This window comes from Stenotrophomonas sp. DDT-1 (assembly GCF_001580555.1).
Lineage (GTDB): Bacteria > Pseudomonadota > Gammaproteobacteria > Xanthomonadales > Xanthomonadaceae > Stenotrophomonas > Stenotrophomonas sepilia.
In genome coordinates this window covers 1-53,165 of record NZ_LEKR01000031.1, presented here as the reverse complement: position 1 = coordinate 53,165, position 53,165 = coordinate 1, and the positions used below count along the sequence as shown (strand labels likewise).

Genomic DNA, 53,165 nt, shown 5'->3' with positions numbered 1-53,165 from the left:
CCCACCCACACCGCCCCGCCATCCCGCGGAATGCCGCTTTGGCTTTGGCCGTTGCCGTTGCGTTGAGCAGGTGCAGGGCTGCAAGCCCTGCAAAAGAACACCCCTTACAGCGGCAGGGGCGCCTGCGCCGGGTCGATCCGCCCTTCGCCGCGGGTGATCTTCTTGAACTCCGCGCGGCTGACCGATACGTAGCGGTCGTTGCCACCGATCTCCACCTGCGGGCCGTCCTGCACGGCGTGGCCATGCTCGTCCACGCGCACGGTCATCGTCGCCTTCTTGCCGCTGTGGCAGATGGTCTTGATTTCCTGCATCTCGTCGGCCCAGGCCAGCAGGTACTGGCTGCCTTCGAACAGCTCGCCGCGGAAGTCGGTACGCAGGCCGTAGCACAGCACCGGAATGCGCAGCTGGTCGACCACCTCGCTGAGCTGCCAGACCTGGGCGCGGGTCAGGAACTGCGCCTCGTCCACCAGCACGCAGCCCATCGGGCCGTTGGCTGCCAGATCCTGCTCCACCCAGCGCTGCAGGTCGGTATCGCGGTCGAAGGCCATGCCGTCAGCGCGCAGGCCGATCCGCGAGGCGACCACGCCGGCGCCGGCACGGTCGTCCAGGCGTGGAGTCAGGATCGCCACCCGCATGCCGCGCTCGCGGTAGTTGTGCGCGCTTTGCAGCAGGGTGGTGGTCTTGCCGGCGTTCATCGCCGAGTAGTAGAAGTAGAGCTTGGCCATCGGCCAATTCTAGTCGCCACCCGGCCCGCCGTCGCGGATCGGCCGTGGCCGGGCGATCACGTGCCGGCTGTCGCGTACCCCGGTGCCAGCAGCGCCGAGGCAACGATGGCCTGGCAGGCGTGGCTCATTGCCCCGATCTGGCCAGCTCCTCGTCCTGCCATTGCCGGTAGGCCACCGGGTCCCAGTAGCGCGCCAACTGGTGCTTTTCCGGTTGCAGCACACGGGCCCCCGCATCGCCACGGCCCTGGCTGCGCATGGCGCCGTTCCAGCCGGCGCGGCTGCCGGTCTGCCGCATGCTGCCGGCCCGCAGTTCACGTTCCAGCCGCGGCGTCGCGGCCGGATCGCCGAACTCGGCATACAGCGCGCGGCCCTCGCGCACCGCGCGCTCGCGCTCGTCGGCGGACAGCGCCTCCCAGAAGCGTTCGCGCTGTACCACCAGCCACTCGGTGCCGCGCTCGGCCGCCAGGTCCATCCATGCATAGCCCAGGGCGCGGTCGGCCGGACCGCCTTGCCCGTTCCAGAGCATGTCGGCCAGCGCTGCCTGTGACAGCTTGTCGCCGTAGCGCGCGGCATTGCGGAAGTCGTTGCGGGCTTCTTCGTGGCGGCCCCGTTCGCGGGCCTGCATGCCGAGCCCACGGAAGCGCAGGTCCGGATGGTAGACGAGGAACTCGTGCGACTGCAGCACGATCGCTTCATAGGCATCCGTGCGCGGCGGCGGGCCGGACCCGGCCGCAGGCACGGCCAGCAGGCCCAGCAGGGTAGCCACCAGCGGGCGGGCGATGATGTTCAAGGACATGGACCACGCTCCTGTGTTCCGGTGTCGACTCAATACCTTACGGCCAGGTGTCATGCAAGTCAGGTCGGCCCGCCGGCACCCCGCTACAATCCTGTCCCCATGCACGGTCTCAATCCCCCCCAAGCCGCCGCCGTCCTGCACATCGAAGGCCCCTTGCTGGTGCTCGCCGGCGCCGGCAGCGGCAAGACGCGGGTGATCGTGGAGAAGATCGCCCACCTGATCGGCAGTGGCCGCTATCCGGCGCGCCGCATCGCGGCGATCACCTTCACCAACAAATCGGCCAAGGAAATGCGCGAGCGCGTGGCCAAGCGCCTGCGCGAGCAGGACGCTGACGAGGTGACCATCTGCACCTTCCATGCGCTGGGCCTGAAGTTCCTGCAGATCGAACATGCCGCCGTGGGCCTGAAGCGCGGCTTCTCCATCTTCGATGCCGATGATGCCGCCGCGCAGATCAAGGACCTGATGCACGGCGCCAAGCCCGATGACATCGAGGACATGAAGAACCTGGTGTCGCGCGCGAAGAACGCCGGGCTGTCGCCCGAGCAGGCGATGGCCGCCGCACGCAGCAACCGCGAGAAGGAAGCGGCCAGCGTCTACGAGCGCTACCAGCTGCGGCTGACCGCGTTCAATGCGGTCGATTTCGATGACCTGATCCGCCTGCCGGTGCAGATCCTGGAAGAGAACCCCGAGATCGCCCTGGCCTGGCGCGAGCGCATCGGCTACCTGCTGGTGGACGAATGCCAGGACACCAACGACGCGCAATACCGCCTGCTCAAGCAGCTGGCTGGTGAGAAGGGCAATTTCACCTGCGTGGGTGACGATGACCAGTCGATCTACGCCTGGCGTGGCGCCAACCCGGAGAACCTGCAGCAGATGGGGCGTGACTACCCCACGCTGGAAATCATCAAGCTCGAGCAGAACTACCGCTGCTCCAACCGCGTGCTGCGCGCAGCCAATGCGCTGATCGCCAACAACCCGCACGAGCACCTGAAGAAGCTGTGGAGCGACCAGGCCGACGGTGAGCGCATCCGGGTCTGGGAATGCCGCAACAGCGAACACGAGGCGGAAAAGGTGGCCGCCGAGATCGCCTTCGTGGCGCAGTCGCGCAACGTGCCGTGGAGTGACTTCTGCATCCTGTTCCGCGGCAACTTCCAGTCGCGGCCGCTGGAAAAGGCGATGCAGCTGCTGCGCATCCCCTACCACCTGACCGGCGGCACGATGTTCCTGGAACGCCAGGAAGTGAAGGACACGCTGGCCTGGCTGCGGCTGCTGGTGAACCCGGATGACGACACCGCGTTCATGCGTGCGGTGCAGTCGCCCAAGCGCGACGTCGGTGCCGGCACGCTGGCCAAGCTGGCCGAGCTGGCCCAGGAAAAGGACATGCCGATGGCGCATGTGGCCGAAACCATCGGTGCCCTGCAGCAGCTGCCACCGCGTGCGGCCAACAGCCTGGCGCGGTTCACCGACATCCTGCGCGACCTGCGTGCACAGATGCGCCAGGTGACGTCCGGCGACATGATCCGCAAGGTGGCCAAGGAATCGGGGTTGCTGAGCGAGCTGCGCCAGCAGGCCAAGGAAGAGGCCAGCTACCAGCGTCGCGCAAACAACATCGAGGAACTGGCGCAGTGGTTCGAGGGCGGCCCGCGCGGTGCAACCGCCGCCGACCTGGCCGGCCAGCTGGCGCTGCTGTCGCGCAGCGACAAGGACGAGGGCGGCAATCAGGTGCGCATGATGACCCTGCACGCTTCCAAGGGCCTGGAATTCCCGTACGTGTTCATCGTCGGCTGCGAGGACGGCGTGCTGCCGCACCAGGTCAGCCTGGACGAGGGCAACCTGCAGGAAGAACGGCGCCTGCTGTACGTGGGCATCACCCGCGCCAAGATCCAGCTGTGGATGAGCTACAGCAAGCTGACGCGCAAGTTCGGCGAACACGTACGCCTGAAGCCGAGCCGGTTCTTCGAGGAGATTCCGGCCGAGGAGATCCAGCGCGACGGTGCTGACCCGGTGGCCGATGCAGCGCGGAAGAAGGAGCGCGCGACGGCGGGGTTGGCCGCGATCGAGGCGCTGTTCGATTGAGGATCGAAAAGCCACTAAAGTGGTATTCCAATCCGTCCGATTGACGCTTCTGGCCTTGAGCCTGCATCGGGTTAAGACCTAGTGTGAGCGCACCCGAAGTGCGCGCCGTGTCCTTCATCGTGTCCAACGACATCCATCCTGTTCTCACCCGTACCTTCCTCGGGCTGGGCCTGGTCCTGCTTGTTTCAGCGCTTCTGGCCTACGTTGGGGCCAGGCGCTTCCTCGATGCGGCGGTCATTGCCGATGGCAGGATCACCCATGTGGATGCCGTCAGCGTTGATCGCGGTGGTTCGCGCACTTCAGGGGTGAAGTTCCTGTACTGGGTGGACTTCACTACCAGCAGCGGGCAAGTGATGCGGTTCTTCGCAGGTCGTACCCGCCATCGTGCCTACATGACGGGCGATCATGTAGATGTGCTGTACCTGCCGGACCGCCCGGACAAGGCCCTGGTGCGTTCGCTCTCATCACCCTGGGGCCTGAGCGTCATACTGGGAGTGACCGGCGGCCCATTCCTGCTGGCGGTGGGATTTATGCACCTGCCGCAGGTGGCGAGGGCATGGCGGCGCAGGCAGCTCCTTCGCCACGGGACACGGGTGCAAGCCAAGGTCCGGGCGATCAAGCGCGATCGCGGAGTATTTTCGGGGGGAAGGCATCCGTTCGTCATCGTCTGCGCCTGGCGCGATCCTGAAACCACTCGATGGCATGTCTTCCACAGTGCGTATCTCTGGGCCGATCCCCGTGCACAGGTGAGTGGGCGTGAACTGGATGTCCATGTCATGCCGGGCAATCCGCGCTACTACCATGTCGATACCTCCTTCATTCGATCAGCGCCGGCACCTGCACGCTGATCGATCAACCCGGCAGCACCATGCCCACCCTCCTCAGATGTTTTTTGCTGTTTTTCTTTGCCGTGGGCCTGCTGATCCTTCTGGCCGCCGCCTGGCTGTTCGTGGACGTCCAGCGTTTCGCGCGCAAGGCCGTTTCCGTAACCGGAACGGTGGTGGCCGTCCGGGCAGAGGATGCCCGGTCGGAAATGGAGGGGATGCCCGCACGTGACATCACCCTGCATCGCCCGGTGGTGAGGTTCCAGACCGCACAGGCGCAGATGATTCAGTTCACCGCGTCCTTTGCTACCGGGGCACCACTGTACGTGGTCGGCGAACAGGTACAGGTGCTGTATCCCGGCGGCATGCCTTCCAAGGCTCGTATCCAGCACCCGGGATTGCGCTGGGGCGCACCGCTGCTGTTGGCGCTGATGGGCATGGGGTTCTGCCTGATCGCCGCATGCGTCCATCGCCTGTGCGTGCGCTACTGGCCGATCCTGTTCGGCCCGCGTGACGGGGCATGTGGCTAGGCTGGGCATCGTAGTGGCCCACTTGGCCTGAGCGTGCTGCACGGCGGGCGCTGGCGTTGCAGAATCGAGGTATTCCTTCCGGAGCCCACCCATGCATCCCATCGAAAGCGAACGCCTGCGGCTGCGCCGCCTGGAACCAGACCGGGATGCTGCGCCGATGCTGGTATTGCTCAATGATCCAGGCTTCGTGCGTTTCATCGGTGATCGCAACGTGCACAGCGAGGAACAGGCGCGGGAGTACATCGCGCTGCGGGTGCTGCACAGCTATGCGTTGAACGGGTTCGGCATGTATGCCATCGAGCGCTTGTCCGATGGCGCGTGGCTGGGCAATGCCGGGCTGGTGCGGCGTGATGGCCTGCCGGGGCCGGACATCGGCTATGCGGTGCTCTCGGAATTTGCCGGGCAGGGCTACGCCGGTGAGGCGGCACGTGCGGTGTTCGCGCATGCACGCGGAGCGCTGGGCCTGCGGGATCTGTATGGCATTACCGATCTGGACAACGTGGTGTCCGGGAAGATCCTGCTGGGCCTGGGCATGCAGGAGCGCGGAGTCATCCAGCTGCCGGGCGTGGACAGCCCGAGCCGGCTGTATGCCACGCCGGGAGCGGCGGAGGTCTGATCCCTGATGTTGGTAGGTGCCGACCGTTGGTCGGCACGATTCAGATGCAGTGCCGACCAACGGTCGGCACCCACCCCCTCAACCGCGCAGTTCTGCCAGCTGCGCCTGCAGCTCGGCCACGGCCGTTTCCAGCTGGGCCACGCGCTCGGCCAGGCCCGGATCGGCCGCATCGCTGCTGCCACCACCACTGCTGGCGTACTTGGCCGCCAGCGCGGCACCATCCACTTCACCGCACAGCAGGTGCATGTAGCGGTCTTCGCGCTGGCCGCTGGCGCGCGGCAGCACCACCAGCAGCGCGCGCTGCTGCAGGCGCTCGATGGCGTGGCGGGCTTCGTCGATATCCGCAAACCGGTACAGACGCTCGCTGCGCGACACCAGCTCGCCCAGGGTCTGTGGGCCGCGCAGCAACAGCAGCGCCAGCAGCACGGTCTGCTGCCGGGTCAGGTCCAGCGCGGCCTGCAGGCGGTGCTCGTAGCGGTCGGCGCGCGAGGAGAAGTGCTGGCGAGCCAGGCCCAGTGCTTCCAGCTGGCGCAGCGCGTGCTGCACGCTGCCGGCGTCGACGTTCATCACCGGCTCGCGGGCGGTCTTCTGGTTGGCGGCCGACTGGGCCGCATTGACCGTCAGCGGGTAGGTGTCCGGTGTGGTTGCCTCCTTCTCCACCAGGCAGCCCAGCAGGCGGGCCTGCACGGCGTCGAGCAGGGGGACGTCGGGGGTCTGGGTGGAATCGGTCATGGCGGCCTCCGGAAGGGCAACGGGTCAACCGCCAAGCATAGCCGTCCCGGGGCCGCCTTTGCCGGTAAAATGCGCCGGTATATCTGATTGCCGGTGAATCCATGCGTCGTCCTGTTTCCCTGTCCCTGACCCTGCTCGCCACTGCGGCGCTGGGCCTGTCCGCCTGCAAGCGCGTGGACGCGCCTGCTGCCGAACCCGCCGCGCCGGAGGCCCCGGCCGCTGCCGCCAAGGCCGATGGCGCGCGTGATGCCACCGCCAACGACAACCTCAACGCCGTGCTGTGGATGCAGCGTGCGCAGGAGTACAGGGCGATCACCGAGCAGACCTACCGGGCCGCCGCCGATCGCCTGGATGCGGCGCTGAAGGAGGCCCACTGGGATGCTCTGGTGCCGGAAGAACGCGGCAACGAGGCCAAGGGCCTGAAGCCGGCCGTGGTGCTGGACGTGGACGAGACCGTGCTGGACAACTCGCCCTACCAGGCGCGCCTGGTGCGCGACGGCAAGGAATACGACGAGCTGAGCTGGGACCAGTGGGTGGCCGAAAAGAAGGCCAAGGCGATCCCGGGCGTGGTTGATTTCGCCAAGGCGGCCAACGCCAAGGGCGTGACCCTGCTGTACATCTCCAACCGTGCCGTGCACCTGAAGGACGCGACCCTGGCCAACCTGCGCGAGCAGGGCCTGCCGGTGGCCGATGACAGCGTGTTCCTGGGCCTGGGCACCGTGGTCGAAGGCTGCGAGCAGGCTGGCAGCGAGAAGAACTGCCGCCGCCGCCTGGCCGGGCAGAAGTACCGCGTGCTGATGCAGTTCGGCGACCAGCTGGGTGACTTCGTGGAAGTGACCGCCAACACCAACGAAGGCCGTGACGCCCTGCTGCAGCAGTACCACGACTGGTTCGGCGAGCGCTGGTGGATGCTGCCGAACCCGACCTACGGTGGCTTCGAGCCGGCGCAGTTCAACAACGATTACAGCCAGTCGCGCCAGGCCCGACACGACGCCAAGCGCGCCGCCCTGGACTACGCACCATGAGCCGCGCGCCACTGCCGCTGCGCGACGACGAGCGCCTGATCTTCGCGCTGGACGTGCCTGACCGCGCGCAGGCGCTGGCGTGGGTCGACCGCCTTGGCGACAGCGTGGCCTTCTACAAGATCGGCATGGAACTGCTCGCCTCCGGCGAGTACTTCCAGGTGCTCGATGAGCTGGCCCGCCGCGACAAGCGCGTGTTCGTCGACCTGAAGTTCTTCGACATTCCGGCCACCGCTGCGGCGGTGATCAAGCGCCTGTCGCAGTGGCCGGTCAGCTACGCCACCATCCATGGTTGGCACCCGGCCATGATGGAGGCGTGCGCGGCCGCCAACAGCGGCGACATGCGCCTGCTGGCAGTGACCGTGCTGACCTCGATGGGGCGCCCCGACCTCGCACAGATGGGCATCGACCGCGAACCGGTGGACGTGGTGGTCGAGCGCGCGCTGGCTGCCCAGGCCGCCGGCATCGATGGCGTGATCGCTTCGGGCCAGGAAGCCGCCCCGATCCGCGCTGCCACCGGCAGCGGATTCTCGATCATCTGCCCGGGCATCCGCCCCGGTGGCCCGGTCGGCGATGACCAGAAGCGTACCGTTGGCGTAGCGCAGGCCTTTGCCGATGGCGCCGATGCCATCGTGGTCGGTCGCCCGATCCGCCTGGCCGCCGATCCGCAGGCCGCAGCGCGGGCGATCCAGCAGGAAATCGCGTCGGCTCTGGCTGCACGCTGAGCCCACCACCGACGCCGGTCACGCTGGCACCACGAACGCCATCCCGATCCATGCGGGATGGCGTTCGCATTTGTGGGGCTGCATCTGTCGCACGCAGCGCCAGCCACGAGAACTGTGCGCACGTTCCCGCTGCGGGCCTCTCCACTGCTCCCCAATCGATGCACCGGTACGGACCGCGGCCGCACCGGTTCCAACCATCGACAGAGGAGTACAGGGAAATGTATCGCAGCACCTCTTTGTTCATCGGCCTGCTGTTGGCCGCGTCTGCCGTACCCGCCATCGCTGCGCCGCAGCTGCGCGATGCGCCGCGCATCATCGGCGGCGAAGCGGCGCCGGCCGACGAGTACCCGTTCATGGTCAGCATCCAGGGCATCTTCGACGGCGATTCGGACCACGACCGCCACTTCTGCGGGGGCACCCTCATCTCGCCCTCGTGGGTGCTGACGGCCGCGCACTGCATGCAGGGCGAAGCGCCTGGTGGCATCGCCGTTGTCGGCAAGGTCACGACCCTGTCCACCGACGCCGCGCCACGACCGTCCAACGTCAAGGCGATCCACGTCCATCCGGCATTCAACAGCGGCAATTCGCTGGAGCACGACGTCGCACTGATCCAGCTCAGCGCACCGTTGGACGGTGCACAGCCGGTGGCACTGCAGCTGCGGCCCGACGCCAGCTATCTCAAGCCGGGCCGTGAATTCACGGTGATCGGCTGGGGAGACACCGACATCGGCGATGGCCGGGTCTATCCGACTCAGCTGCAGACCGCGCAGGTGCCGTTCGTTTCCTTCACCGAATGCCAGCAGGCCTACGGCGGTGAACTGTCACGTGGAAAGGTCATCTGCGCCGGCCGCGAGGGCATCGACAGCTGCCAGGGGGATTCCGGAGGCCCCCTGCTGCTGCGCCTGCGTGAAGGCTGGACCCAGTTCGGTGTCGTCAGCTGGGGCGAGGGCTGTGCGCTGGCCGGCTATCCGGGGATTTATGCCCGAATCGCCGAAAAACACGCCGTAGATTTCATCGAAGCGGTTTGGCAACGCGATTGATACAATAAAATCAAATACATACATGGCATTACGTGAAGTGTTGCCTTAACTTGAGCGGCAGCGTAGGATCGCCGCCATCCGGCCCTCGGGCCGGACATGTGCCACAACACTGTCCTCCGGCCCCGCGCCGGCTTGAAGAGCCTGTGATCCCCGTGATCCGGGCTCTTTTTTTATCCCGGTGGCGGCGCTGGGGTCAGATCCCTTCTGCCCGCAGCAGAGGAGATCTGACCCCCTTGGCTGGAAACCGTGACGTCCCGGCTTGCCGCTGTCACGTCGCAGGCCGCAAGATGCGGGCCGGTCCGGGGAGTCCGAGTGCATGAGCGTGGCGGTGCGAGGAAAGTCTGCGCGTGGATGGGGGCTGGCGGCCATGCTGCTGCTGGCCGTGGCGGGGTGCCGCGAGTCTGCCAACGATCCGGCCAGGCCGGCGGCCGAGCCGGTGGCTGCAGTACAGGCGATGGCGTTGCGCCTGGCCGAAGATGATCTGGTCGGCTACGCAAAGCTGTCGGTGCCGCCGGGCCAGTACCAGCGCCTGCAGCAGGCGTGGGTGGAAGGCCACAGCCAGTGGCCGCTGACCGAGCTGCCACTGGGCGACCAGCTGCTGCCGATGCTGGCCGCACTGCGCAAGCCCGATGCCAGCGCCGAACTGCAGCGCAGCTTCGATCGCCAGCTGGCTGGCCAGGCCGGCGCCGTGCGCCAGGCCGCACAGTCGATGGGCAGCTTCGGCGTGCAGTACCTGCGCCACCAGAAGGGCTACACGCCCAGCCAGCAGGCCCACTACATCGCCCTGGTCGAGACCCTGGCGGGGTGGGCGCAGGCTGCCCCGATCAGCGACCGCGCACGTGCCCGCAGCACCATCGCCGCGCTGGTCGGCGCCGCCAGCAAGGTCGGCTTCGAGGATGAAGCCGGCCTGCAGGCGGCCGGCATGGAAGGCAGCCTGCAGCAGCTGGCGCCGTTCATCCACACCCTCAAGGCGGTGCTGGGCAGCTACGGACTCGGCGTGGACGACGCGCTGCGCAGCGTGCGCGGCGAACTGCTGTCGGTGGAAGGTGACAATGCGCTGGTGCGCCTGCACTACGACCTGGCCGGTCGCGAGATGACCCTGCAGCTGCCACTGAGCCGGCGCGAGGGCCACTGGTACCTGACCCGCACCCTGGCCGACACCGACGCGCTGCTGCGCAAGGCCGATGCGGCCCGCGCGGCTGCGTCGCCAGCACCGGCCGAAGCCCCCGCCGAGGGTGGGGAAGCGGCAACACCGCCGGCTAAGCCATAATGGCGCCGATGTCGAAACAGAACCCGCTGCCGTTCCCCGGCGAAGAATCCCAGTCGACGCCCGCCGATACGGTGCCGGCGTCCCCCTCGACCGGTACCGGCCCGAACCCGGTACCGCCGCCCGCGCACGCGCGTCCGGCCGGCCGCCGTCCTCTGTGGGCCCGACTGCTCGGTCGCCTGGTCGAGCCGTGGCTGTCGCTGAAGATCGAACCGGAAGACCCGGGCCAGTACAACGATGGCCGCCCGGTCATGTACGTGCTGGAAGACTACGGCCTGTCCAACGCGCTGATCCTGGACAAGGCCTGCCGCCAGGCCGGCCTGCCGTCGCCGCTGGTGCCGCTGGCCGGTGATCCGACCGGCCGCAAGCGCGCCTATCTGGCGCTGTCGCGGCGCAGCTCCAGCAACTCGCTGATTCCCGAGCAGCGCGGCGCCAAGACCCACTCCGATTCGCTGGCCAAGGTCCTGCAGGCGCACCGCGTGCGCGATGACCTGGATGTGCACCTGGTGCCGGTGTCGATCTTCGTCGGCCGCGCGCCGGACAAGCAGAGCGGCTGGTTCGCGGTGCTGTTCTCGGAAAACTGGGCGCTGGTGGGCCGCTTCCGCCGCCTGTTGGGGTTGCTGCTGAACGGGCGCAATACCATCGTGCGCTTCGCCCCGCCGATCTCGCTGCGCAGCACCGTCGACGAAGGCCTGGAGCCGGAGCGCACGGTCCGCAAGCTGCAGCGCGTGCTGCGCACCCATTTCCGCCGCATCCGTGAATCGGTGATCGGCCCGGACCTGTCGACCCGGCGCCTGCTGGTGGACCAGGTGCTGGCCGCCGAGCCGGTCCGCGAAGCGATCGCCGCACAGGCCAAGCGCGACAACTCGAAGCCGGCCGATGCCTGGAAGAAGGCACACGCCTACGCCTGGGAAATCGCTGCGGACTATTCCAGCCCGGTGGTGCGCTCGGCCAGCTTCATGCTCAGCCACGTGTGGAACCGCATCTATGCGGGCGTGCTGGTGCACCACCTGGACAAGTTCAAGGCCGCCGCGCCGGGCCACGAAGTGGTCTACGTGCCCAGCCACCGCAGCCACATGGACTACCTGCTGCTGTCCTACCTGCTGTACGACCGTGGCATCGTGCCGCCGCACATCGTCGCCGGCATCAACCTGAACCTGCCGGTGGTCGGCACCCTGCTGCGCAAGGGCGGTGCGTTCTTCATCCGCCGTTCGATCCGTGGCAATGCGCTGTACTCTGCAGTGCTCAGTGAGTACGTCGCGCAGCTGGTGGCCGGTGGCTATTCGCTGGAGTACTTCGTCGAAGGCGGCCGCTCGCGTACCGGGCGCCTGCTGCAGCCCAAGGGCGGCATGATCTCGATGACGCTGCGTGCATTCCTGCGCCAGCCGCGCAAGCCGGTCCTGTTCCAGCCTATCTACATCGGCTACGAGAAGCTGATGGAGGGCGGCAGCTACCTGGACGAACTGTCCGGCCGGCCGAAGGAAAAGGAGTCGATCTGGTCGCTGCTGTGGGGCATCCCCAAGGTGCTCAAGCAAAACTACGGCCAGGTGGTGGTGAACTTCGGCGAGCCGATCGCGCTGAACGACGTGCTGGCCGAGAAGGCCCCGGAGTGGAAGGGCGAGGCGGTGTCCGAGGACGAGAAGCCAGCCTGGCTGTCGACCACGGTGGATACGCTGGCCGAACGCATCCAGGTGCGCATCAACGGCGCTGCCGACGTCAACCCCATCAATCTGCTGGCGCTGGCCCTGCTGTCCACGCCGAAGCACGCGATGGGCGAGGCCGACCTGATCGCGCAGATCGAGCTGTGCAAGACGCTGCTGGTCGAGATGCCGTACTCGGACCGGGTGACGGTGACCCCGCACTCGCCGGAGCGGATCATCGCCCATGCCGAGGAAATCAACGTCCTCACCCGCATCAAGCACCCGCTCGGCGATGTGCTCAGCGTCAGCGGCGACACCGCGGTGCTGCTCAGCTACTTCCGCAACAACGTGGTGCACCTGTTCACCGCCTCGTCGTGGGTGGCCTGCTGCTTCCAGAACAACCGCCGCATGAGCCGTACCGGCCTGGTCCAGCTGGGCCGCACGGTTTACCCGTTCCTGCAGGCCGAGCTGTTCCTGCCGTGGAGCGAGGACGAGTTCGCGCAGCGCATTGACCGCACCATCGATGTGTTCGTGCGCGAAGGCCTGCTGCAGAACGTCAACGATGACGACGGCGGCATCCTGGCACGCAACACCGGGCAGACCGACGAGGTGTTCCGCCTGCGGGCGATCGGCCATTCGCTGCAGCAGGCGTTCGAGCGCTACTACATCGCCATCTCGGTGCTGGTAAAGAACGGCCCGGGCGTGCTCGGTGCGGCCGAGCTGGAAAGCCTGTGCCAGCAGGCCGCGCAGCGCCTGAGCCTGCTCTATGCGCCGGCCGCTCCCGAGTTCTTCGACAAGGCCCTGTTCCGCGGCTTCATCCAGAAGCTGCGCGAACTGCGCCTGGTGTGGCCGGACGAGAACAGCAAGCTGCTGTTCGATGAACGCCTGGATGCCTGGGCCAAGGACGCCAAGTTCATCCTGGGTCGCGAGCTGCGCCACACCATCGAGCGGGTCAGCCCGGAAGCAGCGCGCCCGGACGAGCCTGCGCCGCAGGATTGAAGGCAGCGCCGGCTCCTGCGGTGGGTGTGGACCTTGGTCCACACCTTCCAGCCGTGCCAACCAAGGTTGGCACCCACCAGGACGGTCTTTAGGCCGGCTCGTCGGGAATCTGCAGGCTTTCCAGCCTGGCGATGCAGTCCTTCAACTGCAGCTTGCGCCGCTTCAGGCGCTTGGCTTCCAGTTCGTCCTCGCCGTTGGCCGCCATGCGGGTGATCTGTTCATCCAGCAGGCGGTGCTCGGCGCGCAGGGCGGCGAGGTGCTCGACGATCTCGGCGGGGCTGTAGGTATCCACAGCCTCCGAGCATACACAGCGTTGATGACTGCCGGGAGAGGGGAAACCCGACCCCCGGCCGGGGCGGCTCCGAGCCGTTAGAATGGAACCCATGAGTGCCGTGATTTCCCTTCCCGATCCCCAGCCGCGCGCCGCCCGCGATCCACGCGTGGCCGAGCGCGAGCAGCACAAGCTGGCCAAGCGCCTGCGCCGCCAGGTCGGCGAGGCGATTGCCGACTTCGGCATGATCGAGGCCGGCGACAAGGTCATGGTCTGCCTGTCCGGCGGCAAGGACAGTTACACCCTGCTGGACGTGCTGCTGCAGCTGCAGAAGAAGGCGCCGGTGCCGTTCGAGCTGGTGGCGGTGAACCTGGACCAGAAGCAGCCGGGCTTCCCCGAGCACATCCTGCCGGAGTACCTGGCCGGGCTGGGCGTGCCGTACCACATCATCGAGCAGGACACCTATTCGGTGGTCAGCCGGGTCATCCCGGAGGGCAAGACGATGTGTTCGCTGTGCTCGCGCCTGCGTCGTGGCGCGCTGTACAACTACGCCGAGACCCATGGTTTCACCAAGATCGCGCTGGGCCACCACCGCGACGACATGGTGGCCACGTTCTTCATGAACCTGTTCCACCACGCCAAGCTGGCGGGCATGCCGCCGAAGCTGCGCAGCGACGACGGCAGGCACGTGGTGATCCGGCCACTGGCCTACGTGCGCGAGCGCGACATCGTCGACTACGCGCAGGCACGCCAGTTCCCGATCATTCCCTGCAACCTGTGCGGCAGCCAGGAGAACCTGCAGCGCCGCCAGGTCGGCCTGATGCTCAAGCAGTGGGAAAAGGACCATCCGGGCCGCATCGAGCAGATCGCGCGCGCCATGGGTGAAGTCCGGCCCTCGCAGCTGGCCGACACCACCCTGTTCGACTTCATGGCGCTGGGCCGTCGCGACGACACGCCGCTGCCCGACGCCCATGCCTGGCTGGCCGGCTCCCCGGCCGACGCCGACGCAGATCCCGAGACGCCCACCGTTTAAGGTCGGTCGCCCTTCCTCTTCGCCATCCGGAATTCCATGTTCTTTCGCAACCTGACGTTCTTCCGTTTCCCGACCACCACCGATTTTTCCGAAGTCGATACCCTGCTGCCGCACGCCGTGCTCAAGCCTGTCGGCGCGCTGGAAATGAATTCGCGCGGCTTCATTTCGCCGTTCGGCCGCGAGGAGAAGGAACTGCTGTCCCACCGCATCGCCGAACACCTGTGGCTGACCGTGGGTGGCGAGGACAAGATCCTGCCGGCGGCGGTGGTCAACGACCTGCTCGAGCGCAAGCTGGAGGAGATCGAGGAGAAGGAAGGGCGGCGCCCGGGTGGCCGCGAGCGCAAGCGCATGAAGGACGACCTGCTGCATGAACTGCTGCCGCGCGCCTTCGTGAAGTCTTCGCGCAATGATGCCTTCATCGACCTGCAGCACGGCTACGTGGCGGTGGATACCTCCAGCCGCAAGACCGGCGAGTACTTCATGTCCGACATCCGCGGCCTGCTCGGCAGCTTCCCGGCGATGCCGCTGAACGCCGAAGTCGCACCGCGTTCGATCCTGACCGGCTGGATCGCCGGCGAGCCGCTGCCGACCGGGCTGAGCCTGGGCGAAGAGTGCGAGATGAAGGATCCGGTGGAAGGCGGCGCCGTGGTCAAGTGCCAGCACCAGGAACTGCGCTGCGACGAGATCGACAAGCACCTGGACGCCGGCAAGCAGGTGACCAAGCTGGCGCTGATCTTCGAGGACAACCTGTCGTTCGTGATCGGCGACGACCTGATCGTGCGCAAGCTGAAGTTCCTCGACGGCGCCCTGGACCAGCTGGAGCATGCCGACGAAGACGGCCGCCGTGCCGAGTTCGATGCCCGCTTCGCCCTGCAGAGCGCCGAGATCCGCCGCCTGTTCCTGTTGCTGGAAGAAGCGTTCAAGCTCAGCAAGGCTGACTGAACAGGCAGCCCGACGGTCGCCGGTCATCCGGCGGCCCGAAGCAGCGCTATGCTGGGCGCATGAGCCGTCTGCTGCGCCGCCTGATCACTCCGACCCCGCCCGCCACCGTACAGCGCGACACCGTTCGCCTGCGCCTGGAGGATGCCGAGATCGAGGTGCTGCGCGTGCGCGATCCGCGCGCGCGGCGCATCAAGCTGAGCGTGGACGAGCGTGGCGCGCGGTTGACGTTACCCCCGCGCGCAAGCCTGGTGATGGGCGAACGCTTCCTGGAACAGCACCGCGACTGGCTGGCGCTGCAACTGCGGCAGTACCAGGGCCAGGGCCTGCCGGCACCGCTGCAGCCCGGCGAAGACGGCGTGCTGCCATTGCGCGGTGAACTGTTGCCGCTGCGCTGGCAGGAAGGCCGCTACGCGCGGCTGGAGATCGACGCGCACGGTGCCTGCGTGCAGTGGCCGACCCGTGGTGGTGACGCCACCCTGCGCCGCCTGCTGCGCGAGTTCTATGAAGCGCAGACCCGCGCCGACGTCGGCCGCTGGCTGCCGAAGTACCTGCCCACCCTGCCGCGCGCGCCCAGCCGCCTGCGCCTGAAGGTGATGTCCTCGCAGTGGGGCTCGCTGGCCCCCGATGGCAGCATGGCCCTGGACCTGGCTCTGGTGCTCGGTCGTCCGGAAGCGTTCGAGTACGTGCTGGTGCACGAACTCTGCCACCTGATCCAGCCGAATCATTCGCCCGCGTTCTGGCATGAAGTGGAACAACGCTTTCCCGCCTGGCGCGAACAGCGCGACTACTTCCAGCTGGAAGGGCGCCGCTTGAAAGCCATGCTCCGCCAGCTGCTGTAACTGTAGAGCCGAGCCCACGCTCGGCTGCCGTTGAATGCAGCCGAGCATCGGCTCGGCTCTACAAAAGCGCGCGCAGCGCGCGACCCGCTCCTGCTCTTCCTTCTTTCTTCCGTGATGGGCACACAGGAAACTGTCCGTGGCCGGGCGGGGTGGGTTGCGCAGGGGCGTGAGCCGCATGGATGCGGCGACCGAGCTTACAAGGACGTACTTGCAGCGACCCCTGCGCAATCCACCCCGCCCGGCCGAGCACGGCTTCTGATTTGAACGGCCCACCGCGAGGGGGCGCAGCCGTTGGCCGAAACCCTCACCCCGCCCGCAATGCCGCCGCGGTCGCCCACCGCGCCGCCACCCGCGGCGCGGTGATGCACACCGCCTGGTCGGTCACCGTTGTCACCGCGCGCTCCAGCAGCTGGATATCGGCCTCGTGCTGGCGTGCCACATGCGGGTCCTCGAAGAAGATCGCGCGCTGGCAGCGCCCCTCCAGCACACGGTCGGCAATCTGCGCATCGCCGCCCATCGGGCCACTCTGGTAGCGCGTCACCCACGGCGTATCGCTGGGCCAGCCGCGGCTCCAGGCCAGTTCGTTCAAGCGCTGGCCGGTGGTGCCGGTCGCCACGCGCTCGCCGAACCGTGCCAGCACATCGAAGTGCTCGTCAGCGAAGGCCAGCATTGCCGGCTTCATCGCGTCGTGCGCGATCAGCGCCAGCGTCTGGTGCTGGAAGGCATGCAGATCGTCGGCACCGGCATCAGCGGCCAGCCCGGCGTGGACGCGTTCCACCTCGATCCAGTCACGCGCAGTGGCCACGGTTGAAATGAACGGCTTGCCGTGGATCACGCACTGCCGCTTGAGCGCGGTTGCCTCCGGAAACACCGAGGAAGGATCGACCGGGTCGATCAGGTAGATCGCGCCGTCCAGGGTGCGCTCCGGCCCCATGCCAACCACTTCGGCCACCAGTTTCATCAGGCCACCCTCGCGTCCGTAGGGATACCGGTGCAGGCCGCCGTAGCCGGCCAGGAAGCCCTGCCGTTCGATCGCATCGTGGGTGCGCCCGACCGCGTGCAGCGATACCCCCAGTTCACGCAGCCCGGCCTCGCTGGCACGCAGCCAGCGGAACAGCGCGGCGCGCGCATCGTGGTGATGGAGACGGTTGGCGGCCAGGCCGATACGCATCGAGCGCTCCGTAGGGACGGGTAGAAGCGGCAGTGTATGTCGGCATTCGCCGATAGGGATGTTTTTCCAATTTTTCTCATTGTCGCGGAAGCGCGCCTCGCTAGCGTGGCTGGCAGCGGTACCGCTGCGCGGCCGTGGTTCCTGCCCGCGAAATGAGGATGTCTACCGTGAATGTCGCCGGCCGCCGCGCCGTCGCCGCTGTCATGGCATCGCTGTTGCTGCCCGGCATCGCTGCTGCGTCCGGCTGTGCGAGTCCACTGCAGGTGGCATGGCGTTCCGATCGGCCGCCGCTGTCATACAACGCGCAGGGCGACCTTGCGGGGTTGGCTGCGGATTACCTGCCGCTGCTGGGCCCGCAGGCAGTGCAGCATGCGCAGCCATTGCCCGCAGCGGTGCTCACCGATGACCCGCTGCCGGCTGGCACCCAGGTGCTGCTGGGCTGGCCGCGCGCACAGCTGCCGACCGGCTGGGTGGCCAGCAGCCCCTACCTGGAAGTGCCACAGGTGATCGTGCGGCGCGAGGGTGCAGCGCCAGTGCTGGGGTTGGAGGGACTGCGTGGCCGCAGCGTGGCCAGCCCGGACCGGTTGCCGCTGGAGGCACTGCTGGCCGAACAGGCCCCAGGTGCGCAGCTGCTGGCACCGGCGCCGCTGGACCACGCGCTGTCACTGCTGCGCGCCGGGCTGGTCGATGCCGTGGTGGCCAATCTCGCTGAAGTCGAAGCCGCGCTTCGCGCCGTGCCGGGTGACCCTCTGGTGATCGCAGCACCCGCGGGCTTCGGCGATGCACTGGTGCTGGCCGCCGTACCGGCCTGTGCCGCGGTGGTCGCTGCCTTCGACCGGGAGCTGCAGCGGGAGGGCGATGCACGTCGGGCGTCGGTTCGCAGTGCCTGGCTGCCGGAACTGCCACGTGCGCGGCCCGCCGGTTCGGCACTGCGCTGGCTGGTGCCGGTGTCGCTGATCCTGCTCGCGCTCATACTGCTGCATGCCTTCGGCTACTGGCGCGTGCATCGCGAGAGCGTGCGTCGCCGGGTGCTGGAGCAGCGCTTGCATGAAGTCACCGCGAACCTGCCGGCGGTGGTCTACCAGGCGCGCCGTTCGGCAACCGGCCACTACAGCCTGGCGCAGATCGCCGGCGACGTGCAGGCACTGTTCGGCGTAGCCGTGGAGACTGAGCGGATCGACCATCTGCAGCTGCTGGCGGCCGTGCATGCCGGTGACCGCAGCCGGGTGATGGCGAGCATCGAAGCGGCCGCGCTCGTACGCGGTCCGATCGACGTTACCTTCCGCACCCGGTCGGCGCAGGGCTGGCGCTGGGTCCGATCACAGGGACGACCGTTGCCGTGCGATGACAGCAGCGTGGAGTGGAGCGGCTACTGGATGGACGTCAGCGAAGCCCAGGCGCGCGCAACGGCGTTGGCCGAGGCGCGCCGCGCGGCCGAGCAGGCGGCGCTGGCCAAGGGCCATTTCCTGGCGACCATGAGCCACGAGATCCGCACGCCGATGAGCACCTTGCTGGGCATGCTGGAGCGGCTGGCTGGCACGGACCTGGATGCGGGCCAGCGGCAGGTGCTGACCACCGTCGGTGACGCAGCGCAGATGCTGCGGCAGATCCTCGACGATGTGCTGCACAGCCAGCGCCTGCAGCCGGCGCCCCTGCAGCTGCGTCCGACCGATCTGGCGGCGCTGGTGCACGCGGTGCAGCAGCTGTTGATGCCCGTCGCGGCCAGCCGCGGGCTGCACCTGTGCAGCGAGATCGACCCGACGTTGCAGCCCTGGTCGCTGGCTGACGGGCTGCGCCTGCGGCAGGTCCTGTTCAACCTGGCCGGCAATGCGCTCAAGTTCACCCTGCAGGGAAGCGTGGTGTTGCAGGTCCGCGTGCTGCAGCAGCGCGACGGCGGCCAGCGACTGCGCCTGCAGGTGACCGACACGGGCGTGGGCATCAGCGTGGAGCGCCAGCAGGCGGTGTTCGCCGCCTATGAACAAGCCGAGACCTCGACCACGCGCCGTTTCGGCGGCAGTGGCCTGGGGCTGTCGATCTGCCGGGAGCTGGCGGCATCGATGGGCGGGCAGCTGCACCTGCGCAGCGTGCAGGGCAAGGGCACCACGGTAGGGCTGGATCTGGATCTGGCGGCCTCTGTGGCAGCCAGGGACGCACCAGTGCCCGCGAGGGCTGCGCCGCGGGCGCTGCCGCCGGCGCGGGTGCTGGTGGCCGAGGATCATCCGACCAACCTGCAGTTGCTGGCACAACGCCTGTGCGAGCTGGGACTGCAGGTGCACGCCTGCGGCGACGGCCTGCAGGCCTGGGAGGCCTGGCAGGGGCAGCCGTTCGACCTGGTGATCACCGACTGCCACATGCCGCACATGGATGGCTTCGCGCTGGCGCGCGCGATCCGTCGCGATACCCACGCTGCCCGTGCTCCGGTGCCGATCATTGCGTTGACCGCCAGCGTGCTGGAACGCACGCGCGAGGCCTGCCGTGAAGCGGGCATCGACCACTTCCTGGCCAAGCCAGTGGAGGCGCACGAACTGCGCGCGCTGCTGGAAGTGCTGCTGTTGCCGGACTCAGTGCGCCAGTAGGCGGACGATGCTCGCAGCGGCGTCGCGGCCTTCGGCCACCGCGGTTACCACGAGATCGGCACCACGCACCGCGTCGCCACCGGCGAACAGGCGTGGATGCGCGGTCTGGAACGGCAGGCGGTCCTTGCCACCGGCGAGGATGCGGCCATTGGGCTGGCCTTCCACCCCCAGTTCCGCCAGCCACGCCGGCACGCTCGGCGAGAAGCCGAAGGCGATGATCACCACGTCTGCCTCCAGCAGCGACTCACTGCCTTCGATCGGCACCGCGTTCTGGCGGCCATTGGCATCGGGCTCGCCCAGCCGGGTCTCGACCACGGTCACGCCGATCACCTCGTCGTCGGCGCCGGCTTCGATCGACAGCGGCTGCCGGTTGAACAGGAAGCGCACTCCTTCCTCGCGTGCATTGGCGACTTCGCGCGCGCTGCCGGGCATGTTGGCTTCGTCGCGGCGATAGGCGCAGGTGACCTTGGCCGCGCCCAGCCGCACCGCGCTGCGCACGCAGTCCATGCCGGTATCGCCACCGCCCAGAACCACCACACGCTTGCCGTTGAGGTCGGGCAGGGCGATGGTGTCTTCCCAGCCGGCGATCGGCCGGCCCTTCGGGTCATCGCCGCCAACGATGCGGCTGTTCTGCACCAGGAACGGCAGCGCCGGCAGCACGCCCTTCAGGTCCTGGCCGACCAGGCCACCATCGGTATAGCGGTAGGCGCCGGTGCCGACGAACACCGCATCGTGGGTCTCCAGCAACTGCTGCACGCTGAGGTCACGGCCGATCTCCACGCCGAGGCGGAACTGCACGCCCATGCCTTCCAGTACTTCACGGCGGCGATGGATCACGTCCTTGTCCAGCTTGAAGCTGGGAATGCCGAACTGCAGCAGGCCACCGATCTGCTCGTAGCGGTCGTAGACCACGGCGGCAATGCCGGCGCGTGCCAGGCGGTCGGCACAGGCCAGCCCGGCCGGGCCGGCACCAATCACCGCCACACTGTGGCCGGTCGGCTGCACCGCGCCCAGGTCCGGGCGCCAGCCACTGGCCAGTGCGGTATCGACGATGTACTTCTCCACCGCGCCGATGGTGACCGCGCCGAATTCCTCCAGCGTGCAGCTGCCTTCGCACAGCCGATCCTGCGGGCAGACCCGGCCGCACACTTCCGGCAGCGGATTGGTGCTGTGGCACAGCGTGGCGGCCTCGTGGATGCGGTTTTCCTGCACCAGCTGCAGCCACTGCGGAATGGCGTTGTGCACCGGGCACTTCCAGCTGCAGTACGGGTTGCCGCAGTCCAGGCAGCGGCCCGCCTGGTACTGGGCGTCTTCCTTGCCGAACTTGCCGTACAGCTCGCCCCAGTCGCCGGACGTGCGCAGTTCCACCGGGATGCGCTGCGGCATGGTGCGGGGCAGGTCGAGGAACTGGAAGGCGTGCTTGCGGCTCATGGCGGACTCTGTGGTGTTTTCCGGATGCCGGCCAGCGGCCGGCACTACGTGATCCTGGGTTGCCGGCCAGCGGCCGGCACTACCGTCAGGCGGCGCGGCGCAGGGTTTCGGTCAGCGACTCGATGCTGGCGGCCTTGGGTTTGACCAGCCAGAACTTGCCGATGTAATCGCGGAACTCGTCCAGGATCTGCTGCGCCCAGATGCTGCCGGTCAGCTCGCGGTGGCGGCCGATCAGGCGGTGCAGGTGCTGACGGTAGTTCTCGAAGCCTTCGGCGGACACGCGATGGATGTCGATCAGCTCGTGGTTGTAGCGGTCGACGAAATCGCGGTCCACGTCCAGCACGTAAGCCAGGCCACCGGTGAAGCCGGCGCCGAAGTTCAGCCCGACCTTGCCCAGCACCAGCACCACGCCGTCGGTCATGTACTCGCAGCAGTGGTCACCGGCACCTTCCACCACCGCCAGCGCGCCGGAATTGCGCACCGCGAAGCGTTCGCCGGCACGACCGGCGGCGAACAACTCGCCACCGGTAGCGCCATACAGGGAGGTGTTGCCGATGATGGCGGTGCTGCGAGCCTCGAAGCGGGCGCCACGCGGCGGACGCACCACCAGCCGGCCGCCGGCCATGCCCTTGCCGACGTAGTCGTTGGCTTCCCCTTCCACTTCCAGGTGCAGGCCACCGACGTTGAAGGCACCGAAGCTCTGCCCGGCGCTGCCGCGGAAGCGCAGTTCAAGCGGTGCTTCGGCCATGCCCTGGTTGCCGTGCGCGCGCGCCACCGCGCCGGCCAGGCGGGTGCCGATGCTGCGGTCGGTGTTGTGGATCAGGAAGCGGTGCTCGCCGCCGCGCTTGTGCTCGATGGCCGGTGCCAGCAGCCCATCCATCTGCGTGGCCAGGCTGTCCGGTGATTCGTACAGGCGCTGCGCGGCGCAGTGGCTGCCTTCGTAGCGGCTGTCGGCCAGCAGCCGCGACAGGTCCACGCGCACGCCGTCACGCGGCGCGGCCTCGATCTGCCGCAGCAGGTCGGTGCGGCCGACGATCTCTTCCAGCGAACGCACGCCCAGGTACGACAGCCAGCCGCGCACTTCCTCGGCCAGCAGCCGGAAGAAGTTCTCCACACGTTCGGGCTGGCCGGTGAAGTGGTTCTCGCGCAGGCGCTCGTCCTGGGTGGCGACGCCGGTGGCGCAGTTGTTGAGGTGGCAGATGCGCAGGTACTTGCAGCCCAGCACGATCATCGGCGCGGTGCCGAAGCCGAAGCTGTCCGCTCCCAGCAGCGCGGCCTTGACCACATCCAGGCCGGTCTTCAGGCCGCCATCGGTCTGCAGCAGGGTGCGCCCGCGCAGGTCGTTGGCCAGCAGCGCCTGATGCGCTTCGGCCACGCCCAGTTCCCACGGCACGCCGGCATAGCGGATCGAGCTGACCGGCGACGCACCGGTGCCGCCGTCATGGCCGGAGATGGTGATCAGGTCCGCACCGGCCTTGACCACGCCTGCGGCAATCGTGCCGACGCCGGCATGGCTGACCAGCTTCACCGACACCAGCGCGGTCGGGTTGACCTGCTTGAGGTCGTAGATCAGCTGCGCCAGGTCTTCGATCGAATAGATGTCGTGGTGCGGTGGCGGCGAGATCAGGCCGATGCCCGGACGCGCATAGCGCAGGCGTGCGATCAGCTCGTTGACCTTGTGCCCCGGAAGCTGGCCGCCCTCGCCGGGCTTGGCGCCCTGCGCGACCTTGATCTGCAGCACTTCGGCATTGACCAGGTATTCGGCGGTGACGCCGAAGCGGCCCGAGGCGACCTGCTTGATCTTGCTGCGCTTCGCGGTGCCATAGCGTGCGGGATCTTCGCCGCCTTCGCCGGAATTGCTGCGGCCGCCGAGGCGGTTCATGGCGATGGCCAGTGCCTCGTGCGCTTCCGGCGACAGCGCGCCGAGGCTGATCGCTGCGGTATCGAAGCGCGGGAACAGGGCGCTGGCCGGGGCGACCTCGTCCAGCGGCACCGGCATTGCGGCCGGCACCAGTTCCAGCAGGTCGCGCAGCGCCGAGGGCGGGCGCGCGTGCACCGCATCGCAGTACTGCTGCCACGCACGCGGGTCACCGCTGCGCGCGGCGCGCTGCAGGGTGGTGACCACGTCGGGGTTGTACATGTGGTACTCGCCGCCGTGCACGTACTTCAGCAGGCCGCCCACGTCCACGCCCTGCTGCGCATCCCAGGCCTGCGCGCACAGCTCGCGCGCGTCGGCATCCAGGCGTGCGAAGCCGGCGCCGCCGATGCGCGAGGCGGTGTCCGGGAAGCACATGTCCACAACCTCGGGTTCCAGGCCGATGATTTCGAACAGCTGCGCGCCGCGATAGCTGGCCACCGTACAGATGCCCATCTTCGAGATGATCTTCGACAGGCCCTTGTAGATGCCCTTGCGGTAGCGGCGGCCGATCTGCGACTGCTCGCCGCCCTTGCTGAGCTTGAGGATGCCACGTCGGCCCAGGTCGAACAGGGTCTGGTAGGCCAGGTACGGATACACCGCGGTGGCACCGAAGCCGAGCAGGCAGGCCATGTGGTGCGGGTCGCGCGCGGTGCCGGTTTCGACGATCAGATTGACGTCGCAGCGCAGCCCCAGCCGCGAGAGGTGGTGGTGGATGGCGCTGGTGGCCAGCAGCGCATGCACCATCGGCCGACCGGCCACCGGGTAGCGGTCGGACAGCAGCAGCATCACCATGCCCTCGCGCGCGGCCTGTTCGGCCTCGGCACAGATGCGCTCGATGCCGGCACGCAGGCCCTCGTCTTCGCTGTAGGACAGGTCGAGCAGGCGGTTGGCCTGCACGTACTGGTCCATCTTCAGCAGCTGGCGCAGCTTGCGCTGGCTCAGCACCGGCGAGTTGAGGATGACGTGGTTCACCGTCTCCGGGCCGGCATGGAAGATGTTGGTCTCCTTGCCGAGCTGGGTGGACAGGGACATCGCGCAGTCTTCGCGCAGCGGATCGATCGGCGGGTTGGTGACCTGCGCGAAGGCCTGGCGGAAATAGTCGTACAGCGGACGGCTGCGCTGGCTCAGCACGGCCATCGGTGTGTCGTCGCCCATCGAGCCGGTGGCTTCCTGCTCGGTCTCGGCCAGTGGCCGCAGCACCTGTTCCACTTCCTCGCTGCTGAGCTGGTAGAGCTTGTGGTAGCTGCGCAGGGTGGCTTCGTCGAACGGCTCTTCCACCAGCGACGGGTCGATCAGTTCGGTCTGCAGGTAGGTCACGCCCTGCTGCAGCCACTGCTTGTACGGCGCGCGGCCGCGGTTGATGCGGTCCACCGCATCCGAATCGAGCAGGTCGCCGCGCTTGAGGTCGATGGCCACCATTTCGCCGGGGCCGAGCTTGCCCTTGCGCACCACGCGCTCGGTCGGCACTTCCCACACGCCGGCTTCGGAGGCGACCAGGAAGTGGCGGTCGGCGGTCAGCATCCAGCGCGCCGGGCGCAGGCCGTTGCGGTCCAGCGTGCACACCGCGTAGCGGCTGTCGCAGGCGACGATGCCGGCCGGGCCGTCCCACGGCTCGCTGTTCAGGCCGTGGAACTCGTAGAAGGCCGCCAGGTCCGGATCCTTGAACTCCAGCGACTGGGTGGCCGGCGGCACCAGGATGCGCAGCGCCTGGATCAGTTCCATGCCACCGGCGACCATCAGCTCCAGCATGTTGTCCAGGCTCTGCGAGTCCGAACCATGCATGGAGATCACCGGATCGAACTCGGCGATGTCGAAGCGCGGCGTCTTCCATACCTTGCTGCGCGCCTGCGCCCAACGACGGTTGCCTTCGATGGTGTTGATCTCGCCGTTGTGGGCGAGCATCCGGAACGGGTGCGCCAGCGGCCAGCGCGGCAGCGTGTTGGTGGAGAAGCGCTGGTGGAATACGATCGCGCTGGAGGCCAGTTCGCGGCGCTGCAGGTCGGGGAAGAAGCGGCTGAGCTTGTCCGGCAGCACCATGCCCTTGTAGCTGATCGCATCCGGGGTGAGGGTGGTGACGTAGAAGTCGGCATGGTCGCGCAGCTGCTGTTCGCTGCGGCGACGGGCCAGGAACAGCGCCAGCGCGAAGCCGGCATCATCCTGGCCGACGCCGGCATCGACGAACACCTGCTCGATGCGTGGCAGGGTGTCGCGCGCCAGCTGGCCGCAGACGCTGTCGTCGGTGGGTACCTCGCGCCAGCCGGCGACCTTGCAGCCGACCGCTTCGACCTGCGCCTGCAGCTGCGTGCGGCAGGCGTGTGCAGCCTCGGCATCGTGCGGCAGGAACACCAGGCCGGCAGCGAAGCGTGCGGCGACGGCGATGCCGGCTTCACTGGCTAGCAGTTTCAGGAACGCATCGGGGCGGCGCAGCAGCAGGCCGCAGCCATCGCCGGTCAGGCCATCGGCGGCGACGCCGCCGCGGTGGGTCATGCGCGAAAGCGCGGCGATGGCGGTATCAACCAACAGGCGCGAAGGTTGATCGTCGAGCTGGGCGACCATGCCAAATCCACAGGCATCGCGCTCGGAGCGCGGGTCGTAAAGCCCTTGGCGGTTGCGGGGGGCCATCTCTACCTCGATGCGTATAGGGTTGGCGGCGACACTCGTCCCCGCTCATTCCCTGGAGCGCATCGTGAGGCCACCGGATGCCTCGACTAGATCACAGGTTGCTGCAGCGCCGCAATACACGGTTGCAGGTGCAACAGAACGCGCCGGCAACCCCGTGCCGGCGCGCGGTCGAACTCAGCCGCAGCGCACGCCGCTGACCAGGCCCTTGTCGTCCACTTCGATGTTCAGGCGGTCGCCGAGGAACTCCATGGTGGCGACGTCATTGGGCTTCATGACGCGCAGCTGGTGGGCACCGGCATCTTCCTGCGCCTGCTTGCCCAGCGCGTCGGCGTAGGCCTGGCCGACCAGGCTCTGCACCTGGCTGGCATCGCAGGTGCCGACCGGCGGTGCCTCGGTGGCCTTGCCGGTTTCGTCGGCCGGCGCCTTGGCGGCTTCGGCCGCCTGCTGGGCATGGGCAGTGGCCGAATCCTGTTCATCCAGCGCCGGAGCCTGGCAGGCGGTCAGGGCCAGCACGGCAGGCAGCAGCAGGGCGGAGAGCGAACGGGCGCGAATCGGGAACGACATCATGACTCCGGAAGGGATTGTGAAAGCCCGAGCATAGCGGCGAACCGACCCTCACGTGTTTGTCTTCTGTTATCGACAGGTTCGCGGCATCGCGACGGCGACACTGCGGTCATGCCAACCTCCTCTACCCCCGAACGACAGGCCGCGCGCGCGGCCGGCCTGCGCTATGTCGATGACACCCAGCCAGGCATCAGCCGGCGCCGCGCCGGCAAGGGCTTCAGTTACCGCGATGCCGATGGCCACGCGGTTCGCGATGCCGCCACCCTGCAGCGCATCCGTGCGCTGGCGATTCCACCTGCGTATACCGCTGTGTGGATCTGTGCCCACGCCAATGGCCACCTGCAGGCCACCGGCCGCGACGCGCGTGGACGCAAGCAGTATCGCTACCATGCCGATTGGGCGAAGGAGCGCGATGCCGGCAAGTTCGACCGCATCATCGCCTTTGGCGAGGCGTTGCCCACGCTGCGGCGGCGGCTGTCGCGCGATCTGAAGCAGCCCGGCTTCCCGCGCGACAAGGTGCTTGCGGTGGTGGTGGCCCTGCTGGCCGACACCCTGGTGCGGGTGGGCAACGAAAGCTATGCACAGGAAAACAAATCCTACGGGCTGACAACGCTGCGCAACCGCCACCTGGACCTGCTGCGCGGCGGCCGCGTGCGAATGCGCTTCCGGGGCAAATCCGGGCAGTTGCACGAGGTGGTGGTGGGCGATCGGCGGCTGGGCACGCTGGTACGCGGCATCCAGCAGCTGCCCGGGCAGGCGCTGTTCCAGTACCGCGACGACGAAGGCGCGCTGCAGCCGGTGGATTCCGGCGCGGTGAACGACTACCTGCGCGAGGTGATGGGCGAGGACTTCACCGCCAAGGACTTCCGCACCTGGGGCGGCACGCTGGCGGCGGTACAGGCATTGGCCGCCACCGAACTGCCGGAACCGGCCAGCCAGCGCGCGCTGGCCAGGGCGCAGCGCGAAGTGGTCTGCCAAGTGGCGGCACGGCTGGGCAACACGCCGGCCGTGTGCCGCAAGGCCTACATCGACCCGTGCGTGTTTGCCGGCTGGGAGCGCGGTGAGCTGGCCTCGCTGGCCGGCCTGCGCGGCCCGCGGCAGTGGGAGCAGGCCACGCTGAAGGTGCTGCGCCGGGCGCGGCGGCTCAGTCGCAGTCGTCAGCCGCAGTAGATCGCAACGATGTTGTTGGTCCGGCCCTTCTCGATGGTCAGGCGGTCGCCGCCTTCGCTGGCCGGCGGCACCCGCGGACCGTCATGGCGCAGTACCCGTACGTGCAGGCTGTCGCTGTCCACGCGTGCGCGGGCCACGGTGGCGTCCGAGGCGGCCAGGCCCACCGCGCCGCGCACCCTGTCGCTGTGGCACTGGCCGGAAATCACGCCGTCGATCGGCTGCACCTGGGCCATCGGCGTGCTGCTGCAGGCGGCAAGGGCAAAGCAGGCGGCGGCGGTGGCGATGGCATGTTTCATGGAGGCACTCCTTGTTTGATTGCGTGCAGGGTGCGACGTCAGACGTGGTGGCGGAATGAATGTCGTGCACATCGTGGACACGGCGCGCTCACCGCCGCCAACAGCGTGGGTGGAGACACTGCAGAAGCGGCATGGGCCGCCCCCCGGTAGTGCCGGCCGCTGGCCGGCAGCCCCTTTCCCTCCCGAGGAGACCTGCATGGCCACCACCAGGAAGACCCCCGCCCGCCGTAAGGCATCGCCGAAAGTGCGTAAAGGCAGCACCCCGACCAAGGCGGTCGCCGACCCTGATCGCCCGCGCGTGGTGAAGACCGCAACCCGCAAGGCAGCCGCCAGTGATCCACGGGCGGCACGCGTCGCTGCACGGCAGCGGCGCCTGCAGGACCAGGAGAAGGCCAAGGACGCCCGCGCGGCCAAGAAGGCAACAAAGAAGACCGCGACCCAGGCCGGCGCGCGCCGGCAGCCGGAGGCGATGCCGGCGCAGCAGCTGGCCAAGCCCGGGCACGAGCACGAACTGGAGCTGGCGCCCCGTTTCCTTGCGCCCGACTACGCGGGCAGCGGCAAGCTGCAGGGCATGCGTGCGATCGTCACCGGTGGCGACTCCGGCATTGGCCGTGCGGTGGCAGTGTTGTTCGCGCGCGAAGGTGCGGATGTGGCGGTACTGCACCTGGACGAGGCCGAAGACGCGGACATCACCCGCCAGCACGTGGAACGCGAAGGCGGCCGCTGCGTGGTGATCGCCGGCGATGTGCGCGATCCGCGTTTCTGCAACAAGGCCGTCAAGCAGGTGGCCAAGGCGTTCGGCGGCATCGACATCCTCGTCAACAACGCCGCGTTCCAGCTGCACTGCGAGCGCCTGGAAGACCTGGAAGACGCGCACCTGCAGGAAACCCTGCAGACCAACATCGGCGGTTACATCCAGATGGCGCGTGCGGTACTGCCGCATCTGGGCGAAGGCGCCAGCATCATCAACACCGGCTCGGAAACGGGGATCTTCGGCAGCAAGGCGCTGATCGACTATTCCGCCACCAAGGGCGCGATCCATGCATTCACCAAGGCGCTGGCCAGCCAGCTGCTGCCGCGCGGCATCCGCGTGAACTGCGTGGCGCCGGGGCCGGTATGGACGCCGCTGAACCCCGCCGACAAGCAGGCCGAAGACGTGGCGGAGTTCGGCAAGGACAGCGACATGGGCCGGCCTGCACAGCCGGAAGAGCTGTCGCCCGCCTATGTGTTCCTGGCCTCGCCGGCCTGCGCCAGTTACATCAGCGGGGTGATCCTGCCGGTGATGGGTGGGCCACGGGGCTGAGCCGACGGTAGTGCCGGCCGCTGGCCGGCAGCCTCAGGGCACGGTCACCGCAGGCGCATAGAGATCGGCAATGCGCGGAATGAACTGCTGTGGATTGGCGCCGACCAGATTGGTCAGCACCACCACCGCGACGTCGCGGTCGGGATACACGACGAAGGCCGAGCGCGCACCGCCGATGCCGGCCACCTGAAGGTCGGGCGATGCGCGTAGTACCGCCCAGCCACCCGCCCACGGGCCGGCACGGCCATCCGCCAGGCGCTCTGCGCTCCACATCCGCCGCAGGGCCGTCTCCGGTAACAGCCGGCCTTCGGTCAGCGCGACCAGCCAGCGCGCAGTGTCGTCGGCGGTGGTGAGGATGCCGCCGCCAGCCCACAGCGAAGGCGGTATGTCGTAGAACCAATGCGACAGGCGGGACGGCGCGTCTACAGCGTCGGTGGCACGCGGGGCCAGGCTGTACATCGTCGCCGCATCCGGAATCAGGTCGTAGCTGTCGCCGAAGGTGGTGCGGGCCATGCGCGCGCTGCTGAACTGGCCGGTGGCGAGGAAACGTTCGTAGGGCATGCCGGATTGCTTCGCGATGATTCGTGCCAGCAGTACGTAGTTGGTCTGGTTGTAAGCGAAGCGCTGCCCGGGCACCGCTTCCAGCGGTCGAGCTGTCACCGCCGCCCATGCCTGTGCTTCGGAACCTCCGCCCAGCAGCCCGTTCGCATCAAGGATGTCCGGAAGGCCGGAGGTATGCGCCAGCAGCTGGTGTACGCGTACGTCTCTCCACGCTGGCGGAAGATCACCCAGATATCGCGAGGCGGGCGCGTCCAGATCCAGTTGCCCCTGTTGCGCCAGCTGTGCGGCAGCCACGCCGGTGAACGCCTTGGTGGCCGAGTTGAGGGGGAAGCGGGTGTCGCGCGAGGCAAGCACACCGTTTTCGACATTGGCCAGGCCATAGGCTTCGGAGAGCACGATCTGCCCTTGCCTGACCACGGCAACCTGCAGCCCGGGAATGCGCTGCTCCAGCATGATCTGGCGGATCAGGCGGCGGGTCTGGTCGTTGGCCTGGTCCTGGCTGGCGGAGATGGCGGCGAAGGGCAGGGCACTGATGAGCATGAGCACGACTCGAAGCGTTGGGCGGAACATGCGGAATTCCCGTGGGCACTGGGGGATCGGATGCAGCCGGCGCGTCAAAGGTTTAAGCGCGCGGTGTGCCTACCGTTCGTCGGCCCATGACTTCCGGGGGGTTGACTACAGATGTCGTCAAGCTGACAGTGACGACACGTGTAGTCAAGGGAGTGGTGTCATGCGTGGCAAGACGATCGGGGACCAGGAACTGGCCCTGCTGCAGTACATCGATGAACATGCGCCGGCCAGTGTCGGCGAGGTCGCCAGTGGCTACGCCGAGCCCCGTGGCCTGGCCCGTTCCACCGTGCTGACGATGATGGAGCGCCTGCGGGCGAAGGGGTATCTTCAGCGCCAGCAGCAGGACGGCGTCTACCGCTACCAGGCCACCCGTGGCCCGGAGAGCGTGCTGCAGGGTGCCGTGGCGCAGTTCGTCGACAACACCCTGCAGGGCTCGGTGTCGCCGTTCGTGGCCTATCTGTCGCAGCGGCAGAAGGTCAGCGACAACGAGCTGGCCGAACTGGAAGCGCTGGTCGCCCAACTCCAATCGCGTCGCCACGAGGGCTGAGTCATGGACACCACGATGCTGATCCCGATGCTGGAACGCCTGGGCTGGACCAGCCTGCAGACCGTGCTGCTGGTGGCGCTGGTGTACGGCCTGTGCCGCGCGCTGCCGTCGCTGTCGGCGGCGACCCGCTGCCGCCTGTGGTGGCTGGTCTCGCTGCAGGCCGTGCTCGGCCTGTTCTGGAGCCAGCCGTTGCAGTTGGCCTGGCTGCCTGCCCCGCAGGCGGTGGCGACGACCGCGACCGACGTGGCCGCTGACATCGTCTACCCGCTGGCCCCGGAGGCCTCGGCACAGTTGCTGGCCGCGATGCCGATGCCTGCAGCGGACGCACCGGCAGTGGCGTGGTGGGCCGTCGCATTGGCCGCGCTGTGGGCATCTGGCGTGCTGCTGATGGCGCTGCGTACCTTTGGTGAGTGGCGTCGCTGCCGCGCGCTGCTGGCAGCGGCCTATCCCTGCGAGGACCAGGCGTTGGTGCAGGCCCTGCAGCTGGCTTCCGATGCACACGGCGTGCGGCCTGCGCCGCGGTTGTGGATGAGCACGCAGGTGGACGCACCGCAGCTGGTCGGTCCGTTCCGCCCGGTGCTGCTGTTGCCGGCAGGCGACAACGCCCTGCAGGGCGACGCACTGGACCTGGCCCTGACCCATGAACTGCAGCACCTGCAGCGGCGGGACCTGCAGTGGGGCCTGCTGCCTGCGCTGGCCCAGCACCTGTTCTTCTTCCATCCGCTGCTGCGCCTGTCGGTGCGTGAATATGCACAAGCGCGCGAAGAAGCGGTGGACGCGGCGGTGGTGGGCCAGCACGCTGCCAGCCGCCAGGCCTATGGCCGTCTGCTGCTGCAGCTGGGGGTGGCACCGCAGCCGCACCTGGGCGTGGCCAGTGCCGCACCCGATGCCACCAGCCTCAAGCGTCGCCTGCTCTCGCTGCAGCCGCGCCGGGCCTGCCCCCGCATCCTGGCGATGGCGCTGACTGCTGTGGTGGTGGTGGTGGGCGTGGCGCCGATGCGACTGGTCGCAGCGCCGGTGCCGCCGGTGCCGCCGGCACCGCCCGCGCCACCGGCGGCACCCAAGGTCGTGGCGCCAGCACCGCCGAAGGCTCCCAAGGCTCCGGCCGCACCGCCATCCGCCGCGGGCGTGCCGGCGGCACCGGCTGCGCCTGCAGCACCGGCCGCGCCGGCCGAACCCGCTGACGCGACCGGGCCCGACGATGCCGATGTGGCCGATGTCGACGATGCCACGGGCATGGCCGAAGACGATGAAGGCGCGACGTCGGCCGCCACCTCCATCACCACCTACGGTCGCCTCGACCTGGGCAGGTCGCCCCGGGAGGCCTTCGTTCTGGTTGATGGTGATTCGACCTTCGCCAACGGCGGCATGGACGACGTGACGGTGGCCCGCAGGCAGCTCGGCAAGGGCCCGGCGTTGTGGTTCCGCCAGGGTGACAAGCGCTACGTGGTGCGTGACCCGATGCTGATCCAGACCCTGCAGCGTGCCTACAGCGGTGCCGTAGAGCTGGGCCGCCAGCAGAGCGAACTGGGCCGGCAGCAAAGCGTGCTGGGTCGCCAGCAGGGTGAACTCGGCAGGCAGATGGGTGAAATGGGCCGCCTGCAGGGCGAGGAATCGCGCCGCATCGCACTGGCCGCCGCCGAGGTAGCGCGTAGCGCGATGGCCGCCCACGACATCAACCGTGAGGCGGCGGCGGAAGCGGCGAAGGCAGCGCGCGGTGCAACCAGCGACGTGGCCGTTGCGCGTGAGGCTGCACGCGAGGCCGCCGCCGAGGCACGCCGTGCGATGCAGGAAGCCCGCAGCGAGGCCGCGCAGTCCGGCCGCACTCGTGACATGCAGCGCCTGGCCAGCCAGCAGTCTGAACTGGCCAGCCGCCAGGCAGCGCTGGGCAGCCAGCAGTCAGCGTTGGGCGAGCGCCAGGCCCGCGTGCATGCCCAGGCGTCGCAGCAGGCGCAGCAGGTGATCGCGCGCGCACTGGCCAGCGGCAAGGCCGAGCGACTCTGATCGGTAGTGCCGGCCGCTGGCCGGCAATGTGGGGTGCCGGCCAGCGGCCGGCACTACCCTGGGGCAATCAGTGCTGCAGCCAGCGTATCGGGAACGCGTCCGCCATCGCTGCATAGCCGGCATCACTGGGATGCAGATGATCCCCGCTGTCATAGCTGGGAAGCAGATGGGTCGGGCGCTGTGGATCGCGCATGATGCGATCGAAGTCGATGACACCATCGACGCCCTGTGCTGCCCTGATCCAATCGTTCACGGCTTGCCGCTTGGTTTCTCCGGCGGCGTCGAAGTAGCCTGATCCTCCGTAGGGCAGCAACGTTCCAAGCATCACCCTGATCCCACGTTGCCGGGCTTGCTGCACCGACGTGCGCAGGGCGTCGATCAACTGCGCTGCAGACACCGCCTGCGGCGGATGCAGCTGGCCGATGCCGATATCGTTGATGCCCAGCAGCAGCACGGCATGGCTGGCACCGGACACCGCCAGCACATCGTGCCCGAAGCGCGACACGCCTGCTGGCCCGACTCCATCATGCAGCCAGCGATTGCCGGCAATGCCGCCATTGACCACGCTGACCTTGCGCAGGCCTGCACTGCGGACACGGTCATCGAGCAGGTTGGGCCAGCGGAAATTGCGATCCACTGTAGAGCCGGCACCATCGGTGATCGAGTCACCGAAGGCGACCATGACCACCGGATTGCCGCCAGCTGCTGGTACCGCCGATGGCGGGTTTCCGGCAACGTCAATGGCGTCCAGCCAATAATAGGCCCGCATGGGGTCGGCGGAGCGCAGCAGGGCCGCGCCGACCTGGTTGCCGGGCGCGCGGTAGTTGGTCTGCAGGCCGACCGAATGCGTGGTGACCACCGGCGTCGGTGCCATGACGTACAGGCTGACGGACAGCTCCGTCTGGTCAGCCACATGCAGGTTGATCCGATCACTCCAGCGCTCTTCGCCGGGGGCGAGCGTCAAGCGTGCTGCACCACTGAAACGCAATGAGCGCTGCTTGTGGAGGACGACACCATCGGCGCCCATGCTTGGCGCAATACGGAGGTCCTCCAATGTGACCGGGGCCTTGCCGAACCGGTTGGAGAAGCGAACGCGCAGTGTTTCTCCGCCGCGCGAAAGACGTACGGTCATGCGTACGGTCTGGTCGGTCAAGGTGACGGGTGGGGGCGGGGGAACGATGTTGTCCGGAAAGGTAACGCCGTAGTCCTGCTGGGCGGCGAACCAGGTGGCGGACCATGGGGGCCGGCCCTCATGTGCCGCCAGCGGGGGGGGCGGGGGCCACGCACAGCAGAGTGGCGAACAGACAGCCCAACCACCGTCGATACGGTTTCCTGTTGCGGAACCTCGGCATACAGCACTCCTTGCAGTGTGGCTGGAACCTTATCCCGCTGGCGCGGGTGGATACCCGGTGCCAGCGGGATCGGTAAGGAACATCAACCGCAGCTGGCGCGCTCGATGCGGTTCTGCGCATCCACCTGCACGGTCACGCGGTCCTGGCGGAAGTCCATGGTCACCGCCATGCCGGGTTTGACTACCCGTGCACCGCGCGCGCCGCTGTCAGCCACCAGTTTCTTGATCGTGGCTTCGTCGGCGGTTTTGCCGGTGAACGCCTCCAGCGCCTCGGGGCGGCATTCGTGCGGGCCATCGGAGACTTTGGCCGGCAGGCTGCCGGTATCGGCGGTGCCGTTGGCATCGGCATGGCTGCAGGCCGCGAGCGGCAGGATGCTGGCCAGCAGCAACAGGGTGGTAGGGCGCATGGGCACGGCTCCGGTGAAGGGACAGCGGGCAGTGTCGCCGCTGCGCGTCTCTGTGGTGTCAACGCGGCCTGAATCCGTGCCTGGCAAGCGCCACAGTGTGTGAAGTCGTCGAAGAGCAGCGGATTGATGCCTGTGCGGGCAGCGGTTAGTGTCTTGCACCCAGTCAACTCAAGGCGCATGTCCGATGGTTGAGCGCGTTCAACGCCTGATCAATGCGGTTTCGTCCATTCCAGGCGTGCGCACCGCTTCTGTGACCAAGCAGGATTTGTCGGAGCTGGCCGTAGACGAATTGTCGCTGTTGCCCTACGCGGATCTACCGCTGGCCGTATTGCGGCGTAGCGAAGGTGCTCTGTCGCATGAGGTGCTGATTGGGATCGAGTTTGAACTGGACGGCGGCCCGGCAGGCTTGCTGGCGCTGGAGTTTCTGTCGTGGTGGGTGCGTGACGCTGCGCGCAGTGGAGCGCTGATGCAGTTGCGCAGCCTGGCGTTGCCCCCCCTGGAGCAGCAGTTTGGCCAGACCCTGAAGTTCACCGTCGACTGGTTCCATGCTGACCCACAGCAGGACCTGGAACGGCTGCTGATCGCCGTAGACGAACGGGCCGCAAACCTGGAAGCGACCTTGGATCACTTCGCCATTGCCGAGCGCATCAAGGCCGCCGCTGTCGATTCGTCCAGCAGCGACGTGCCCGCGCCCAGTGCGTTTGCTGGACGACTGCGGAAGTTCTTGACTGCGTGAATCGCGGGGAAAAGCGGGGCGCTGCGGTCAACGCGAGTCGTCCTGCCTGGCGACCAGAGCCAGCGTTTCGCGCTCACGCTGTTCTTCGCGGATCAGCCGCTGCAGCAGCAGGGCCAGGGTCACCACGTCCTGGTGATTGTGGTCGGCCACCCGGCGCAGGTTCACCGCGTCGCCGCCGCGCAGGAAGCGCAACCACGCACCGGGTGCCTCCGAGCCCGGCAGATCGTCCTCGCGCACCACGCGCAGCAGCTGGCGTTCGATGGTGGACAGCTTGCAGTTCTCCCACGTGCCGCGATAGCGGCGGCGGGTGGGGTAGAGCAGGTCGACATGGTCCAGCGCGCTGATCGGGTCGCGTTGCCGGGCAAGCCGGTAACGCGCTTTCAGCAGCGGTGCGTCATAGCTGCGGCCGTTGTAGCTGCAGAACACGGTGGACGGTTGCAGCCAGCCGGCGAAGGTGGCCAGCATCGCGTCCTCGGCGGCCATCGTGGCCATCAGCAACTGGCGGATGCGCAGGCCTTCGCCACGCTGCGGGCACACATGCCAATCGGCCGCGCCGATCATGAAGGCGCGGGTGCCGGTGCCGCCGGCCAGGCCGGTGGTCTCGGTGTCGAAGAACAGCAGATCGCGTGCAGTCACGTGCTCGCCGTCGCGACGGGCGAAATCAAGCGACAGCGGTTGTGCCGGGATCGCCTGCGGCTGCAGCGATTCGATCAGGAACAGGCCCGGTGCGATCTCCTCACCTGGCAACTGACGGTCCTGTGCGCTGGCGCGAGCAGGAGCGGGGCCGCCGCGCGTGCGCAGGCCGAGCAGGCGATGCAGGCTGCCCACTTCGGGCCGACGCAGTGCGGGTGGCGCCGTGGCAGGTGCCGCAGCGCCGGTCGGCTTGTGGCGGATCTCCTGCTCGACCCAGGCGAACACCGAACGCTCGGCCGGTGGTTGCCGCGCATCGTTGGCGGCCACGGGTGCCGGTGGCGCAGGGGGCACGTCCGGCACGGCCGGTGTGCTTGCCTTCGGGTCGCCGGCCTGCCTGCGCAGCAGGCGCAGCTTGTCCAGGCTCAGGCTCACGGTGCCAGCAGCTCCATCGGCTCGCGCGGGGTCACCCCCACATCCGGTACGTGCTGGCACGCTTCGGCATCGAACAGGTCGAGCACGCGCAGTGCCAGTGCGCGCGGCGAGGTCTCATCCTCTTCCTGCGCGGCCAGCACCGGGCCGACACAGGCCGGGCAGCCGGCCTTGCAGTCGCAGCGTTGCACCAGTTCACGCGCACGCTGCACCAGTTCGGCCTGACGCTGCCACAACGGCTCGCTGAGGCCGACGCCACCGGGGAAGTTGTCATACAGATACACCGTGGGCACGAATTCCTGCAGCAGTTCGACAACCCCAGGATCACCCTCGCTGCCGCGCAACTGGCCACGGCCGCTCTGGTCGGCGATCGCAAACCAGGAGCCATCGCCGTTACCGACCGACTTCTGCAGGTCGCGCGCATCGGCCATCACCGCCACGGTGGCGACGATGTGCAGCGCATACGCCGCACCGAGGAAGCCATCGAGCGCATCCTGCCTGCTGGCGAACGCGCGCAGCAGCAGTGCCTGCGGCAGCTGCCACCACACTGCGGTGGTGTGCAGTTCCTGGTCGGGCAGGTTCACCGGGCCGTAGCCGATGTTCTCGTGGGTGTAGTAGCGGATCTTCTTGTAGCCGGCCACGCGCCGCACCACGTGCACTTCGCCATGGTGCGAATCACCGCGCCCGGCCACGCGACCATCGAAGCGGTCCAGCACCTTGAGCTTGGTGAAATCGATGCTGTCGGTGTAGTAATCCACATGCGTGCGGGTGACGTAGGCCTTGCGGCCCTCCCAGTCGAGCGTCTCCACCTGGTAGGGCGTGGACTGCACCATGTGGATGGCGCCTTCATACAGCGTGAGCGCGGCGGCGGAGTAATCGACCTCGGCGATGATCTGCTGGCGGCCGTCGCTGCGGTCGACCACCACGAAGTTGCCATCGGCCACCGCGCGCAGGCTGACCGCGTTGGCCGGATAGCTGTCGGCAATCCATTCCCAGCGCTCGCCTTCGCGGTGGATGACTTCGGTTTCGGCCAGCGCTTCCAGGAACACTTCCGGGTCGATCGGGCCGAAGCCATCGCCGACCCGGAACGGCAGTTCAAAGGCCGCGCAGCGAATGTGGTCGAACAGGATCAGCGGCTGGTCTGGCGCAATGCGCGCATGTTCGGGCGAGGCTTCGGCGAAGAAGTCCGGATGCCGCACCACGTACTGGTCCAGCGGCTGCGAACTGGCCACCATCACGCCGAGTGCGGGTTGCTGGCGGCGACCGGCACGGCCGAAACGCTGCCAGGTGGCGGCCACGCTGCCGGGGTAGCCATTGAGGATGACCACGTCCAGGCTGCCGATATCCACGCCCAGTTCCAGCGCCGAGGTGCTGACGATGCCGTCGATGTTGCCGGCGCGCATCGCGCGCTCGGTCTCGCGGCGTTCGGTGGGCAGATAACCGCCGCGGTAGGCGCGGATGCGCGGCGGCTTGCGCGGGTCGTGGTCGAAGATGTCCTTCAGGTACTTGGTCAGCACCTCGACCATCAACCGGGTCTGCGCGAACACCAGGGTCTTCAGCCCGGACTTGATCGCGATGCGCGCGATGCGGTTGCTCTGCGAGCGCGCCGAGGCACGCAGGCCCAGGTCGGGGTTGATCACCGGCGGGTTCCACAGCAGCACCTGCTTCGGCCCGGTGGGCGCGCCGGATTCGGTGACGGCGGTGACCGGTGCCTCGATCAACGCCTCGGCATGCGCCTGCGGGTTGCCGATGGTGGCCGAGCACAGGATGAACTGCGGTTGCACGCCATAGAACGCGCAGATGCGCTTGAGCCGGCGCAGCACGTTGGTGACGTGGCTGCCGAACACGCCGCGGTAGGTGTGTACTTCGTCGATGACGATGTAGCGCAGGTTCTCGAAGAACTGTGCCCACTTGGTGTGATGCGGCAGGATGGCCTGGTGCAGCATGTCCGGGTTGGACACCACGATGTCGCCATGCAGGCGGATCGCCTGGCGCGCATCGCCGGGGGTGTCGCCGTCGAAGGTGAAGGCCTTGACGCCGAGATCGCCGGCACGATTGAGTTCCAGCAGCTCGGCCACCTGGTCCTGGGCCAGTGCTTTGGTCGGGAACAGGTACAGCGCCTTGGCCTTGTCCTGCATGGCCGCGCTGACCACCGGCAGGGTGTAGCACAGCGACTTGCCGCTGGCGGTGGGGGTGACGATGGCCACGTGCTCGCCGCGCTGGCTGGCCTCCCAGGCTTCGGCCTGGTGGCTGTAGAGCTGCTCGATGCCACGTGCCTTCAGTGCTGCGGCCAGCGCCGGTGGTACCGAGTCGGGAACGGGCGCGTAGCGGCCTTCGCGGCCGGGAATGGCGAAGCTGCCGGTGATGCGGTCCTGGTAGCGGCGCTGCAGGCGCGCGCTGAGCAGCGCGCCGTCGCGGGCGGGCAGGCCATCGCGGGTGGCGAGCTTCTGCTCGGCATCGGCGGTGCGCTTGGCGAGTTCGTAGGCCATGGAAGAGGAAGCGGGGACGGATTGCGAGGGGTCACATGGCACCACATCCATGTCTCAGGATGTGAGACACCGCACACGGCGGGCGTGAACCGTTCAGTGCTCGCGTCCCGTGGCGTCGCCGCATCTCCCTTGGCTGAACAGCTGCCGGTGCAGCAACGAAATCTGAAGCCGGCATCCGTATCCTTGGGCGCTGGACGCAACCAACAGGGTGGATGGCTGTGGCACGACGTGGAACGCAGGGAGCACTCCTGGCCGGCATGCTGCTGACCGGCATCGTACAGGCGCAACAGGCTGCGCCGGTGGCGGTGCCCGATCCTGCACCCGTTCCCCCTGAAGATGCGCCGCCTGCCCCGACCGCACCGATCTCCACCACCTTGCCGCAGGACAACGTCACCACCCTCGGCGAAGTGCGTGCGCTCAAGCCCGATGACGAGCCGCTGGACCTGTACCGCTTCAAGAACCCGGTGAAGTTCGGCGATAACCGCTTCAGCCGCGACTGGAGCGAACCACCATCGCCGGAGCAGGTCAGCATGGGCGGTGGCTACATCATGATGGGCGTGGTCAAGGGTGTGCTGGCGGCAGCCAAAGGCATCAACAAACTCACCGGCGGTCCCGACCAGATCCAGGCGGCCGTGGCGCGGCCACCCCCAGAGCTCAGTGCCGAACAGCAGCAGCGCGCGCTGCGGTTCTCACAGGAGCAGGATGCCGGCGACACAGCGCCAGTGAAGTAGGCCGGTATATCCTGCGGGCTCCCCCACCGGTAATGCTGTCATGTCCCTGCGTTCGATCTGCCTGCTGGCCGCGTTGCTGCCGGCCTCCGCCTTCGCGTCCGATATCGCCGATGGCGGCGCCTGCCGCAACGGCGCATTCCCCTCCGAGCAGAGCGGGTTCGCACTGGCGCGGGTGGTCGACGCCCCGCGCCTGTACCTGCTCGGCGACATGGAGGGCTGCCCCGCCAAGGGCGAACCGGCCTGCCGCCAGCGCAGCTATGTGGTCAACGGCGATACGGTGGTGACCGGTCGCGACCTGGGCCGTTACCGCTGCGCGTTCTTCCCGAACAAGGTGGGCGGCAGCGCCGGCTGGGTCGACCGCAGCAAGCTGCAGCCGTTGCCGGTGGCCGTGCCCACGCTGCAGGACTGGACGGGCCACTGGAAAGATGGCGACAACGGCCTGCGCATCACCGTGCAGGGTGGACAACTGCATGTGGATGGCGACGCCTACTGGCCCTCCGCCAACCCCACGCCGGAACAGCGCCCGTACGGGCCGAACCTGGGCCAGGTGGAAGCGCGTGCCACACCGCAGGGTGCCGATGTCGAGTTCGCCGAGGATACTTGCCGGGTGCGTGTGCACTCGCTGGGTGAGGTGCTGATCGTGGCCGACAACAGCGAATGCGGTGGCATGAACGTGCGCTTCAATGGCGTGTACCGGCGCGCGGGAACGCGTTGACCCCGCCGAAAGACGCCAGCCAAGGTTGGCGTCCATCAGGGCAACCGGCCAGTAGATCCACGCCATGCGTGGATGCCGCCCGCGATCCCATCGTCGCGGTCAGCGCCGCCGCTCCAACCACCACAGCAGCGATGCGCACAGCACGAACGCCAGCCACCACGGCCAGCGCGATCCCGGCACGGGTGGCATCACCGACGCGGTTGCCGGGGAGCTGCCCGCCAGCGCTCGCGTGGTTGCATCGATCATTGCCTGCCGATGCAGCGCGGGCGCGTCCTTCGGGTCGAATGCATAGCGCCAGACGGTAGCGTCACCGTGCTGCAGGCGCTGCCAACCCGCCTCGCGCGGCCACCAGCCCGCGCAACGCAGGTCTGACGTCGCGCCATCGACGATCAGCGGCGTGCCTTCGCCGCGTGCGTTGAAGGCCTGCAGCGGCGCCTGCACGCCGCACAGCGCCTGCCGTTCGCCCGCCCAGCTGATCGGCTGTGGCGACCACAGCGCCTCAGCGCTGCCCTGCGCCCGCGCCAGCGTGGCAACCACGCCGCTCCACAGTTCGCCGTGGCGGTCATCGCGGCCGGCCAGCACCCAGCGCCAACTGTCGGTGATGGGCAGCAGGCCGATGCGGCCTTTGCCGGTAGCGCGCCAGCCACCGACAGCCTTGCCGGTGCGATCGTGCAGCAGCGCGTTGCTGCCAGGTGCCTGCAGCGCCAGTGCTTCCAGTGTGGGCAGCGCGGCGTCGTGCGAACTGCGGTCTGCCTCTTCGCCGTAGCCGGTCGGCAGCTTACCCGCGGCGAGCGGGCCACGTCGTGCGGCGAGGACCGCGCTCTCGCCGTCGCCGGGAAGTTCGAGGACCTGGCTGCTGCCATCACCCCGCAGCGGCAGGCCCAGATCGTGCAGGCGCTGGCGCGCGCTGGCCGAAGGCGCGCCCGCACTGCGTACCAGCACGCCCAGTCCTTCGCGCAGCGCCTGCCGCACAGCGGCCAGCTGGGCGGCATTCAATGCCGCCAGGCTGCGCTCGTCCAGCAGCAGCAGATCGCTGCGCGCCAGCGACGCCGCGTCCAGCGGCAAGGCGCCGTCGCCGACGCTCAGGCCGGCACCGGTATCGGCCTGCACCTGCACGCGGATGCCGGCATCGGCTGCCCAGCGGCGCAGGTACTTCAGTTCGGGGCCCGGCGCGCTGGCGCGTACCTGCAGGCGCAACGGCGCCGCCGGCAGGGTCTGCTGCGGCACCGGCACGTTGTCCACCACATGGCCGTCGGCATCGAGCAGGCGCAGCTGGAACACGCTGCGGCCTTCGGCGCGGGTGATGCCACTCAACTGAACGTGGCCATCGTCGGCAACATCCGCGCGATCGACCACGCTGCCGGCCGGGTCGAGCAGTTCCGCCTTTGCCCTGGCAACGCCACGCGCCTGTGCCTGTACCTCGAAGCGTGCGCCGGGCGCGGCGTCGGCCGGTGGCTGCAAGGCGACCCAGCCGCGCGGCGGTGCTGCCGGCTGCCAACGTATGTCGCGTGGCAGTACCGCATCGCGATCGCGTGCGACCAGGCCGGCACCGACCAGGGTGAGCGTGGAGGCCGGATGCTGCCGCAGCGCGGTGGCCAGGTCGGGTACGCGCTTTGCGCCGGGCACATCGGCAGCTTCCGGCAACAGCCACAGCGGACCTTCGCTGGCCGGGAACGCGCCGGCCCTGCTGGCATCGATTCCGAGCACAACCAGCCCGCCTGCGGGTTGCTGGCGGGTGGGCGGCACCAGGCAGAAATACAGCAGCGTGGCGACGATGACCTGCAGCCCGATCACCCCCCAGCGGCGGCCACGGTGCGTGGTGTTGCCGTGCGACTGGCGAACGCTGGCGATCGCCACGATCACAGCGAGTGCCAGGGCGATCCACAGGTTCAGGCCGGAGGGGTTCATGGCTGCGCCTCCAGCGCGTCCAGGTAGCGCTGGCCCATCGCATCGGCGGCACTGCGCCGCATCGCCTGCGGCAGTGGACGCTGCAGCGCCCGCCACAACTGAGCGCGCAGGCGCAGGCGGCAGTCGCGGCAACCGGGCTCGATGCGCAGCTGCTCGATGGCGGCAGCCAGATCAAGGGCATCGGGCAGGTAGGCGGCATTGCGCTGCTGCCAGGCAGCGAGTGCGTCGAGGTCGGGCACACTGGTGTCGTCACCGAGGCGCTGCCAGGCTTCGATGATGGCCGGGTCGGGCGGCGCTCGTGCGGCCAGCGGCAGTTCGCGACTGGCCAGTCCGGTGCGATCGCCGCCGAGGCGACGGCCTTCATCGATCGGCGGCAGCTCCGGTCCCACCCGCGCCAGATAGATGCGTTCGGCCTGCTGCACCTGCTTGATGAACGCCAGTGCCTTGTAGGCGAACGGCAGTGCCTGCTCCGGACGGCCCTGGCGCAGCTCGCCTTCGGCCGACCACATCTGGTCCAGCGCGGCCTTCAGCGTGGCCCGGGTCTGCGGGTCGAGCAGGGTCGCGGCCTCGGCATGGTCATGGGTGTGGCCGTATTCGGAGAGCACATCGGTGGCGCTGCCGAACACCGGTGGGGCATCGGCATTGGCCGGCTTGCCGCCGTGATCGTGGCCATGCTCATTGTGTGCCCCGGCCTCGGCGCCATGGTCGTGCTCGTGCTCGTCGTCGTGGCTGCCTGCAGCTGGCGCATCGCTGGTGGGCAGGTCGCTGGTCGGCGGCGGCTTCGGTGCGCCTTCGCTTTCCTCACCCAGGAACTGGCCGTAGCGCAGACGCAGGATGCGCTGGTCGACACCGATCGCATCGCTGCGCTTCACGAAGTCCTCGGCGGCCAGGCTGCGTCGCTGCCGGATCAGCGCTTCGGCATCGATGATGATCTGCCGCTGGCTGCGGAAGTAGGCCGGCAGCGTCTTCTTGATGCGGCCTTCCAGTTCGGCACCGCGTGCAACCTCGGCGCTGGGCAGGCGCAGGATCACGCTGCTGCTGCGCCCGGCCTGCGGTGTTGGCGCGTGGTTGTCGCGTACTTCCAGCTGGGCGATGACATCGCTGCCTGGCTGCGCGCCCAGCGCAGCCAGGTCGAGGCTGTGCGCGAAACGCCGTGCAGTCGCTTCGCCGCTGCCGGTGAGGCCGACACTGCGGCGAACGAAGGTGATGTTCTCGCCGCTGCCCTGAGTAATGGTGATCGACAGCGTTGCCTGCGTGGCCACGGCGTAGTCATCGCTGGCTTCGAAGCGCAACGACCACTGGCGTTGCCCGGGCGTGCCCAGCACCAGGGTCGCGGCGGGCTCCAGCACGCGCACGCTGGGCGCACGATCAGCGACCACATCCAGGCGATGCAGGCGGGTCTGGGCCAGTGCAGGTTCGCTCACCACGCGGTACAGCACAGGCACGCGCGCCACATCCTGCGCCAGCCACTGCCCATCCTGCTCGCTCAGCGGCAGCCGGCGGCCGTCGTGGAACTGCAGCCATGCCTTGTCCGGCGCGCGATCGAAGCGCAACGACCACGACAGCCGGCTGTCCGCGGCGACCTTGGCATCCAGCGCGTTCTGGGTGCGCGTGGCCTGGCCGGTATAGGCCGGTGCGTCGATCCGCAGGCGGGTGGACTGAAGGTGCAGCGGGCCGGCGGCAGCCGTGCTGACAGGCGCCGATGTGCGGGCCGGCGCGGAGCCGGGGCCGGAACGTGGCCAGCCGAATGCCAGCGCAGTGATCGCCAGGCCTGCGACCCAGCTCAGGGCCAACGCCCTGCGCGGCCAGCGCTGACGCAGGTCCGGTGTCGAGCGCTCCAGCGTGGCCAGCACATGCGCGCGCTGGCGCTGCTGCAGCGGATTGAGCATGGCGGCATCGGCAAACAGCAGGTCGGCACTGTCCTCGCTGGCACCGCTGGCATCGAGCTGGCGCTGCACCCACTGTGGGTCCAGCTGGCGGGCATGTGCCGTGGCGAGCGCTGCGCAGGCGAGCGCGCTGACCGTGCCGACCAGGCAGGCGATATCGAAGCCCGCCAGGCGCAGCGCCAGCGTCGTCGCGGCCAGCGCCCACGGCAGGCCCAGCAGCAGGGTAACGAGTGCACGGCGACGCCGTGCGCGTTGCCAGGCGTGCTGCAGGGTGTTCATGCGGCCACCCTGCGCCGGCGACTGCTGGCCATCCAGCGCTCCAGCGCGAACAGCAGCACGATGGCCAGCAGCAACCACGTGGTTGGCTCACGCGCTGGGGGCGCTATGGCGGGCAGCGCGGCCCGGCGTGGTGCCTGGTCCTGTGCATCGCCGAGGCGCGGTGACGCTGGCGGTTGCAGCGCCAGCAGCAGGGCACGCGGCAACTGCGGGTCGCGCAGCGCAGCGTTGCCTGAGGCATCCCAGTCGCCGGGTAGTGACAGCAGGACGCCGTGGCCGATGCGCTGTTGCCACAGCACTGGTGAGCCGTCGGCGTTGCGCAGCAGGATGCCGGCGTCGCCAGCAGGCTTGCCGGCGCTCACTGCACGACCGCCGTGGCGCAGCCATGCCTGCCAGCTCGCCGGCAGTGCATCGCTGCGGCTCCATACGCCGATCTCGTCGCGTTCGGGCAGGGCATCGGCCGACAGAGGAGCGAGCGGCGCCTGCATGCCCCACGCGCGCTGCAGTGCGTTCACCCAGTGCTGGGCGGCTGCCGGCGCATCGCTGTGCACGCGCAGACGCGGCACCGTCGCGGCACTCGGTTGCGGAGTGGCCGGTATCGGTTGCGGCCGCCACTGCACTTCGCGCGACAGCTGCAGGCGGGTGCCGTCCAGACCGGGCAGGGGATCGGGAACGTGCACGGTCAACGCGGTGCCCGCGGGCAGCTGTGCGTCCAACTCGCGCAGCAGGCTGGGCAGCGATGCGCTGGACGCAGGTGGTGGGTGGTCGATAGCGGGGAAGCCGGGTGCCAGCCAGTGCCAGTTGCCCGCTTCGGCGGTGCCGCGCAGTGCGGTCGCGTCCAGTCCGGGAGCCACTACCGTCCAGGCAGTGGGGACCGGGGCAGGGCCGACCAACGCAGGGCGCGCCAGCAGCATGGCCAATGCAGCCAGCAGCAACAGGCGCACCAGCAGCAACGGCCAGTCATCGAAACGGATGCGCTGGCGCGGGCGGATCTGTGCGCGCAGCCAGCGCAGCGCGGCGAAATCCAGCGGCGTGTACGGATGGCGCCGGGCCAGATGAATCAGCAGCGGCAGCAACCCTGCAGCGAGCGCGGCCAGGCCCAACGGGAACAGCAGGGTCATGCACCGCCCCCACGACCGAACAGCACCTGCAGTGGATGATCCAGCGGCTGGTCGAGCCAGCCGGTGGCACTGGCGATGCCGCTGGCCTGCAGGCGCGACTGCAATGCGTTGCGTGCGTCGGCGAAGCGCTGCAGGTAATCGGCGCGGATCGCCGCGCCATCGCCCAGCAGTTCCTCGCCCGTTTCCGGATCGCGGAAGCGATGGCCGGCGTCGAACGGGAAATCGCGCTCGTCGGCGGTGAGGATCTGCAGCAGCGCTACTTCGCGGCGTGCGCCGGCCAGCTGTTCCAGCAACACGATGCCAGCTTCGTCGAAGCCATCGCCAACTGCCAGCAGCAGGTCGCCCGGGCGTACGCGCTCCCACAGGGGACGCAGGCGATCGGCCGCAGGCCAGCCGCCGCGCGCCTGCAGGGCATGCAGCTGCAGGTGCACGCGATCGCGCTGGCGCGCACCGTTCGCTGCGGGCACCAGTTGCAGTCCATCGCCATTGATCGCCAGCAGGCCGAAACGGTCGCCCTGCTGCAGCGCCAGTTCCACCACGCAGGCGGCCACGCCGCGCATGTGATCCAGGCGCGTGCGCTGCGGTGCCGCGCGATCGGCCTGGCCGGCCGAGGCGGTGGCATCGAGCAACAGCCAGACCGTGATCGGGCTTTCCCGTTCGGATTCGCGCACGAAGAAGCGGTCCGAACGCGCGTACAGCTTCCAGTCGATCTGGCGCAGCTCGTCGCCCGGTTCGTAGGCCCGGTACTGGGCGAACTCGAGGCCGGCACCGCGGCTGCGGCTGGCGTGCTGGCCGATGCCACTGGCACCGCTGGCCAGGCGCGGCCGCAGCCGCAGCAGGCGCAGGCGCGCACGCAGTTCCGGTGGCAAGGTCAGCGGGATACCGGCGTTCACGCGTGGATCAACCCGGGAACGGCACGGCCTGCAGAAGGGCGGCGACCACGTCGTCGGCACGCTTCTGCTCGGCCTCGGCGGCGAACGACAGCAGCAGGCGATGGCGCATCACCGGCGCGGCCAGCGCCTGCACGTCCTCGCGGGTGGCGGCGAAGCGGCCCTGCAGCAAGGCGCGCGCTTTTGCCGCGAGCACCAGCGACTGCCCGGCGCGCGGACCGGCGCCCCACTTCACCCATTGGTTGATCGCCGCCGGCGCGCCTTCGCCTGGCCGGCTCGCGCGCACCAGGCGGGTGATCCAGGCCAGCACGTCGGGGCTGACATGCACCTGCCGCACGGCCGCCTGCAGGGCGATCACCGCCTCGGCATCCATCACCTTCGGCACCGCGTCGGTGGCACCGCCGGTGGTCTGTTCCAGGATCCGCCGTTCCTCGTCTTCGCTGGGGTAATCCACCAGCACATGCAGCAGGAAGCGGTCCAGCTGCGCTTCGGGCAGCGGGTAGGTGCCGGCCTGCTCGATCGGGTTCTGCGTGGCCAGCACGAAGAACGGCGCGGGCAACGCGTAGGTGGTGCCGGCGTAGCTGACGGTGCGTTCCTGCATTGCCTCCAGCAGTGCGGCCTGGGTCTTGGGCGGGGTACGGTTGAGCTCGTCGGCCAGCAGCAGGTGGGTGAAGATCGGGCCCTGCTGGAAGCGGAAATGGCGATGGCCGGTGCCATGGTCTTCCTCCAGCAGCTCGGTGCCGAGGATGTCGCTGGGCATCAGGTCGGGGGTGAACTGCACGCGCCGGAACTGCAGTTCCAATGCCTGGCCGAGTGAGCGCACCAGCAGGGTCTTGCCGAGCCCGGGCGCACCTTCCAGCAGGCAGTGGCCACCGGCCAGCAGGCCGATCAACAGCTGCTCGACCACCGTGTGCTGGCCCACCACCGCGCGTGCAAGCGCGGCGCGCAGTTCATCCAGGCGCGGCAGCAGGGAATCGAGGTCGGGGGAGTTCATGGGCGTGCAGGTCCTGTCAATTGTTCAACGCGTACATCACGATGTTGACGCCAAAGCGGGTGTTGTCTTCGGCCAGGAAGCGCTTGTTGCGCCAGTCGTAGTCCCACTCGCAGCCGTAGTCCTTGTTGCTGTAGAGCAGGCCCAGCCGACCCTCGACCTCGATGCCTTTCAGATAGTCGTGCACCAGGTCGTCGCCCCAGCCGTTGAGTTCGAAGCTGGTGGCGGGCGGACCGTCCGGGAAGCGGAAGAAACTGCGGTACAGCGCGTGGCTGTTGGGCAGTTTCTGCAATGCCTTCGGGCCGAACAGCCGGCCCATCTGTGCCTCGAACGAGGTGGCGAACAGGCCGTCAATGTCATGGTTGCAGTCGTCGACGAAGACGAAGCCGCCATTGCGCACGTAGCGCACGAAGTTCTGCCGTTCGGCGGCGTTGAACTCCACCAGCGTGTGCCCGGCCAGGTAGCAGAACGGCGCTTCCAGCATGCGCGGGTCGGCCAGGGCCACCACGTGTTCCTGCGGGTCCACGCGCAGCGATGTGTAGTCGATCAGCGAGGTGATCAGGTTGGATGGCATGCGCGCGTCCACGTCCCAGTCACCGGAGTCGTACTGCAGGCGGGTGAACCAGAAGTCATAGCGCGAACTGCGCGGGCCTGCCTGTGCCCAGGCCGGCAGCGCCGCCGCCGAAGCGGCAGCGGCCAACCAGCGCAGGCAGGCCCGGCGATCCATCAGACCGCGTCGGACAGCGAGGTGAAGGTGAAATCGCGCAGCTTCATCGGCGGGATCATCATCACGTAGCTGGATTCATCACCGGCCACACGCACCGGCTTGCCCAGCTCTTCGATGTTGTTGAGCATGATCACCGGCGACTCGTTGAAGCGGAAGTTCTTCACCGGATGCTTGATCTGGCCGTTCTCGATGTAGAAGGTGCCGTCGCGGGTCAGGCCGGTCAGCAGCACGGTCTGCGGATCGACCATGCGGATGTACCAGGTACGCGTGACCAGGATGCCCTTCTGGGTGCCGCGCACCAGCTCGGCGGTGCTCTTGTCGCCACCGCTCATCAGCAGGTTGCCCGGCGAGGCCTTGGCGGTCTTGCCCTGCTTCTGCGCCCAGAAGCGCGAGTAGTCCAGATTGGCGATCCTGCCGTTCTCGATGATGGCCATGCGTTCGCGCGGCAGCCCTTCGTTGTCCCACGGCAGCACCGGTGCATCCGGATGCCACGGGTCGGCGATCATGGTCACGCGCGGGTCGTAGACCTGCTCGCCCAGCTTGTTGCCGCCGCCCTTCTTCGACAGGAAGCTGCGGCCTTCATCGGCCGAGCGTGCACTGAAGAAGTTCATCATGAAGCTGATCAGGCCTGCCGCTGCGGCCGGTTCCAGGATGACCGTGTACTTGCCCGGTTCCAGTGCCTTGGCTTCGGCCGATTCGGTGGCCTTGCGCATGGCGATGCGGATGTCCTGGTCAGCCTTGAAGTCCGCCGCGTCCTTCAGGTTGCGGCCGACCCAGCCCGAACCGCGGCCATCTTCGGTGCGCACAGTGCAGGTGTAATCGAAGTTGGTGGTGCGCTGGTAAGCGAAGTTGCCGTTGCTGTTGGCGGTGGCCTGGAAGCCCTGGCCGTCCTCCAGGAAGCCGGCGGCGACCAGGCCGTGGCCGCGGCACGGGGCGATCGAATCGGCAGCGACCTTGGCACGGAAGGCCGGATCGATCGCGGCGGTGGATTCGCTGAAGGTCGGGCTGGCGCGGTAGCTCTGCTTGCCGATGGCCGGCATGAACTCCGGGTTCTCCGGGGCCAGGCGGGCCAGGTCTTCGGCACGGCGTACCACGCGTTCCAGCGCGGCGTCGTCGAACTCGTTGATCGAGGCGGTGCCGACGCGCTTGCCGAAGGCGACGGTGACCGCCAGCTCGGTGTTGTCGACGATGCCGCTGGTGGAGACATTGTTCAGCGCGAAACGGATGTTGCCGCTGATCGCACCGGCCAGCACGGCGGTGCACTCGTCGGCCTTGGACAGGGCGATGACCTTGTCGAGGATGGCCTTGGCCTGGGCTTCGGTGAAGATACTCATGTGTAAGGGCTCCTGACCGGTCAGCCGAGGCTGCGTGCGGTGTTGATGACGTTGATGCCGTTGAAGCGCGCGGTGGACGAGCCGTGCGAGACCGCCGAGACCTGGCCCGGCTGGCCCTTGCCGTCGAAGAACGAACCGCCCAGGCGGTAGTCACGCTCGTCGGCCACGGCGGTACAGGCGTTCCAGAATTCCGGCGTGCGGATCTGGTAGGCCACGTCTTCCAGCATGCGGGTGATCTGGCCGTTCTTGATCTCGTAGAACAGCTGGCCGCCGAACTGCGCGTTGTAGCGCTGCTGGTCGATCGAGAACGAACCGTCACCGATGATGTAGATGCCGTTCTCCACGTCCTTGATCAGGTCCGGCACGCTCAGCGGCTTCTTGCCCGGTGCCATCGACACGTTGGCCATGCGCTGGAACTGAACGCTGGACCACGAGTCGGCATAGCAGCAGCCGTCGGACTCGGTCTTGCCGAGGATGTGCGCCTGGTCGCGGATGGTCTGGTAGTCCACCAGCTTGCCGTTGCTGATCAGGTCCCAGCGCTTGCACTTCACGCCTTCGTCGTCGTACGCCACGGCGCCGAGGCTGCCCGGCTGGGTCTTGTCGGCGAAGATGTTGACCAGCTCGCTGCCGTACTGGAAACGCTGTTCGCGCTTGTCCAGGGTGGCGAAGCTGGTGCCGGCGTAGTTGGCTTCGTAGCCGAGCACGCGGTCCAGTTCCAGCGGGTGGCCGATCGACTCGTGGATGGTCAGCCAGGTGTGCGACGGATCGAGCACCAGGTCGTACTTGCCCGGCTTCACCGACGGTGCCTTCAGCTTTTCCTGCGCCTGCCGGGCGGCGGCGATGGCGTCTTCCTTCATGTCGTAGGAAGAACTGTAGTTGACCACGCCATTGGGGCTGACCACCTTGCCCGCGGCGGCGCCGTCCAGGTACTCGTAGCCCAGGCCCATCGGCGAGGACAGGCCCGAACGGGTGCGGAACTTGCCGCTGGCCTTGTCGATGGCGGTGACCGTCATCGGCGCCCAGATGCGATGCACGTCCTGGTCGATGTAGGAACCGTCGGTGGAGGCGAAGTACTTCTGCTCGTTGACCAGGAACAGCATCGAGTTGACGAAGCTGGCACCGGCGCCCATTGCGGCGGCGTTGACGTCCAGCAGCAGGCCGACCTTGTCCTTGATCGGCACCTCCATCGCATTCTTGCGGATCGGCGTGCGCCAGCTCACCTCACCCACGCCCGGCGCCTTGGCCAGCTGCACCGGCGCGGTCTGCACGCCGGCATTGGCCTTGGCGATCGCGGCCGCCTGCTGCGCTGCCTTGGCCACGTCGGCGGTGCCCAGCGCGTTGGTGGCGGCAAAGCCCCACGCACCATTGACGATCACGCGGATGCCGACGCCGGTGGACTCGGTGTTCACCACGTTCTGCACCTTGTCCTCGCGGGTGATCACGAACTGCCGCAGGTAGCGGCCGATGCGCACGTCGCAGTAGGTGGCACCGGCCTGGCGGGCGGCAGCCAGCGCCGCATCGGCCAGGCGCTTCTTCAGCCCCAGGTCCAGCGTGCTCTGCAGCTGCTCGGCGGCGATCACCTTGCCGAAGAAGGAGGGCACGATCAGCCCGCCCGCGGTAAGCCCGGTCAGGGCCAGGAAGTCACGTCTTTGCAAGGCTGCTCTCCATGTCGAAGGATGGGTGGCTCAAGCGCCGAGACTGCGCGCGGTGTTGATGATGTTGATGCCGTTGAAGCGGGTGGTGGATGAACCGTGCGAGACCGCCGACACCTGGCCCGGCTGGCCCTTGCCATCGAAGAACGAACCGCCCAGGCGGAAGTCGCGTTCATCGCAGATGGCGGTGCAGGCATTCCAGAATTCCGGGGTGCGGATCTGGTAGGCCGCATCCTCGACCATGCCGGCGATCTTTCCGTCCTTGATCTGGTAGTACAGCTGGCCGCCGAACTGCGCGTTGTAACGCTGCTGATCGATCGAATACGAACCGCGGCCGTGGATGTAGATGCCGTTCTCCACGTCCTTGATCATGTCCTCGACGCTGAGCGGTTGCTTGCCCGGCGCCAGCGAGACATTGGCCATGCGCTGGAACTGCACGCTGGACCAGGAATCGGCATAGCTGCAGCCATGCGATGCATCGCGGCCGAGGATGTGGGCTTCATCGCGGGTGGCCTGGTAGTCGACCAGGATGCCGTCGCGCACCAGGTCCCAGCGCTGGGTCTTCACGCCCTCGTCGTCGTAGCCGACCGCACCGAGGCTGCCGGGCTGGGTCTTGTCGGCGAAGAAGGTGACGATGTCGCTGCCCCAGCGGAAGCCGGCATCGCGCTTGTCCAGCGTGGCGAAGCTGGTACCAGCGTAGTTGGCCTCGTAGCCGAGCACGCGGTCCAGCTCCAGCGGGTGGCCGACGTTCTCGTGGATGGTCAGGAACAGATTGGACGGGTCCAGCACCAGGTCGTACTTGCCGGGCTTCACCGATGGCGCCTTCAGTTTCTCGCGCGCGTGGCGGGCGGCCGCAATGGCGTCCTCGACCGGGTCGTAGGAATCGCGGTAGGCAGTGATGCCGCCGGGCAGCTGCACCTTGCCGCGCGCATCGCCATCGAGGAACTCATAGCCCATGCCCATCGGCGAGGACAGGCCGGCGCGGGTGCGGAATTTGCCGCTGGCCTTGTCGATGGCGGTGGCGGTGAACGGCAACCAGATGCGGTGGATGTCCTGGTCGATGAACGAGCCGTCGCTGGAGGCGAAGTACTTCTGTTCGTTGACCAGGAACAGGGTGGAATTGATGTAGTCGGCGCCCGCATCCAGCGCAGCGGCATTGAGCGCCAGCAGCAGCTCGACCTTGTCCTGGATCGGCACCGCCATCGCGTTCCTGCGGATGGGCGTCTGCCAGCGCACTTCACCGACGGACGGCGTGGGTGCCAGTTGCACCGGGCGGGTCTGGATGCTGGCGTTGGCGCGGGCGATTGCTGCGGCCTGCTCGACCGCTGCGCGCACGGCGGCCTCGGTCTGCTGATGGGTGGCAGCAAAGCCCCAGGCACCGTTGACGATCACCCGCACACCCACGCCGGACGATTCTCGGTTGGTCACATTGCCGACCTGGTGCTCGCGGGTGATCACCGACTGGTTGAGGTAGCGGCCGATGCGCACATCGCAGTAGCTCGCCTTGGCCGAGCGTGCGGTGGCCAGCGCGACCTCGGCCAAGCGCCGGCGCTGGGCGGTATCGACCGGCGCCAGCAGCTGCTCGGCGGCGATGGCACGGGAATGCGGCAGCAGCAGGCCGGCCAGGCCCAGGCCGGAAAAAGCCAGGAACTCACGTCGTTGCACAGCGTTTCTCTCTCTCGCTTGCGGTCGGCAACGCGCCGGACCGATCACGTCAACTCCTCGACTTTCGCCAGCGCGGCGCAACCGGGCAAGTGACTGCAGTCATGGTTGGGGAGGGTTTCGGCAGGGCTTGCAGCCCTGCACCTGCTCAATGCAACGGCAACGGCCAAAGCCAGAGCCAGAGCCAGAGCGGCATTCCGTGGGTGGGCGGGGCGGTGTCGGATTGCGGGGACGCCGTGAATCCGTCCATGGAGGCTTGGCAGCCGCATCCATGCGGCTGACACCCCGCAATCCGACACCGCCCCACCTCTGACAGATTCCTGCGGCTGTTGGTAGGTGTCGACCTTGGTCGACACATCTGTCAGGTATCGAAATGAATCCGGGGTCAGATCCGTTTTCCACAGGAAAACGGATCTG

The 53,165-nt window shown here is 68.2% G+C and carries 42 protein-coding genes and 1 pseudogene; 20 read left to right on the top strand and 23 right to left on the bottom strand.

Annotated features, from left to right (window positions below; all coding sequences use genetic code 11):
- Window positions 1-104 precede the first annotated feature (104 nt).
- On the bottom strand, window positions 105-725 hold the full coding sequence (locus tag AB839_RS14695) for a thymidine kinase (protein WP_008264720.1): 621 nt from the start codon (window positions 723-725) through the stop codon (window positions 105-107).
- Window positions 726-849: 124 nt separating this feature from the next.
- Complete coding sequence (locus tag AB839_RS14690) at window positions 850-1,521, bottom strand: SEL1-like repeat protein (protein ID WP_061479934.1); 672 nt, start codon at window positions 1,519-1,521, stop codon at window positions 850-852.
- Between the two features lie 99 nt (window positions 1,522-1,620).
- Here AB839_RS14690 and AB839_RS14685 point away from each other — a divergent pair, with 99 nt between their 5' ends.
- The 4 genes from AB839_RS14685 (at window position 1,621) to AB839_RS14670 (ending at window position 5,567) form a co-directional block, all read left to right on the top strand.
- Window positions 1,621-3,597 carry a UvrD-helicase domain-containing protein gene (locus AB839_RS14685; protein ID WP_061479933.1) on the top strand — a complete coding sequence of 659 codons (1,977 nt, stop codon included), beginning with the start codon at window positions 1,621-1,623 and terminating at the stop codon, window positions 3,595-3,597.
- A gap of 107 nt (window positions 3,598-3,704) precedes the next feature.
- A complete protein-coding gene (locus AB839_RS14680) occupies window positions 3,705-4,445 on the top strand; it encodes a DUF3592 domain-containing protein (protein WP_197467686.1) in 741 nt (246 codons plus the stop codon).
- A 20-nt stretch (window positions 4,446-4,465) separates the two neighbouring features.
- Window positions 4,466-4,951: a DUF3592 domain-containing protein gene (locus tag AB839_RS14675; protein WP_082783355.1), complete on the top strand. Its 486-nt coding sequence runs from the start codon at window positions 4,466-4,468 to the stop codon at window positions 4,949-4,951.
- Between the two features lie 91 nt (window positions 4,952-5,042).
- On the top strand, window positions 5,043-5,567 hold the full coding sequence (locus AB839_RS14670) for a GNAT family N-acetyltransferase (RefSeq protein ID WP_061479930.1): 525 nt from the start codon (window positions 5,043-5,045) through the stop codon (window positions 5,565-5,567).
- Window positions 5,568-5,645: 78 nt separating this feature from the next.
- Here the strand turns inward: AB839_RS14670 and AB839_RS14665 are convergent, their stop codons facing one another.
- Window positions 5,646-6,299, bottom strand: a complete 654-nt coding sequence (locus tag AB839_RS14665; RefSeq protein WP_061479929.1) for a DUF480 domain-containing protein — start codon at window positions 6,297-6,299, stop codon at window positions 5,646-5,648.
- A gap of 101 nt (window positions 6,300-6,400) precedes the next feature.
- Here AB839_RS14665 and AB839_RS14660 point away from each other — a divergent pair, with 101 nt between their 5' ends.
- The 5 genes from AB839_RS14660 to plsB all read left to right on the top strand — a co-directional run bounded on the left by AB839_RS14660 (window position 6,401) and on the right by plsB (window position 12,992).
- Window positions 6,401-7,324, top strand: a complete 924-nt coding sequence (locus AB839_RS14660; RefSeq protein ID WP_061479928.1) for a 5'-nucleotidase, lipoprotein e(P4) family — start codon at window positions 6,401-6,403, stop codon at window positions 7,322-7,324.
- Entirely contained in the window at window positions 7,321-8,046 is a 726-nt protein-coding gene (gene pyrF / locus AB839_RS14655) for an orotidine-5'-phosphate decarboxylase (RefSeq protein WP_061479927.1), read from the top strand. Before AB839_RS14660 ends, pyrF begins: the two co-directional genes overlap by 4 nt.
- 218 nt (window positions 8,047-8,264) lie before the next feature.
- Complete coding sequence (locus AB839_RS14650; protein ID WP_061479926.1) at window positions 8,265-9,086, top strand: serine protease; 822 nt, start codon at window positions 8,265-8,267, stop codon at window positions 9,084-9,086.
- A 316-nt stretch (window positions 9,087-9,402) separates the two neighbouring features.
- Window positions 9,403-10,356, top strand: coding sequence for a hypothetical protein (locus tag AB839_RS14645; RefSeq protein WP_061479925.1), 954 nt, complete (start codon window positions 9,403-9,405; stop codon window positions 10,354-10,356).
- The gene (gene plsB, locus AB839_RS14640) at window positions 10,356-12,992 is read left to right on the top strand and encodes a glycerol-3-phosphate 1-O-acyltransferase PlsB (RefSeq protein ID WP_061479924.1); all 2,637 of its coding nucleotides are present in this window, start codon (window positions 10,356-10,358) and stop codon (window positions 12,990-12,992) included. The genes AB839_RS14645 and plsB overlap by 1 nt, the downstream gene beginning before the upstream one ends.
- 88 nt (window positions 12,993-13,080) lie before the next feature.
- On the opposite strand, the gene AB839_RS14635 is transcribed toward plsB, so the two are convergent.
- A complete protein-coding gene (locus tag AB839_RS14635; RefSeq protein ID WP_005421068.1) occupies window positions 13,081-13,284 on the bottom strand; it encodes a YdcH family protein in 204 nt (67 codons plus the stop codon).
- A 91-nt stretch (window positions 13,285-13,375) separates the two neighbouring features.
- On the opposite strand from AB839_RS14635, the gene ttcA reads away from it, so the two are divergent.
- The 3 genes from ttcA to AB839_RS14620 are packed head-to-tail and all read left to right on the top strand — an operon-like array spanning window position 13,376 to window position 16,077.
- On the top strand, window positions 13,376-14,296 hold the full coding sequence (ttcA, locus tag AB839_RS14630) for a tRNA 2-thiocytidine(32) synthetase TtcA (protein WP_172412120.1): 921 nt from the start codon (window positions 13,376-13,378) through the stop codon (window positions 14,294-14,296).
- Window positions 14,297-14,332: 36 nt separating this feature from the next.
- Entirely contained in the window at window positions 14,333-15,238 is a 906-nt protein-coding gene (locus AB839_RS14625; RefSeq protein ID WP_005421064.1) for a recombination-associated protein RdgC, read from the top strand.
- 59 nt (window positions 15,239-15,297) lie between these two features.
- Window positions 15,298-16,077 (top strand): SprT family zinc-dependent metalloprotease, encoded by a 780-nt coding sequence (locus AB839_RS14620; protein WP_061479922.1) that lies wholly within the window; start codon window positions 15,298-15,300, stop codon window positions 16,075-16,077.
- 304 nt (window positions 16,078-16,381) lie between these two features.
- Here AB839_RS14620 and AB839_RS14615 read toward each other — a convergent pair whose 3' ends face one another.
- Window positions 16,382-17,248: a methylglyoxal synthase gene (locus tag AB839_RS14615; protein ID WP_061479921.1), complete on the bottom strand. Its 867-nt coding sequence runs from the start codon at window positions 17,246-17,248 to the stop codon at window positions 16,382-16,384.
- Between the two features lie 167 nt (window positions 17,249-17,415).
- Between AB839_RS14615 and AB839_RS14610 the strand changes: the two genes are divergently transcribed.
- A complete protein-coding gene (locus tag AB839_RS14610) occupies window positions 17,416-19,824 on the top strand; it encodes an ATP-binding protein (RefSeq protein WP_061479920.1) in 2,409 nt (802 codons plus the stop codon).
- Here AB839_RS14610 and AB839_RS14605 read toward each other — a convergent pair.
- The 3 genes from AB839_RS14605 to AB839_RS14595 all read right to left on the bottom strand — a co-directional run bounded on the left by AB839_RS14605 (window position 19,810) and on the right by AB839_RS14595 (window position 26,359).
- Window positions 19,810-21,255, bottom strand: coding sequence for an FAD-dependent oxidoreductase (locus AB839_RS14605; protein WP_061479919.1), 1,446 nt, complete (start codon window positions 21,253-21,255; stop codon window positions 19,810-19,812). The genes AB839_RS14610 and AB839_RS14605 overlap by 15 nt on opposite strands.
- Before the next feature lie 85 nt (window positions 21,256-21,340).
- A complete protein-coding gene (gltB, locus tag AB839_RS14600; protein ID WP_061479918.1) occupies window positions 21,341-25,795 on the bottom strand; it encodes a glutamate synthase large subunit in 4,455 nt (1,484 codons plus the stop codon).
- Between the two features lie 174 nt (window positions 25,796-25,969).
- Window positions 25,970-26,359 carry an I78 family peptidase inhibitor gene (locus tag AB839_RS14595; RefSeq protein ID WP_032954733.1) on the bottom strand — a complete coding sequence of 130 codons (390 nt, stop codon included), beginning with the start codon at window positions 26,357-26,359 and terminating at the stop codon, window positions 25,970-25,972.
- Between the two features lie 111 nt (window positions 26,360-26,470).
- Here AB839_RS14595 and AB839_RS14590 point away from each other — a divergent pair, with 111 nt between their 5' ends.
- The gene (locus tag AB839_RS14590; RefSeq protein WP_061479917.1) at window positions 26,471-27,529 is read left to right on the top strand and encodes a DNA topoisomerase IB; all 1,059 of its coding nucleotides are present in this window, start codon (window positions 26,471-26,473) and stop codon (window positions 27,527-27,529) included.
- Here AB839_RS14590 and AB839_RS14585 read toward each other — a convergent pair.
- On the bottom strand, window positions 27,517-27,825 hold the full coding sequence (locus AB839_RS14585) for a hypothetical protein (RefSeq protein ID WP_005421049.1): 309 nt from the start codon (window positions 27,823-27,825) through the stop codon (window positions 27,517-27,519). The two genes, AB839_RS14590 and AB839_RS14585, sit on opposite strands and share 13 nt — an antisense overlap.
- A gap of 196 nt (window positions 27,826-28,021) precedes the next feature.
- Between AB839_RS14585 and AB839_RS14580 the strand changes: the two genes are divergently transcribed.
- On the top strand, window positions 28,022-29,128 hold the full coding sequence (locus tag AB839_RS14580; RefSeq protein ID WP_061479916.1) for an SDR family oxidoreductase: 1,107 nt from the start codon (window positions 28,022-28,024) through the stop codon (window positions 29,126-29,128).
- 33 nt (window positions 29,129-29,161) lie between these two features.
- On the opposite strand, the gene AB839_RS14575 is transcribed toward AB839_RS14580, so the two are convergent.
- Window positions 29,162-30,229: a serine hydrolase domain-containing protein gene (locus AB839_RS14575; protein WP_061479915.1), complete on the bottom strand. Its 1,068-nt coding sequence runs from the start codon at window positions 30,227-30,229 to the stop codon at window positions 29,162-29,164.
- A gap of 190 nt (window positions 30,230-30,419) precedes the next feature.
- On the opposite strand from AB839_RS14575, the gene AB839_RS14570 reads away from it, so the two are divergent.
- Together AB839_RS14570 and AB839_RS14565 are read left to right on the top strand one after the other, a co-directional pair.
- Window positions 30,420-30,806 carry a BlaI/MecI/CopY family transcriptional regulator gene (locus AB839_RS14570; protein WP_061479914.1) on the top strand — a complete coding sequence of 129 codons (387 nt, stop codon included), beginning with the start codon at window positions 30,420-30,422 and terminating at the stop codon, window positions 30,804-30,806.
- A 3-nt stretch (window positions 30,807-30,809) separates the two neighbouring features.
- A complete protein-coding gene (locus AB839_RS14565; protein ID WP_061479913.1) occupies window positions 30,810-32,810 on the top strand; it encodes a M56 family metallopeptidase in 2,001 nt (666 codons plus the stop codon).
- Window positions 32,811-32,877: 67 nt separating this feature from the next.
- On the opposite strand, the gene AB839_RS14560 is transcribed toward AB839_RS14565, so the two are convergent.
- Together AB839_RS14560 and AB839_RS14555 are read right to left on the bottom strand one after the other, a co-directional pair.
- Window positions 32,878-33,774: an SGNH/GDSL hydrolase family protein gene (locus tag AB839_RS14560; RefSeq protein ID WP_197467685.1), complete on the bottom strand. Its 897-nt coding sequence runs from the start codon at window positions 33,772-33,774 to the stop codon at window positions 32,878-32,880.
- 470 nt (window positions 33,775-34,244) lie between these two features.
- The gene (locus tag AB839_RS14555; RefSeq protein WP_005421020.1) at window positions 34,245-34,568 is read right to left on the bottom strand and encodes an I78 family peptidase inhibitor; all 324 of its coding nucleotides are present in this window, start codon (window positions 34,566-34,568) and stop codon (window positions 34,245-34,247) included.
- Window positions 34,569-34,752: 184 nt separating this feature from the next.
- Between AB839_RS14555 and AB839_RS14550 the strand changes: the two genes are divergently transcribed.
- On the top strand, window positions 34,753-35,304 hold the full coding sequence (locus tag AB839_RS14550) for a hypothetical protein (protein ID WP_134969465.1): 552 nt from the start codon (window positions 34,753-34,755) through the stop codon (window positions 35,302-35,304).
- A gap of 27 nt (window positions 35,305-35,331) precedes the next feature.
- Here AB839_RS14550 and AB839_RS14545 read toward each other — a convergent pair.
- Both AB839_RS14545 and AB839_RS14540 read right to left on the bottom strand, forming a co-directional pair.
- Window positions 35,332-36,240, bottom strand: a pseudogene (locus tag AB839_RS14545) (ribonuclease H-like domain-containing protein); the annotation flags it as partial.
- Between the two features lie 125 nt (window positions 36,241-36,365).
- A complete protein-coding gene (locus AB839_RS14540; RefSeq protein ID WP_061479910.1) occupies window positions 36,366-38,855 on the bottom strand; it encodes a DEAD/DEAH box helicase in 2,490 nt (829 codons plus the stop codon).
- A gap of 212 nt (window positions 38,856-39,067) precedes the next feature.
- Here AB839_RS14540 and AB839_RS14535 point away from each other — a divergent pair, with 212 nt between their 5' ends.
- Entirely contained in the window at window positions 39,068-39,586 is a 519-nt protein-coding gene (locus AB839_RS14535) for a hypothetical protein (protein WP_061479909.1), read from the top strand.
- A 40-nt stretch (window positions 39,587-39,626) separates the two neighbouring features.
- Complete coding sequence (locus tag AB839_RS14530; RefSeq protein WP_061479908.1) at window positions 39,627-40,301, top strand: hypothetical protein; 675 nt, start codon at window positions 39,627-39,629, stop codon at window positions 40,299-40,301.
- Between the two features lie 99 nt (window positions 40,302-40,400).
- Here the strand turns inward: AB839_RS14530 and AB839_RS14525 are convergent, their stop codons facing one another.
- From AB839_RS14525 to AB839_RS14485, 9 genes are read right to left on the bottom strand one after another with little or no spacing between them, the layout of a single operon-like run.
- Complete coding sequence (locus AB839_RS14525; protein WP_061479907.1) at window positions 40,401-42,209, bottom strand: hypothetical protein; 1,809 nt, start codon at window positions 42,207-42,209, stop codon at window positions 40,401-40,403.
- The gene (locus tag AB839_RS14520) at window positions 42,206-44,374 is read right to left on the bottom strand and encodes a hypothetical protein (protein ID WP_061479906.1); all 2,169 of its coding nucleotides are present in this window, start codon (window positions 44,372-44,374) and stop codon (window positions 42,206-42,208) included. The genes AB839_RS14525 and AB839_RS14520 overlap by 4 nt, the downstream gene beginning before the upstream one ends.
- A complete protein-coding gene (locus AB839_RS14515) occupies window positions 44,371-45,492 on the bottom strand; it encodes a BatA domain-containing protein (RefSeq protein ID WP_061479905.1) in 1,122 nt (373 codons plus the stop codon). The genes AB839_RS14520 and AB839_RS14515 overlap by 4 nt, the downstream gene beginning before the upstream one ends.
- Entirely contained in the window at window positions 45,489-46,385 is an 897-nt protein-coding gene (locus tag AB839_RS14510) for a DUF58 domain-containing protein (protein WP_061479904.1), read from the bottom strand. The genes AB839_RS14515 and AB839_RS14510 overlap by 4 nt, the downstream gene beginning before the upstream one ends.
- Before the next feature lie 7 nt (window positions 46,386-46,392).
- A complete protein-coding gene (locus AB839_RS14505; protein ID WP_061479903.1) occupies window positions 46,393-47,376 on the bottom strand; it encodes a MoxR family ATPase in 984 nt (327 codons plus the stop codon).
- Between the two features lie 16 nt (window positions 47,377-47,392).
- A complete protein-coding gene (locus AB839_RS14500) occupies window positions 47,393-48,100 on the bottom strand; it encodes a DUF4159 domain-containing protein (protein ID WP_061479902.1) in 708 nt (235 codons plus the stop codon).
- The gene (locus tag AB839_RS14495; RefSeq protein ID WP_061479901.1) at window positions 48,100-49,434 is read right to left on the bottom strand and encodes a TldD/PmbA family protein; all 1,335 of its coding nucleotides are present in this window, start codon (window positions 49,432-49,434) and stop codon (window positions 48,100-48,102) included. Before AB839_RS14495 ends, AB839_RS14500 begins: the two co-directional genes overlap by 1 nt.
- A 20-nt stretch (window positions 49,435-49,454) precedes the next feature.
- Window positions 49,455-51,089, bottom strand: a complete 1,635-nt coding sequence (locus AB839_RS14490) for a TldD/PmbA family protein (protein WP_061479900.1) — start codon at window positions 51,087-51,089, stop codon at window positions 49,455-49,457.
- Between the two features lie 30 nt (window positions 51,090-51,119).
- Window positions 51,120-52,751 (bottom strand): TldD/PmbA family protein, encoded by a 1,632-nt coding sequence (locus tag AB839_RS14485; protein WP_061479899.1) that lies wholly within the window; start codon window positions 52,749-52,751, stop codon window positions 51,120-51,122.
- Window positions 52,752-53,165 lie beyond the last annotated feature (414 nt).

Excerpts from the sequence above, each read along its gene's own strand:
- AB839_RS14695 (WP_008264720.1), bottom strand. The coding sequence starts at position 725 with ATGGCCAAGCTCTACTTCTACTACTCGGCGATGAACGCCGGCAAGACC.
- AB839_RS14690 (WP_061479934.1), bottom strand. The coding sequence starts at position 1,521 with ATGTCCTTGAACATCATCGCCCGCCCGCTGGTGGCTACCCTGCTGGGC.
- AB839_RS14685 (WP_061479933.1), top strand. The coding sequence starts at position 1,621 with ATGCACGGTCTCAATCCCCCCCAAGCCGCCGCCGTCCTGCACATCGAA.
- AB839_RS14675 (WP_082783355.1), top strand. The coding sequence starts at position 4,466 with ATGCCCACCCTCCTCAGATGTTTTTTGCTGTTTTTCTTTGCCGTGGGC.
- AB839_RS14670 (WP_061479930.1), top strand. The coding sequence starts at position 5,043 with ATGCATCCCATCGAAAGCGAACGCCTGCGGCTGCGCCGCCTGGAACCA.
- AB839_RS14665 (WP_061479929.1), bottom strand. The coding sequence starts at position 6,299 with ATGACCGATTCCACCCAGACCCCCGACGTCCCCCTGCTCGACGCCGTG.
- AB839_RS14660 (WP_061479928.1), top strand. The coding sequence starts at position 6,401 with ATGCGTCGTCCTGTTTCCCTGTCCCTGACCCTGCTCGCCACTGCGGCG.
- pyrF (WP_061479927.1), top strand. The coding sequence starts at position 7,321 with ATGAGCCGCGCGCCACTGCCGCTGCGCGACGACGAGCGCCTGATCTTC.
- AB839_RS14650 (WP_061479926.1), top strand. The coding sequence starts at position 8,265 with ATGTATCGCAGCACCTCTTTGTTCATCGGCCTGCTGTTGGCCGCGTCT.
- AB839_RS14645 (WP_061479925.1), top strand. The coding sequence starts at position 9,403 with ATGAGCGTGGCGGTGCGAGGAAAGTCTGCGCGTGGATGGGGGCTGGCG.
- plsB (WP_061479924.1), top strand. The coding sequence starts at position 10,356 with ATGGCGCCGATGTCGAAACAGAACCCGCTGCCGTTCCCCGGCGAAGAA.
- ttcA (WP_172412120.1), top strand. The coding sequence starts at position 13,376 with ATGAGTGCCGTGATTTCCCTTCCCGATCCCCAGCCGCGCGCCGCCCGC.
- AB839_RS14625 (WP_005421064.1), top strand. The coding sequence starts at position 14,333 with ATGTTCTTTCGCAACCTGACGTTCTTCCGTTTCCCGACCACCACCGAT.
- AB839_RS14620 (WP_061479922.1), top strand. The coding sequence starts at position 15,298 with ATGAGCCGTCTGCTGCGCCGCCTGATCACTCCGACCCCGCCCGCCACC.
- AB839_RS14615 (WP_061479921.1), bottom strand. The coding sequence starts at position 17,248 with ATGCGTATCGGCCTGGCCGCCAACCGTCTCCATCACCACGATGCGCGC.
- AB839_RS14605 (WP_061479919.1), bottom strand. The coding sequence starts at position 21,255 with ATGAGCCGCAAGCACGCCTTCCAGTTCCTCGACCTGCCCCGCACCATG.
- gltB (WP_061479918.1), bottom strand. The coding sequence starts at position 25,795 with ATGGCCCCCCGCAACCGCCAAGGGCTTTACGACCCGCGCTCCGAGCGC.
- AB839_RS14595 (WP_032954733.1), bottom strand. The coding sequence starts at position 26,359 with ATGTCGTTCCCGATTCGCGCCCGTTCGCTCTCCGCCCTGCTGCTGCCT.
- AB839_RS14590 (WP_061479917.1), top strand. The coding sequence starts at position 26,471 with ATGCCAACCTCCTCTACCCCCGAACGACAGGCCGCGCGCGCGGCCGGC.
- AB839_RS14585 (WP_005421049.1), bottom strand. The coding sequence starts at position 27,825 with ATGAAACATGCCATCGCCACCGCCGCCGCCTGCTTTGCCCTTGCCGCC.
- AB839_RS14580 (WP_061479916.1), top strand. The coding sequence starts at position 28,022 with ATGGCCACCACCAGGAAGACCCCCGCCCGCCGTAAGGCATCGCCGAAA.
- AB839_RS14575 (WP_061479915.1), bottom strand. The coding sequence starts at position 30,229 with ATGCTCATCAGTGCCCTGCCCTTCGCCGCCATCTCCGCCAGCCAGGAC.
- AB839_RS14570 (WP_061479914.1), top strand. The coding sequence starts at position 30,420 with ATGCGTGGCAAGACGATCGGGGACCAGGAACTGGCCCTGCTGCAGTAC.
- AB839_RS14565 (WP_061479913.1), top strand. The coding sequence starts at position 30,810 with ATGGACACCACGATGCTGATCCCGATGCTGGAACGCCTGGGCTGGACC.
- AB839_RS14555 (WP_005421020.1), bottom strand. The coding sequence starts at position 34,568 with ATGCGCCCTACCACCCTGTTGCTGCTGGCCAGCATCCTGCCGCTCGCG.
- AB839_RS14550 (WP_134969465.1), top strand. The coding sequence starts at position 34,753 with ATGGTTGAGCGCGTTCAACGCCTGATCAATGCGGTTTCGTCCATTCCA.
- AB839_RS14540 (WP_061479910.1), bottom strand. The coding sequence starts at position 38,855 with ATGGCCTACGAACTCGCCAAGCGCACCGCCGATGCCGAGCAGAAGCTC.
- AB839_RS14535 (WP_061479909.1), top strand. The coding sequence starts at position 39,068 with ATGGCTGTGGCACGACGTGGAACGCAGGGAGCACTCCTGGCCGGCATG.
- AB839_RS14530 (WP_061479908.1), top strand. The coding sequence starts at position 39,627 with ATGTCCCTGCGTTCGATCTGCCTGCTGGCCGCGTTGCTGCCGGCCTCC.
- AB839_RS14525 (WP_061479907.1), bottom strand. The coding sequence starts at position 42,209 with ATGAACCCCTCCGGCCTGAACCTGTGGATCGCCCTGGCACTCGCTGTG.
- AB839_RS14520 (WP_061479906.1), bottom strand. The coding sequence starts at position 44,374 with ATGAACACCCTGCAGCACGCCTGGCAACGCGCACGGCGTCGCCGTGCA.
- AB839_RS14515 (WP_061479905.1), bottom strand. The coding sequence starts at position 45,492 with ATGACCCTGCTGTTCCCGTTGGGCCTGGCCGCGCTCGCTGCAGGGTTG.
- AB839_RS14505 (WP_061479903.1), bottom strand. The coding sequence starts at position 47,376 with ATGAACTCCCCCGACCTCGATTCCCTGCTGCCGCGCCTGGATGAACTG.
- AB839_RS14500 (WP_061479902.1), bottom strand. The coding sequence starts at position 48,100 with ATGGATCGCCGGGCCTGCCTGCGCTGGTTGGCCGCTGCCGCTTCGGCG.
- AB839_RS14495 (WP_061479901.1), bottom strand. The coding sequence starts at position 49,434 with ATGAGTATCTTCACCGAAGCCCAGGCCAAGGCCATCCTCGACAAGGTC.